The 57671-nt window shown below is 73.2% G+C and carries 42 protein-coding genes and 1 tRNA gene (2 of these 43 cut by a window edge); 23 read left to right on the top strand and 20 right to left on the bottom strand.

Annotated features, from left to right (window positions below; all coding sequences use genetic code 11):
• Nucleotides 1-197, bottom strand: partial view of a uracil-DNA glycosylase gene (locus ACWDYF_RS06770; RefSeq protein WP_389466672.1) — the 5' portion only. 511 nt of this gene lie to the left of the window's left edge; 197 of the gene's 708 nt are visible here — the first part of the coding sequence; the start codon lies at nt 195-197; its stop codon lies off the left edge, out of view.
• 55 nt (nt 198-252) lie between these two features.
• Here ACWDYF_RS06770 and ACWDYF_RS06765 point away from each other — a divergent pair, with 55 nt between their 5' ends.
• Together ACWDYF_RS06765 and ACWDYF_RS06760 are read left to right on the top strand one after the other, a co-directional pair.
• Entirely contained in the window at nt 253-840 is a 588-nt protein-coding gene (locus tag ACWDYF_RS06765) for an RNA-binding S4 domain-containing protein (RefSeq protein ID WP_389466675.1), read from the top strand.
• A gap of 149 nt (nt 841-989) precedes the next feature.
• The gene (locus ACWDYF_RS06760; protein WP_018567571.1) at nt 990-1244 is read left to right on the top strand and encodes a DUF6343 family protein; all 255 of its coding nucleotides are present in this window, start codon (nt 990-992) and stop codon (nt 1242-1244) included.
• Between the two features lie 27 nt (nt 1245-1271).
• Here the strand turns inward: ACWDYF_RS06760 and ACWDYF_RS06755 are convergent, their stop codons facing one another.
• The 3 genes from ACWDYF_RS06755 to ACWDYF_RS06745 form a co-directional block, all read right to left on the bottom strand.
• Complete coding sequence (locus ACWDYF_RS06755) at nt 1272-1652, bottom strand: tetratricopeptide repeat protein (protein WP_018567570.1); 381 nt, start codon at nt 1650-1652, stop codon at nt 1272-1274.
• A gap of 88 nt (nt 1653-1740) precedes the next feature.
• Nucleotides 1741-2361, bottom strand: a complete 621-nt coding sequence (gene coaE, locus ACWDYF_RS06750; RefSeq protein WP_389466679.1) for a dephospho-CoA kinase — start codon at nt 2359-2361, stop codon at nt 1741-1743.
• A gap of 56 nt (nt 2362-2417) precedes the next feature.
• The gene (locus tag ACWDYF_RS06745) at nt 2418-3356 is read right to left on the bottom strand and encodes a PAC2 family protein (RefSeq protein WP_026252497.1); all 939 of its coding nucleotides are present in this window, start codon (nt 3354-3356) and stop codon (nt 2418-2420) included.
• Nucleotides 3357-3603: 247 nt separating this feature from the next.
• Between ACWDYF_RS06745 and ACWDYF_RS06740 the strand changes: the two genes are divergently transcribed.
• Nucleotides 3604-4578 (top strand): right-handed parallel beta-helix repeat-containing protein, encoded by a 975-nt coding sequence (locus ACWDYF_RS06740; protein ID WP_389466682.1) that lies wholly within the window; start codon nt 3604-3606, stop codon nt 4576-4578.
• Between the two features lie 118 nt (nt 4579-4696).
• Here ACWDYF_RS06740 and rpsA read toward each other — a convergent pair whose 3' ends face one another.
• Nucleotides 4697-6199, bottom strand: coding sequence for a 30S ribosomal protein S1 (gene rpsA / locus ACWDYF_RS06735; protein ID WP_018567566.1), 1503 nt, complete (start codon nt 6197-6199; stop codon nt 4697-4699).
• Nucleotides 6200-6425: 226 nt separating this feature from the next.
• Between rpsA and ACWDYF_RS06730 the strand changes: the two genes are divergently transcribed.
• Together ACWDYF_RS06730 and hrpB are read left to right on the top strand one after the other, a co-directional pair.
• The gene (locus ACWDYF_RS06730) at nt 6426-7382 is read left to right on the top strand and encodes a class I SAM-dependent methyltransferase (protein ID WP_389466685.1); all 957 of its coding nucleotides are present in this window, start codon (nt 6426-6428) and stop codon (nt 7380-7382) included.
• Between the two features lie 85 nt (nt 7383-7467).
• Entirely contained in the window at nt 7468-10011 is a 2544-nt protein-coding gene (gene hrpB, locus ACWDYF_RS06725) for an ATP-dependent helicase HrpB (RefSeq protein ID WP_389466688.1), read from the top strand.
• Nucleotides 10012-10108: 97 nt separating this feature from the next.
• On the opposite strand, the gene ACWDYF_RS06720 is transcribed toward hrpB, so the two are convergent.
• Nucleotides 10109-11956: a lytic transglycosylase domain-containing protein gene (locus tag ACWDYF_RS06720; protein WP_389466691.1), complete on the bottom strand. Its 1848-nt coding sequence runs from the start codon at nt 11954-11956 to the stop codon at nt 10109-10111.
• Nucleotides 11957-12253: 297 nt separating this feature from the next.
• On the opposite strand from ACWDYF_RS06720, the gene ACWDYF_RS06715 reads away from it, so the two are divergent.
• Complete coding sequence (locus ACWDYF_RS06715) at nt 12254-13183, top strand: DUF4184 family protein (protein ID WP_389466694.1); 930 nt, start codon at nt 12254-12256, stop codon at nt 13181-13183.
• Between the two features lie 161 nt (nt 13184-13344).
• On the opposite strand, the gene ACWDYF_RS06710 is transcribed toward ACWDYF_RS06715, so the two are convergent.
• Nucleotides 13345-13836, bottom strand: a complete 492-nt coding sequence (locus ACWDYF_RS06710; protein WP_389466696.1) for a hypothetical protein — start codon at nt 13834-13836, stop codon at nt 13345-13347.
• Nucleotides 13837-14053: 217 nt separating this feature from the next.
• Entirely contained in the window at nt 14054-16780 is a 2727-nt protein-coding gene (polA, locus tag ACWDYF_RS06705) for a DNA polymerase I (protein ID WP_381743804.1), read from the bottom strand.
• 283 nt (nt 16781-17063) lie between these two features.
• Between polA and ACWDYF_RS06700 the strand changes: the two genes are divergently transcribed.
• The 7 genes from ACWDYF_RS06700 to ACWDYF_RS06670 all read left to right on the top strand — a co-directional run bounded on the left by ACWDYF_RS06700 (nt 17064) and on the right by ACWDYF_RS06670 (nt 26113).
• Entirely contained in the window at nt 17064-19343 is a 2280-nt protein-coding gene (locus ACWDYF_RS06700; RefSeq protein ID WP_389466698.1) for an FdhF/YdeP family oxidoreductase, read from the top strand.
• Nucleotides 19344-19393: 50 nt separating this feature from the next.
• Nucleotides 19394-19888 (top strand): PaaI family thioesterase, encoded by a 495-nt coding sequence (locus ACWDYF_RS06695; RefSeq protein WP_381743802.1) that lies wholly within the window; start codon nt 19394-19396, stop codon nt 19886-19888.
• A 593-nt stretch (nt 19889-20481) separates the two neighbouring features.
• On the top strand, nt 20482-21711 hold the full coding sequence (locus ACWDYF_RS06690; protein WP_018567558.1) for a branched-chain amino acid ABC transporter substrate-binding protein: 1230 nt from the start codon (nt 20482-20484) through the stop codon (nt 21709-21711).
• 109 nt (nt 21712-21820) lie between these two features.
• Nucleotides 21821-22753, top strand: coding sequence for a branched-chain amino acid ABC transporter permease (locus ACWDYF_RS06685; RefSeq protein WP_018567557.1), 933 nt, complete (start codon nt 21821-21823; stop codon nt 22751-22753).
• Between the two features lie 5 nt (nt 22754-22758).
• Nucleotides 22759-24531, top strand: a complete 1773-nt coding sequence (locus ACWDYF_RS06680; protein ID WP_037873622.1) for a branched-chain amino acid ABC transporter permease — start codon at nt 22759-22761, stop codon at nt 24529-24531.
• A gap of 5 nt (nt 24532-24536) precedes the next feature.
• Nucleotides 24537-25400 carry an ABC transporter ATP-binding protein gene (locus tag ACWDYF_RS06675; protein ID WP_037893656.1) on the top strand — a complete coding sequence of 288 codons (864 nt, stop codon included), beginning with the start codon at nt 24537-24539 and terminating at the stop codon, nt 25398-25400.
• Nucleotides 25397-26113, top strand: a complete 717-nt coding sequence (locus ACWDYF_RS06670; protein ID WP_381743801.1) for an ABC transporter ATP-binding protein — start codon at nt 25397-25399, stop codon at nt 26111-26113. Before ACWDYF_RS06675 ends, ACWDYF_RS06670 begins: the two co-directional genes overlap by 4 nt.
• A 92-nt stretch (nt 26114-26205) precedes the next feature.
• On the opposite strand, the gene ACWDYF_RS06665 is transcribed toward ACWDYF_RS06670, so the two are convergent.
• A complete protein-coding gene (locus ACWDYF_RS06665) occupies nt 26206-26892 on the bottom strand; it encodes an ANTAR domain-containing response regulator (RefSeq protein WP_018567553.1) in 687 nt (228 codons plus the stop codon).
• Nucleotides 26893-26999: 107 nt separating this feature from the next.
• Between ACWDYF_RS06665 and ACWDYF_RS06660 the strand changes: the two genes are divergently transcribed.
• Nucleotides 27000-27072: transfer RNA gene (locus ACWDYF_RS06660), tRNA-Leu, on the top strand.
• A gap of 106 nt (nt 27073-27178) precedes the next feature.
• A complete protein-coding gene (locus ACWDYF_RS06655; protein WP_037893652.1) occupies nt 27179-27919 on the top strand; it encodes a helix-turn-helix domain-containing protein in 741 nt (246 codons plus the stop codon).
• A 7-nt stretch (nt 27920-27926) separates the two neighbouring features.
• On the opposite strand, the gene pyk is transcribed toward ACWDYF_RS06655, so the two are convergent.
• Together pyk and ACWDYF_RS06645 are read right to left on the bottom strand one after the other, a co-directional pair.
• Nucleotides 27927-29363, bottom strand: coding sequence for a pyruvate kinase (pyk, locus tag ACWDYF_RS06650; RefSeq protein ID WP_389466706.1), 1437 nt, complete (start codon nt 29361-29363; stop codon nt 27927-27929).
• 194 nt (nt 29364-29557) lie between these two features.
• The gene (locus tag ACWDYF_RS06645) at nt 29558-30277 is read right to left on the bottom strand and encodes an SIMPL domain-containing protein (protein WP_381743798.1); all 720 of its coding nucleotides are present in this window, start codon (nt 30275-30277) and stop codon (nt 29558-29560) included.
• A gap of 221 nt (nt 30278-30498) precedes the next feature.
• On the opposite strand from ACWDYF_RS06645, the gene ACWDYF_RS06640 reads away from it, so the two are divergent.
• Nucleotides 30499-32319, top strand: a complete 1821-nt coding sequence (locus tag ACWDYF_RS06640) for a bifunctional metallophosphatase/5'-nucleotidase (RefSeq protein WP_381743797.1) — start codon at nt 30499-30501, stop codon at nt 32317-32319.
• 87 nt (nt 32320-32406) lie between these two features.
• Here the strand turns inward: ACWDYF_RS06640 and ACWDYF_RS06635 are convergent, their stop codons facing one another.
• From ACWDYF_RS06635 to ACWDYF_RS06615, 5 genes are all read right to left on the bottom strand, one after another.
• Complete coding sequence (locus tag ACWDYF_RS06635; protein ID WP_389466710.1) at nt 32407-33951, bottom strand: lysine N(6)-hydroxylase/L-ornithine N(5)-oxygenase family protein; 1545 nt, start codon at nt 33949-33951, stop codon at nt 32407-32409.
• Complete coding sequence (locus ACWDYF_RS06630) at nt 33948-35345, bottom strand: pyridoxal phosphate-dependent decarboxylase family protein (protein WP_389466712.1); 1398 nt, start codon at nt 35343-35345, stop codon at nt 33948-33950. Before ACWDYF_RS06630 ends, ACWDYF_RS06635 begins: the two co-directional genes overlap by 4 nt.
• Nucleotides 35346-36636: 1291 nt before the next feature.
• Nucleotides 36637-37470 carry an NAD(P)H-binding protein gene (locus ACWDYF_RS06625; RefSeq protein WP_389466715.1) on the bottom strand — a complete coding sequence of 278 codons (834 nt, stop codon included), beginning with the start codon at nt 37468-37470 and terminating at the stop codon, nt 36637-36639.
• Between the two features lie 218 nt (nt 37471-37688).
• Entirely contained in the window at nt 37689-40343 is a 2655-nt protein-coding gene (pepN, locus tag ACWDYF_RS06620; RefSeq protein ID WP_389466718.1) for an aminopeptidase N, read from the bottom strand.
• Nucleotides 40344-40599: 256 nt separating this feature from the next.
• Nucleotides 40600-40950: a chorismate mutase gene (locus tag ACWDYF_RS06615; RefSeq protein ID WP_018567544.1), complete on the bottom strand. Its 351-nt coding sequence runs from the start codon at nt 40948-40950 to the stop codon at nt 40600-40602.
• A 121-nt stretch (nt 40951-41071) separates the two neighbouring features.
• Here ACWDYF_RS06615 and ACWDYF_RS06610 point away from each other — a divergent pair, with 121 nt between their 5' ends.
• Entirely contained in the window at nt 41072-41971 is a 900-nt protein-coding gene (locus ACWDYF_RS06610) for a hypothetical protein (protein WP_381743792.1), read from the top strand.
• A gap of 94 nt (nt 41972-42065) precedes the next feature.
• The gene (locus ACWDYF_RS06605) at nt 42066-42956 is read left to right on the top strand and encodes an aldo/keto reductase (protein WP_389466722.1); all 891 of its coding nucleotides are present in this window, start codon (nt 42066-42068) and stop codon (nt 42954-42956) included.
• A gap of 76 nt (nt 42957-43032) precedes the next feature.
• On the opposite strand, the gene ACWDYF_RS06600 is transcribed toward ACWDYF_RS06605, so the two are convergent.
• From ACWDYF_RS06600 to ACWDYF_RS06585, 4 genes are all read right to left on the bottom strand, one after another.
• Nucleotides 43033-43755, bottom strand: coding sequence for a vWA domain-containing protein (locus tag ACWDYF_RS06600; protein WP_037893637.1), 723 nt, complete (start codon nt 43753-43755; stop codon nt 43033-43035).
• A gap of 173 nt (nt 43756-43928) precedes the next feature.
• The gene (locus tag ACWDYF_RS06595; protein WP_389466726.1) at nt 43929-45392 is read right to left on the bottom strand and encodes a glutamate synthase subunit beta; all 1464 of its coding nucleotides are present in this window, start codon (nt 45390-45392) and stop codon (nt 43929-43931) included.
• Nucleotides 45385-49917, bottom strand: coding sequence for a glutamate synthase large subunit (gene gltB, locus ACWDYF_RS06590; RefSeq protein ID WP_389466989.1), 4533 nt, complete (start codon nt 49915-49917; stop codon nt 45385-45387). The genes ACWDYF_RS06595 and gltB overlap by 8 nt, the downstream gene beginning before the upstream one ends.
• 487 nt (nt 49918-50404) lie before the next feature.
• Nucleotides 50405-51136, bottom strand: coding sequence for a VIT1/CCC1 transporter family protein (locus ACWDYF_RS06585; RefSeq protein ID WP_389466728.1), 732 nt, complete (start codon nt 51134-51136; stop codon nt 50405-50407).
• Between the two features lie 329 nt (nt 51137-51465).
• Between ACWDYF_RS06585 and ACWDYF_RS06580 the strand changes: the two genes are divergently transcribed.
• The 5 genes in view from ACWDYF_RS06580 to ACWDYF_RS06560 are tightly spaced (at most 8 nt apart) and all read left to right on the top strand, a layout consistent with a single transcriptional unit that may run on beyond the window.
• The gene (locus ACWDYF_RS06580; protein ID WP_389466731.1) at nt 51466-53241 is read left to right on the top strand and encodes an ADP-ribosylglycohydrolase family protein; all 1776 of its coding nucleotides are present in this window, start codon (nt 51466-51468) and stop codon (nt 53239-53241) included.
• Nucleotides 53238-54356: an ADP-ribosylglycohydrolase family protein gene (locus ACWDYF_RS06575; protein WP_389466733.1), complete on the top strand. Its 1119-nt coding sequence runs from the start codon at nt 53238-53240 to the stop codon at nt 54354-54356. Before ACWDYF_RS06580 ends, ACWDYF_RS06575 begins: the two co-directional genes overlap by 4 nt.
• Nucleotides 54357-54364: 8 nt before the next feature.
• Nucleotides 54365-55546 (top strand): ADP-ribosylglycohydrolase family protein, encoded by a 1182-nt coding sequence (locus ACWDYF_RS06570; protein WP_389466736.1) that lies wholly within the window; start codon nt 54365-54367, stop codon nt 55544-55546.
• Nucleotides 55534-56898 carry an ADP-ribosylglycohydrolase family protein gene (locus ACWDYF_RS06565; RefSeq protein ID WP_389466739.1) on the top strand — a complete coding sequence of 455 codons (1365 nt, stop codon included), beginning with the start codon at nt 55534-55536 and terminating at the stop codon, nt 56896-56898. Before ACWDYF_RS06570 ends, ACWDYF_RS06565 begins: the two co-directional genes overlap by 13 nt.
• A protein-coding gene (locus ACWDYF_RS06560; protein ID WP_389466742.1) for a CaiB/BaiF CoA transferase family protein crosses the window boundary here: on the top strand, nt 56895-57671 show its 5' portion. The gene runs 507 nt beyond the window's last position; 777 of the gene's 1284 nt are visible here — the first part of the coding sequence; the start codon lies at nt 56895-56897; its stop codon lies off the right edge, out of view. Before ACWDYF_RS06565 ends, ACWDYF_RS06560 begins: the two co-directional genes overlap by 4 nt.

Genomic DNA, 57671 nt, shown 5'->3' with positions numbered 1-57671 from the left:
GCGGCCGGGGCGAGTCCGACGATCAGCAGCCGTGCGTCCGGGGGGCCGAAGCCCGGTACGGGGCGGCCCCAGTACGTCCAGTCGGCGAAGGCGGCCCGTTTGGTATCGGCCACCTCCTCGCGCCAGGCCACCAGGCGCGGGCAGGCCCGGCAGCGGGTGATGCGCCGGTCGAGGGCGTCGAGACTGCTGCTGTCCATGCCTCCACCGTAAATAGCTCCGGGGCGGCCGGTCCGGGCGGCTAAGGTCGGATCCATGGCTTCGGGAGACGACATGGACCGCGACCAGGACAGGGGCGGCCCGAGCGGGGACGGCGAGCACGAGGGCGGCGCGGGCGGGCAGGGGCGCGGGGACGCCGCTCCGGCGGCGGCCGCCGTCGATCCCCGGGTCGCCGCCGCCGTGGCCGCCGCTGCGGCGGCCGGTCCGGGCGCGGGCGAGACCGTGCGGATCGACAGCTGGATCTGGGCCGTCCGCCTGGTCAAGACCCGCTCCGTCGGCGCCACCGCCTGCCGGGGCGGCCATGTCCGGGTGAACGGCGAGCGGGTCAAGCCCGCGTACTCCGTCCGCGTCGGCGACGAGGTGCGGCTGCGCGGCGAGGGCCGGGAGCGGATCGTCGTGGTCACCCGGCTGATCCGCAAGCGGGTCGGCGCGCCCGTGGCCGTCCAGTGCTACGTCGACAACTCCCCGCCGCCCCCGCCCCGGGAGGCCGTCGCGCCCGCCGGGGTGCGCGACCGCGGGGCCGGACGGCCGACCAAGCGCGACCGCCGGGAGCTGGAGCGGCTGCGCGACCTGGGCACCTTGGACGGTCCGAGCGGTCCGCAGGGCCGTCCGCGCGGCCACTGACCACCGGCCTCACGCCGCCCCGCCCCGGCCGCGCTCCCGGGGCCGCCGTACTCCCCGCACCGGCGTACTCCTCACACCGCCGCACCGGCGTACTCCCCGCGCCGCCGCAGCGCGAAGAGTACGTTGGCAGGGAGAAGTGGTGAGCGGCGATGCGTACGGGCAGCGAACCGACGACCGCGCGCAGTGCCCTGCGGGCGCGGTTCTGGCTGTGCCTGTGGGGGCTGGCCTGGGCGATGTTCGGCGTGGCCGTGTTCGTGCTGGTCGGGCGGCCGGGGTGGGCGGCGGCCTGCGGTGTGCTGTGGCTGGTGATCGCGGTCGACTTCGCGGTCGTCGTCCGTCATCTGCGCCAGGGTCCGCACTATCAGCCGGGCCGTGACGTCCCCCCGTACCGGCCCCCCGACTGAGGGCGCCCCCGGAAGCGGGCGGTCGGGTCAGGTGTCGAACTTGGCCCGTTGCAGGTACTCCGGGTTGGGGTCCAGCGCGGCGGCCAGCCGGAAGTGGCGCTTGGCCTGGTCGGGACGGCCCTGCCGCTCGTAGGTGCGGGCGAGCGCGAAGTGCGCGTACGCGTTGTCCGGCTCCCGCTCCAGGACGATGGTGAACTCCAGCTCGGCCGGTCTCAGTTGCGCGGCGGCGAAGAAGGCGCGGGCCCGCAGCAGCCGGGCGGCCGTGTTCTCGGGGTGCGCGGCGATGACGCCGTCGAGCAGCTTCACCGCGCCCCGTGGATCCCGCGCGGCGAGCAGGTGTTCGGCGGCGCGGAAGTCGATGACATGCGTCTCCGGAGTACGTCCGGGGGAACCGCTGGTCTCGGGCACGGCTGAGTCCTTCCCTTGCTGGAAGGGTCCAACGCCCCGACCGGGCAACCGTATTCCGGCGGACGCGGGCCGTGCGGGGGCGCGCGGGCTACTCCCGGTCGCCGGCCGGTGCGCTGTGCGCCCTGTCGGCCAGTCGCGCCCAGACCTCGCGCACCCGGTCCCGCAACCGTTCCAGCGGTACGTCGTTGTCGATGACGATGTCGGCGATCTCCAGGCGCTGTTCGCGCGTCGCCTGCGCGGCCATGCGCGCGCGGGCGTCCTCCTCGGTCATGCCGCGCAGCCGTACGAGCCGGTCGAGCTGGGTCTCGGGGCGGGCGTCCACCACGATCACGAGGTCGTAGAGGGGGGCCAGGCCGTTCTCGGTGAGGAGCGGGACGTCGTGGACGACTACGGCGTCCTCGGCGGCGGCCTCCTCCAGTTCGCGTGAACGGGCCCCCACCAGGGGGTGCACGATCGCGTTGAGGACCGCGAGCCGCTCCGGGTCGGCGAAGACCACGGCACCCAGCCGGGGGCGGTCCAGGCTGCCGTCGGCGGCGAGCACCTCGGAGCCGAAGGCGTCGGCCACGGCGGCCAGTCCCGGTGTGCCCGGGGCGACCACCTCGCGCGCGATGCGGTCGGCGTCGATCAGCACCGCCCCGCACTCCACGAGCAGCCGTGACACCTCGCTCTTACCGGCTCCGATGCCCCCGGTCAGGCCCACCTTCAGCATGGCGGCAGCTTAGGGCCTGGCGCGGGCGGCGAGGACGCCGGGCCCGGCGGGGGCGGTCAGTTCTCGCCCTCCCGTTCGGCCAGGAACCGTTCGAACTCCCGGCCGATCTCGTCCGCCGAGGGGATCTCCACGGGCTCGGCGAGCATGTTGCCGCGGGTCTCCGCTCCGGCGGCCGCGTCGTACTGGTGCTCAAGGCCCTGGACCAGGGAGGTCAGCTCCTCGTCGCCCTCCCGGATCTGCCGGTCGATCTCGGTCTGGGTGCGGTGGGCGTCGTTGCGCAGGGAGTGGGCGAGGCCCGGCAGCACCAGCCCGGTGGCGGCCGTGATGGCCTCCAGCACGGTCAGGGCCGCGTCCGGGTACGGGGAGCGGGCGATGTAGTGCGGTACGTGCGCGGCGACGCCCAGGACGTCGTGCCCGGCCTCCATGAGCCGGTACTCCAGCAGGGCGGCGGCGCTGCCGGGCACCTCGGCCTCCTCGAAGGGGCTGCGGTGGCCGGGGACGAGGTCGCTGCGGTTGCCGTGCGGGGTCAGGCCGACCGGGCGGGTGTGCGGGACGCCCATGGGGATGCCGTGGAAGGACACGGCGAGGCGTACGCCCAGCCGCTCCACGATCTCCCGTACGGCCGCCGCGAAGCGCTCCCACTCGACGTCCGGCTCCGGACCGGACAGCAGCAGGAACGGCGCGCCGGTGGCGTCCTGGACGAGGCGCACCTCGATGGAGGGCTCCTCGTACGCGCTCCAGCGGTCGCGCTTGAAGGTCAGCAGCGGCCGGCGGGCGCGGTAGTCCACGAGCCGGTCGTGGTCGAAGCGGGCCACGACCTGGTGGGGCAGGGAGTCGAGCAGCCCGCCGGCGATCAGGTCGCCGGTCTCCCCCGCGTCGATGTAGCCGTCGAAGTGGTAGAGCATGACCAGGCCGGCCGACTCCTGCGCGAGCGCCATGTCGACGACCGCCAGGCCCTTCGGCTCCCATGTGTACAAACCCTGCGGATCAAGCACTGTGATCGCCCCTCCTCGTGTTCATCGGTTCACAACGAGGAGCGGGGCGCGGGCATTCCCCGCCGCCGCGTGCCGTCGCGCGGCTCCGGGCGCGCCACACCGGCACTCTTGACGCGCTCATGCCTCTCTCTTACGGTCCCGGAGCGGTCCGCGGTTCATGTGACCGCCCTCGGTTCAGGTACGCGAACCCGCGCCGCTCGGCAGCGCCCGCACCCGCCCGTCTCCGTGACCACAGGAAGGCTCCCCCATGCGCCGACGTTCCCGCACGTTGCTCACCTCCCTGCTCACCGTCACCGCGGCCCTCGCCGCCCCGCTCCTCGGCGCCCCGGGCGCGCGGGCGGCCGCCCCGGTGGTCGAGGTCTCCACCGCGGCCCAGCTCAAGGCGGCGCTGTCCGCGGCGGCCCCGGGCGACACGATCCACCTGGCCGACGGCACGTACACCGGCAACTTCAAGGCCACCCGCGCGGCCACGTCCGGCGCCCGCATCACCCTGACCGGCTCGGCCGGGGCCGTGCTCACCGCGGGCGGCGGCTACGGGCTGCACCTGAACGGCGCGTCGTACTGGACGGTCAGCGGGCTGACCGTCACCGGCGGCCAGAAGGGAATCATGATCGACGCCGCGCGGGGCGTGATCGTGGACGGTGTGACCGTGCACGACCTCGACATGGAGGGCGTCCACTTCCGGAACTCCAGCACGGACGGCGTCATCCGGAACTCCCGGATCTACGACACCGGGCACGACGGGCGGGGCATGGGCGAGGGCGTCTACGTCGGCACCGCCAACACGCTCTCGGACCGCAGCGACAACATCCAGATCCTGGGCAACACCATCGGGCCCGGTGTCGGGGGCGAGAACGTCGACATCAAGGAGGGCACCACCGGCGCCCGGATCGTCGGCAACACGTTCGACGGCAGCGGCCTCACCGGAGCCAACTACGACGACTCCTGGGTCGATGTGAAGGGCAACGGCGTCCTGGTCCAGGACAACACCGGCACCCGCACCACGAACGACGGCTACCAGACCCACACCCAGCAGTCCGGCTGGGGCTGCGGCACCGTGTTCCGCGGCAACAGGTCGACCCTGACGGGTGCGACCGGCTCGACCCGGCTGGCCGTCGACGTGACCGGCCGGAGCGCGAGCTGCCCGACCACCGTCTACGACAGCAACACGGTGACCGGCGGGAAGGGCCTGACGAACATCGAGGTGACGCCGACGCCCTGAGGACGGGCACCGCCGGGCACCGGCCGGTTCTCCGCGCACACAAGGCCGCGGCCCGTACCCCCACACAGGGGGTACGGGCCGCGGTCGTGCACTACTGCGGGTGCCTGACGGCGAGCGGTCAGCTCTGGCCGCCGGCCAGCTTCTCGCGCAGGGCAGCCAGCGCCTCGTCCGAAGCCAGCGCACCGGAGGTGTCGCCGCCCTCGGAGGAGTACGAGCCGCCACCGCCGGACGCGGCCGGAGCCCCACCCGCGGTGTCGCCACCCTCGGCAGCGGCCTTCTCGTCCGCCTCGCGGGACTTGATGACCTGCGCCTGGTGCTGCTCGAAGCGCGTCTGCGCCTCGGCGTACTGGCGCTCCCACTCCTCGCGCTGCTTCTCGTAGCCCTCGAGCCAGTCGTTGGTCTCGGGGTCGAAGCCCTCGGGGTAGATGTAGTTGCCCTGGTCGTCGTAGGACGCGGCCATGCCGTACAGGGTCGGGTCGAACTCGACCGCCGACGGGTCGGCACCGAAGGACTCGTTGGCCTGCTTCAGCGAGAGGCTGATGCGACGGCGCTCGAGGTCGATGTCGATGACCTTGACGAAGATCTCGTCGTTGACCTGGACGACCTGCTCCGGGATCTCCACGTGGCGCTCGGCCAGCTCGGAGATGTGGACCAGACCCTCGATGCCCTCGTCCACGCGGACGAACGCACCGAACGGCACCAGCTTCGTGACCTTGCCGGGCACGACCTGGCCGATCTGGTGGGTGCGGGCGAACTGCTGCCACGGGTCTTCCTGGGTCGCCTTCAGCGACAGGGAGACGCGCTCGCGGTCCATGTCGACGTCGAGGACCTCGACCGTGACCTCCTGGCCGACCTCGACGACCTCGGAGGGGTGGTCGATGTGCTTCCAGGACAGCTCGGAGACATGGACCAGACCGTCGACGCCACCCAGGTCCACGAAGGCACCGAAGTTGACGATCGAGGAGACCACGCCGGAGCGGACCTGACCCTTCTGGAGGGTCGTGAGGAACGTCTGGCGGACCTCGGACTGGGTCTGCTCCAGCCAGGCACGGCGGGACAGGACCACGTTGTTGCGGTTCTTGTCCAGCTCGATGATCTTCGCCTCGAGCTCCTTGCCCACGTAGGGCTGGAGGTCGCGGACGCGGCGCATCTCGACCAGGGAGGCCGGGAGGAAGCCGCGGAGGCCGATGTCGAGGATGAGACCACCCTTGACGACCTCGATGACGGTACCGGTGACGATGCCGTCCTCTTCCTTGATCTTCTCGATGGTGCCCCAGGCACGCTCGTACTGGGCGCGCTTCTTCGAGAGGATCAGGCGGCCTTCCTTGTCCTCCTTCTGGAGAACAAGGGCCTCGATCTCGTCACCGACGGCGACGACCTCGTTCGGGTCGACGTCGTGCTTGATCGAGAGCTCGCGGCTCGGGATGACACCTTCGGTCTTGTAACCGATGTCGAGCAGGACCTCGTCCCGGTCGACCTTCACGATGACGCCGTCGACGATGTCGCCGTCGTTGAAGTACTTGATCGTCTCGTCGATCGCGGCGAGGAATGCTTCCTCGTTACCGATGTCGTTGACCGCTACCTGCGGGGTGGTGGCGGTGGTCTCGGTGCTGCTCGTCATGTGGGAAAGGGCTCCGGTACGGACATTGAAGTCGTAGGTACTGCTTACGCCGGGAGCCCGTTTCGCTCTGCAGAAGCCGGACAGCCAAGGAAGCGCCACACAAAACCGCTGGTGGCGCCTCGAGAACCGAGGGGACATACAACAGATGCGAGCGCAGCCTGCTCCGTCTGAGGCGCGCAGGCCCGCAGCGCAACTTGTAGCATACGGGGGCAGCCGGGCAGGGTCAATGCGCGAAGCCGCACACCCGGGGCGAACACCGCATTCCCGGCACAGGAACCGTCCTCCGGGGCCGTACCGGCACCGGAACGCCCTCGGCGGCGCGCGCCACGGGGGCGCGCGGAAGAGCCCGCAGACTAGTACGAGGGAGCCGATCATCCAAGAGTCCGAACTGTGCGAGCCCGAGGCCACCCGACGCGCGGCCGGTGTCGCCGAGAGCGCCCGCGCCAACCGCGGCTGGTGGGACCGGAACGCCGACGAGTACCAGGTCGAGCACGGCACGTTCCTCGGCGACGAGCGCTTCGTGTGGTGTCCCGAGGGGCTGGACGAGGTGGAGGCGGAACTCCTCGGTCCGCCCGAGGACCTGAAGGGCAGGGACGTCCTGGAGATCGGCGCCGGCGCGGCCCAGTGCTCGCGCTGGCTGGCCGGGCAGGGCGCGCGTCCGGTCGCCCTCGACCTCTCCCACCGCCAGCTCCAGCACGCGCTGCGCATCGGCGGACCGTTCCCCCTGGTGTGCGCGGACGCCGCCGTGCTCCCCTTCGCGGACGGCTCGTTCGACCTGGCCTGCTCGGCGTACGGGGCGCTGCCCTTCGTCGCCGACCCGCGGCTGGTGCTGCGGGAGGTGCGCCGGGTGCTGCGGCCGGGCGGGCGGTTCGTCTTCTCGGTGACGCACCCCGTCCGGTGGGCGTTCGCGGACGAGCCCGGCCCGGAGGGTCTGTCGGTGTCCGCCTCCTACTTCGACCGCACGCCCTACGTGGAGCAGGACGAGGAGGGCGGCGCGGTCTACGTCGAGCACCACCGCACCCTGGGCGACCGGGTCCGCGACGTGGTCACGTCCGGGTTCCGCCTGGTGGACCTGGTCGAACCGGAGTGGCCCGACTGGAACACCTCCGAGTGGGGCGGCTGGTCCCCGCTGCGCGGGCACCTCATCCCGGGGACGGCGATCTTCGTCTGCGAGCGGGACTGACCCCGGCCCGGACACGGACCCCGGTTCCCGTCCGCCCTCCACGCGCGCGTGGAGGGCGTTCCCGTACCCGTACGACACTGGGGGCGTGATCCGTGACGACGCCCTGGCCGCGCTTCCCGTGCGCGCGGCCCTCCCCGCCCTGAACGACGCGCTCGACGGGCACGGCAGTGCCGTCCTGGTGGCCCCGCCCGGCACCGGCAAGACCACGCTGGTGCCGCTCGCCCTGGCCGGGCTGACCGGCGGGGGCCCGCCCCGGCGGGTGGTCGTGGCCGAGCCGCGGCGGATCGCGGCGCGCGCCGCGGCCCGGCGGATGGCCTGGCTGCTGGGCGAACGGCCCGGCGAGAGCGTCGGCCACACCGTCCGCGGGGAACGCGTCGTCGGGCCGCGCACGCGCGTGGAGGTCGTCACCACCGGTGTGCTGCTCCAGCGCCTCCAGCGCGACCAGGAGCTGGCCGGTACGGACGCGGTGGTCCTCGACGAGTGCCACGAGCGGCATCTGGACGCGGACACGGCCGCCGCGTTCCTGTGCGACGTACGGGAGGCGCTGCGGCCGGAGCTGCGGCTCGTGGCCGCGTCGGCGACCACGGACGCCGCGGGCTGGGCGCGGCTGCTGGGCGGGGCGCCGGTGGTCGAGGCGGCCGGTGTGTCGTACCCGGTGGAGGTGGTGTGGGCGCCGCCCGCGCGCCCGGTGCGGCCGCCGCACGGCATGCGGGTGGATCCCGCGCTGCTCGCGCACGTGGGGTCGGTGGTGCGGCGGGCGCTGGCCGAGCGGACCGGTGACGTGCTGTGCTTCCTGCCGGGCGCGGGCGAGATCGCCCGGGTGGCGGGCGCGCTCGGGGATCTGGCGGGCACGGACGTGCTCCAGGTGCACGGACGGGCCCCGGCGGCCGTGCAGGACGCGGTGCTGGCGCCCGGGACGCGGCGGCGGGTGGTGCTCGCCACGTCGGTCGCGGAGTCCTCGCTGACGGTGCCCGGCGTCAGGGTCGTGGTGGACGCGGGGCTCGCCCGGGAGCCGCGGGTGGACCACGCGCGCGGGCTGAGCGCGCTGACGACGGTACGGGCCTCGCAGGCGGCCGGACGGCAGCGGGCGGGCCGGGCCGGACGGGAGGCGCCGGGCGCGGTGTACCGGTGCTGGACCGAGGCCGAGGACGGCCGCCTGCCGCGGTTCCCGGCGCCGGAGATCAAGGTGGCCGACCTCACCGCGTTCGCTCTTCAGGCGGCCTGCTGGGGCGACCCGGACGCCTCCGGGCTCGCCCTGCTCGATCCGCCGCCCGCCGGGGCGATGGCGGCGGCGCGGGAGGTCCTGACCGCCGTGGGCGCGGTCGGTCCGGACGGGCGCGCCACGGAGCGCGGTGCGCGGCTGGCCCGGCTCGGCGTGCATCCCCGGCTCGGACGGGCCCTGCTCGACGCGGGCGCCGGTGGTGCGGCCGAGCGGGCCGCGGAGGTGGTCGCGCTGCTCAGCGAGGAGGTGCCCCGGGAGTACGGCGACGATCTCGCGGCCGCGCTGCGCGCCGCCCGGCGCGGCGGCGACCCGTACGCGGGGCGGTGGCGCACGGAGGTGCGGCGGCTGCGGGCCGCGGCGAAGGGCTCCGCGGCGCCCGCCCCGGAAGGGCGAGCGGCCGAGCCCTCCGGCGGGGGCCGTGAGGGCGGGGGCCGTGAGGAGGACGTGGCCGGGCTCGTCGCCGCGCTGGCCTTCCCCGAGCGGGTGGCGCGGCTGGACGGCGGTTCGTACCTGATGGTCTCCGGCACGCGGGCGGAGCCGGCCGAGGGGTCCGCGCTGCGCGGGTCGCCGTGGCTCGCCGTCGCGGTCGCCGACCGGCCGCTGGGCCGGGGGCACGCGCGCGTGCAGCTCGCCGCCGCCGTCGACGAGGACATCGCCCGGCGGGCGGCCGGGGCGCTGCACGAGGAGCGGGACGAGGTCGGCTGGACCGGCGGGGACGTCGTCGCGCGGCGCGTCGAACGGCTGGGGGCGGTGGAACTGAGGGCGCGTCCCCTCTCCGACCCCGATCCCGCGCTCGTGCGCGGGGCGCTGCTCCAGGGGCTGCGCCAGGAGGGCTGGGGGCTGCTGCGCTGGCCGCCGGGAGCCGAGGCGCTGCGGCGGCGGCTCGCCTTCCTGCACCGGCGGCTCGGCGCGCCCTGGCCCGACGTGGGCGACGACGCCCTGCACGCGCGCGTGGAGGAGTGGCTGGAGCCGGAACTCGGCCGTGCCCGCCGCCGTGCGGACCTCGCGCGGATCGACGCCGGGCAGGGGCTGTCCCGGCTGCTGCCGTGGGCCTCGGGGGAGGCGGCCCGCCTGGACGAACTGGCCCCGGAGCGGATCACCGTACCCAGCGGGTCGGCCGTCCGGGTCGACTACGGCGATCCCGAGCGGCCGGTGCTCGCGGTGAAGCTCCAGGAGATGTTCGGGCTGGACGCCTCGCCCGCCGTGGCCGGGGTGCCGGTCCTCGTGCACCTGCTCTCCCCCGCCGGCCGTCCCGTCGCCGTCACCGCCGACCTCGCGTCCTTCTGGCGGGACGGCTACAAGGGCGTACGGGCTGAGCTGCGCGGGCGGTATCCGAAGCACCCCTGGCCCGAGGACCCGGCGGCCGCCGAGCCGACCCGGCACACCAACGCCCGGCTGCGGCGCTGACCCGGCGGCCGGTCCGGGGCCGCACGCGCCGGGGCGCCCGCTCCCGCGCGGGTGCGGGAGCGGGCGCCCCGGCGCTGTGCCGGTGCCGCCGCGCGGCCTACGAGCCGGTGGACGGGGATGCCGACGGGGATCCGGACGGTGAGGGGGACGTGGACGGGGACCCGGACGGGTCCGGTGACGGTTCGGCGGTGCCGTCCGCCGCGACCTTCAGCTCCACGGTCAGCGTCGCGCCACCGGTGGTGGTGATGCGGAGCAGGAAGGTGCCGGTGGTGTCGTCCGCGTACAGCTTGGGCAGCTTGATCAGGCCCTTGCCGTCGGTCGTGAGGTTCTTCAGGGTGCGTACGGGCTTGTCGTCGTCGCCCTTGAAGTAGGGGCCCTTGTCGTTCTCGGTGCCGTCCTCGGCGGACGTGACCAGGGTGGCGGTGGCCGCGACCCGGTCCGCGACGGCGCCCTTGTAGGTGGCCTTGACCTCGACCTGGTCGGCGAAGGTGCCGCCCGGCGTGCAGAGCAGCGGTGTGTCACCGGTGCGGACGAGCTTGTCGGCGCCGCGCGCGGTGACCGTGGCCCGGTAGTCGACGGCGGAGACCGTACGGCCCACCAGCAGGGCCCGCACGGTGAAGGAGCCTGTCTTCTCACCGGCCTGGAGCGCCGGTGCGGCGGCCAGACCGGAGGCGTCGGTGACGACCGTGGCGGCCTTCTCGCCCCCCGCGAAGGCGGCGTCGGTGTCACCGTTGATCACGAACCGGATCCTGACCTTGGCGACCGCCTTGCCGGCCTTGGTCTCGGCGCGGGCGCCGATCTTCCGCGCGAAGGTGTCACCGGCCCGCGCCGTCAGCTCGCCCGTGCCCGCGTCCGCGTCCTTCAGGTGGTCCACGGTGTCGGTGGGCGTGGGGGGCTTGGTGGGGGGCGTCGGCGGCTTGGTGGGCGGCTCGGTCGGGGAGCCGCCGCCCGGCTTGCCGGGCTTGCCCGGGGTGCTCGGCTTGCCCGGCTCGGCCGGTGTGCCCGGCGTGCCCGGCGTGCCGGACTTCCCGGGGCCGGTCGTCGGCGCGGTCGGCTGCCAGGGGTTCGTGGGCGACGTCCCGGGGGTGCCGCCGCCGCTGCTGTGGCTCGGCAGCTGGCCGGTGCCGTCCGGCACGGAGTGGGTGCCCTTGCGGTAGTACTCCAGCCAGGACAGGACGGTGTTCAGGTACTCCTGCGAGTGGTTGTAGCTGAGGATCGCGCTGTTCAGGTCCGCCTGGTCCGACAGGTCCCAGCCGTTGCGGCACAGGTAGTGCGCGGTGGCCAGGGCGGCGTCGTAGATGTTGTTGGGGTCCTTCTTGCCGTCGCCGTTGCCGTCCCGGCCCGCCCACTTCCAGGTGGAGGGGATGAACTGCATGGGGCCGACCGCGCGGTCGTAGGTGCTGTCCCCGTCGTAGACGCCGTGGTCGGTGTCGCTGATGTTCGCGAAGCCGCTGCCGTTGAGGACGGGACCGAGGATCGGGGTGAGCGTCGTGCCCTGCGCGTCCACCTGGCCGCCGCGGGCCTGGCCGGACTCGACCCGGCCGATCGCGGCGAGCAGTTGCCAGGGCAGGTTGCAGCCCGGCTTCGCGGTCCGCAGTTCGGCCTCGGCCTTCTTGTAGGCGTCGAGCACGGTGGCGGGTATGCCCGCCTCGGCCGGGCCGCCGACGGCGGGGGTGCCGCTTCCCGTGCCGGTACCGGTGCCGGTGGCGGGCTCGGGGCTCTTCAGCGGCGGCAGGTCCGTGTAGTACTGCGTGTCACCGGTCGCGGTGTCACCGGCGCCCGCGGGGGTGTCGGGGGCGGAGGACGCACCGGCCGTCGCCTGTCTGCCGTCGTCGCCGGCCGTCACACCGGGAGCCTCCGAAGCGGAGAGCGCCGCGACCGCGACCGCGGCCACAGCGGTGGTCGCCGCCCCTTTGTACAGCCTCCTGCCGAAATGCGCCGCCATGGAGTGAACCCCTCCCGTGAACGCCCGAGCGTCCCTCTGTTCCTGTGTGTTCGCCCTGTTGTGACGGTTGACCCGCGGTACTGGTTGCCCTTGTGGAGCCTTTCGGATGCACGACCCAGGTGACCCTACGACAACTTCCTTTGTGTCGGGAGCGGTTCGTGCCCGGTTTGCTCCGGTTGGCCACCTTCGGCCGCACGAGGACGCGGAACCGACGTGTCCGGTTCTCCCTCCCGCATACTGGACGTGTCGGTCATCCGGGCCGCCCGGTCCGGTCAACACGCCTTGTGAGGGGTTTCGTTGCCGTTCACTCCGAGCCACGCGGCCGCCGTCCTGCCCGCGGTGCGCGGGGACGGCACGGGCCGGTGGCGGCTGGTGCCGGTGGTGCTCGTCGCGGGTTCCTCCGCACCGGACGCGACCTACTACGCGGCGAACGCGCTGCCCTCGGCGATGGGGTTCGGCGCCTTCACCCACTCCCTGCCGGGCGTCGTGACGGTGGACGTGGCGACGGCCTGGCTCCTGGCCGGGCTGTGGCTCCTGGCCCGTGAGCCCCTGGTGGCGCTGCTCCCCCGGAGTGTCCAGGGGCGGCCCGCGGCACTGCTGCGGTGCGGTGCTCCACGCGCGCGCGTGGAGCCCTCCTCGGTGGCGCGCTGGTACCTCTCCGCGGCCGTGGGCGCGCTGACCCATGTCGTCTGGGACGCCTTCACCCACCACGACCGGTGGGGCGTACGGGTGTTCCCGGTGCTGGACCACCGGGTCTGGGGCGCGCCGGGCTACCGGTACCTCCAGTACGGCGGCTCGGCGGTGGCGGCGGTCGCGATCACCGGTTTCGTCGTCCACGCCCTGCGGCGGGCGGTGGCGGTCGATCCCGCCGGGGCCGGGGTCCCGGTGCTGCCGGTCCGGGACCGGTGGTGGGGCCCGGCCCTGATCGGCGGCTGCGCGGCGGCCGGGACGGTGCAGCGGGTCGCTCGCTCGTGGGCCGGGGACGGGAGGGGCGGGGGCCTGTTCGACCTGATCCCCACCGTGTGCTTCGGCGCGGGCGCCGGGCTGGTGGCGGGGGTGACGGCGTACGCGGTGGTGGTGCGGGTGCGCCACCGGCACAGGGTCGCCGACGGGGGCGGGGGCGCGGGCGTGGGGAGCGGCGGCGGGGGTGGGGGCGTGGGCCCGCCCGAGCCGGGTGCGGGAGACGGCGGCGGGCGTCGGCGGGACGGCGGCCTACGGATTCGGTGAGGCGGCCGGGCCTTCGGAGAGCCGGGCCCTGATTCCAGCCTGGTTCCGGCCTGGCGCCGACCTGGTCCCGGCCTGGTCCCGGCCTGGTCCCGGCCTGGTTCCGGTCTCGGTCCCGGGCGGTCGTCGCCGCTCGCTGCCTTCCGAAGGCTGTCCGGGCCCGGCTACCGGTCGCGGTGGCCCGGACCGTTGCGGCGGCTCTGGTGGTCCTGCGGGGGCGGGTGGGGCGACGGGTGGTCCGTGCGATCGGGACGAGCCGGACGGTCTGTACGGTCCGGGCGGTTCTTACGGTCCCGGCGGTCGGGGCGGTCCTCGCGTGGTGCCGGGCCGCTCGGGCGGCGGGGCACGGCCGGGGAGGCCGCGACGAAGACGGTGAGGGTGCGGGTGGGGACGGGGCGCGGCACCCGGGCGAGCAGGAGCGCCGCGTAGCCGCGCGTCAGATCGGCCCACAGCCGCCAGGGAAGCCGCGCGCCGGGGGTGAACCGGCGGCGCAGGTCCCACGCGGCCCGCCGGAGGGTGACCGCGAGGTCGGTCGGGACACGGGCGGTGCTCGCGGTCGACGCGAGGGCCGGAACCGGCGGGGGCGACGCGGCCGGGGCCGCGCCGACGGCTGTCTGGGATACCGCCGGCCGGTGGTTGAGCATGCGTATACCCATGCCCAGATCCTGTCGGGCGGGGATGGCCGGTGCGTCTTCGCGGGGGCCACGTGAGTGATGTACACGCAGTCGCCGCAGGTCACGGCAGATCCGGGCGTCTCCGGGCGGCCCGGCGACCGGGCGGCCCGGCGGCGCACGCGGACGGGTCCGGTGGACGGCCCGTGAAGCCGTCCGCCGGACCCGTCCCGGCCGGGCCGTACGCAGGGCCCGGCGGCCGTCAGTGCGCCGCCGACTCCCAGTCCGGCCCCACGCCCACCGAGACGTCCAGGGGCGCCCTGAGCCGGACCGCGCCGGCCATCTCGCGGCGGACGATCTCCTCCACGGCCGCGCGCTCGCCGGGGGCGATCTCCAGCACGATCTCGTCGTGGACCTGGAGCAGCATCCGGGACCTCAGCCCGGCCTCGGCCAGCGCCCGGTCCACATGCAGCATGGCGATCTTGACGATGTCGGCCGCCGTGCCCTGGATCGGCGCGTTGAGGGCCATCCGCTCGGCCATCTCGCGGCGCTGGCGGTTGTCGCTGTTGAGGTCGGGGAGGTAGCGGCGGCGGCCGAACAGGGTCTCGGTGTAGCCGGTGGCGCGGGCCTCGTCCACCACCCGGTGCAGATAGTCCCGTACGCCGCCGAACCGCTCGAAGTAGGCGTCCATCAGGGCGCGGGCCTCGCCCGCCTCGATGTTCAGCTGCTGGGAGAGGCCGAAGGCCGACAGGCCGTACGCCAGGCCGTAGGACATGGCCTTGATCTTGCGGCGCATCTCCGCGTCCACCGCCGAGCGCTCGACGGCGAAGACCTGCGAGGCCGCGGTGGTGTGCAGGTCCTCACCGGAGGTGAACGCCTCGATCAGGCCCGCGTCCTCGGACAGATGGGCCATGACGCGCAGCTCGATCTGGCTGTAGTCGGCGGTCATCAGCGACTCGAAGCCCTCGCCGACCACGAAGCCGCGGCGGATGGCCCGGCCCTCGTCGGTGCGCACGGGGATGTTCTGGAGGTTCGGGTCGGTCGAGGAGAGGCGGCCGGTCGCGGCGACCGTCTGGTTGAAGGTGGTGTGGATGCGGCCGTCCGCGGCGACCGTCTTGATCAGGCCCTCGACGGTCACCCGGAGCTTGGCCTGCTCGCGGTGGCGGAGCATGATCACCGGCAGCTCGTTGTCCGTCTGGCCGGCCAGCCAGGCCAGGGCGTCGGCGTCGGTGGTGTAGCCGGTCTTGGTCTTCTTGGTCTTCGGCAGGGCCAGCTCGCCGAAGAGGACCTCCTGGAGCTGCTTGGGCGAGCCGAGGTTGAACTCGTGCCCGGCCGCGGCGTGCGCCTCCTTCACGGCCTGCTGCACCGCGCCGGCGAAGGTCTGCTCCATCGCCTCCAGATGGGTGCGGTCGGCGGCGATGCCGTGCCGCTCCATGCGGGCGAGCAGTGCGGAGGTGGGCAGCTCCATGTCGCGCAGCAGGTCCGCGGCGCCGACCTCCTGGAGGCGGTCCCCGAAGGCCGTGCCGAGGTCGAGGACGGCACGGGCCTGGATCATCAGGGCCTCGGCCTCGGCGGCGTCGTCCGCGCCGAAGGCGAGCTGGCCGTCGGCCGCAGCGGCCGGTGCCAGCTCGCGGTGCAGGTACTCCAGGGACAGCGCGTCCAGGTCGAAGGAGCGGCGTCCTGGCTTCACCAGATAGGCGGCGAGCGCGGTGTCCATGGCGACGCCCGCGACGCTCCAGCCGTGCTCGGCGAAGACCCGCATGGCGCCCTTGGCGTTGTGGAAGACCTTGGTCCGGCCCGCGTCGGCCAGCCAGCCCGCGAACGCCTGCTCGTCGGCCTCGTCGAGCTGCGTCGGGTCGAACCAGGCGGCGGCCCCGCCGTCGGCGGCCAGCGCGACCTCGGCCACCGAGCCGGTGCCCAGCGCCCAGGTGTCGACCGTGGCGACGCCCAGGGTCCGGCCGCCGTGCTCGGCGAGCCAGCCGGCCAGCTCGCCGGTGCCCAGCACCGCGCCGTCCAGCTCCACGCCCTCCGTCGCGACCGGCGTGGTCTCGGCCTCCTCGGCGCCCGGGTCGACGGCGAAGAGCCGCTCGCGCAGCGACGGGTTGCGGATCTCCAGGGTGTCCAGGACCATCGCGACGGCCTTGCGGTCGTAGGCGGCCCTGGCCAGCTCGGCGACGCCCTTGGGCAGCTCGACGCCGCGCTCCAGCTCGGTGAGGCGGCGGTTGAGCTTGACGGCCTCCAGGTGGTCGCGCAGATTCTGCCCGGCCTTGCCCTTGACCTCCTCGACGCGCTCGACCAGCTCGGCGAACGAGCCGAACTGGTTGATCCACTTCGCGGCCGTCTTCTCGCCCACGCCCGGGATGCCCGGCAGGTTGTCCGAGGGGTCGCCGCGCAGCGCCGCGAAGTCGGGGTACTGGGCGGGCGTCAACCCGTACTTCTCGAAGACCTTCTCCGGGGTGAACCGGGTCAGCTCGGAGACGCCCTTGGTGGGGTAGAGCACGGTGGTGTGCTCGGAGACCAGCTGGAAGGAATCGCGGTCGCCGGTGACGATCAGTACGTCGAAGCCCGCGGCCTCGGCCTGGGTGGCGAGGGTGGCGATGATGTCGTCCGCCTCGAACCCCTCGACGGCGAAGCGGGAGGCGTGCATCGCGTCGAGCAGCTCGCCGATCAGCTCCACCTGCCCCTTGAACTCGTCGGGGGTCTTGGAGCGGTTCGCCTTGTACTCCGTGAACTCCTCGGAGCGCCAGGTCTTGCGGGAGACGTCGAACGCCACCGCGAAGTGCGTGGGCGCCTCGTCACGCAGGGTGTTGGCCAGCATCGACGCGAAGCCGTAGATCGCGTTCGTCGGCTGGCCCGTCGCGGTGGTGAAGTTCTCCGCGGGCAGCGCGAAGAACGCGCGGTAGGCCAGCGAGTGCCCGTCCATGAGCATCAGCCGCGGACGGGTGCCGCCGGGGTCGGTCTCGGTCTTCTTCGATGCTGTCTCTGCCACGTCCCCGATCCTGCCACGTGCCACTGACAGCCGGACGCCACCCGCGCTGTGCCCGGCCGCCGGGACCCCGGCGGCCCCGGCCCCCGGCCCGCGGCCCGCGGCCCGCGCTCCTCCCCGGCCGACGGCATTGTCACCGCCTCGTGCGAGGATCGGAGAGGGTCCGGTCCGGGGCCCGGGGCGCGATCTCGCGGTACCGGCCGGGGAAAGCAGCACCGGCACAGCACAGGCAGTACCGGCAGTACAGGCAGCACCCACGCAGTCGCCAGTCGAAGGAGAGCGTCCGATGGCCACCAAGCCGCCCAAGGGTGATCCGGTCCAGGACGCGCCGCAGGTGGACGGGCCCGAGCACGCGGCGGCGGGACTGCCCGCCGTCCGGCACTCGCTGCGCATGGCCCGGCAGCAGATGGGGGTCAAGCGCACCGCGCTGACCCTGCTGCGGGTCAACCAGAAGGACGGCTTCGACTGTCCGGGCTGCGCCTGGCCCGAGCCGGAGCACCGGCACACGGCGGAGTTCTGCGAGAACGGCGCGAAGGCGGTCGCCGAGGAGGCGACCCTGCGCCGGGTCACCCCGGAGTTCTTCGCCGCGCACCCCGTGTCGGACCTGGCCGGCCGCAGCGGCTACTGGCTGGGGCAGCAGGGGCGGCTGACCCACCCCATGTATCTGCCGGAGGGCGCCGACCACTACGAGCCGGTCACCTGGGAGCGCGCCTTCGGCATCGTCGCCGAGGAGATCGCCGCGCTCTCCTCCCCCGACGAGGCCGTCTTCTACACCTCCGGCCGCACCAGCAACGAGGCCGCGTTCCTCTACCAGCTGTTCGCGCGGGAGCTGGGCACCAACAACCTGCCCGACTGCTCGAACATGTGCCACGAGTCGTCCGGTTCGGCCCTGTCGGAGACGATCGGCGTCGGCAAGGGCAGCGTCCTGCTGGAGGACCTCCACCAGGCCGATCTGATCATCGTGGCCGGCCAGAACCCGGGGACGAACCATCCGCGCATGCTCTCCGCGCTGGAGAAGGCCAAGTCGAACGGCGCGAAGATCATCAGCGTCAATCCGCTGCCCGAGGCCGGCCTGGAGCGCTTCAAGAACCCGCAGACACCGAAGGGCCTGGCCGCCGGTGCCGCGCTCACGGACCTGTTCCTCCAGATCCGCCTCGGCGGCGACCAGGCGCTCTTCCGCCTCCTCAACCGGCTGATCCTTGAGACCCCGGGCGCCGTGGACGAGCTGTTCGTCCGCGAGCACACGCACGGCTACGAGGAGTTCGCGGCCGCCGCCCGCGCCGCCGACTGGGACCGGACGCTCGCCGCGACCGGCCTCACCCGCGCGGAGATCGAGCGCGCCCTGGACATGGTGCTCGCCTCCCGGCGCGTCATCGTGTGCTGGGCGATGGGCCTGACCCAGCACAAGCACTCGGTGCCGACCATCCGCGAGGTGGTCAACTTCCTGCTGCTGCGCGGCAACATCGGGCGCACGGGCGCGGGCGTGTGCCCGGTGCGCGGGCACTCCAATGTGCAGGGCGACCGCACGATGGGCATCTTCGAGCGTCCCGCCCCGGCCTTCCTGGACGCCCTGGAGAAGGAGTTCGGCTTCGTGCCGCCGCGCGAGCACGGCTACGACGTCGTCCGGGCGATCCGCGCCCTGCGCGACGGCGAGGCGAAGGTGTTCTTCGCGATGGGCGGCAACTTCGTCTCCGCCTCGCCCGACACCGAGGTCACCGAGGCGGCCATGCGCCGGGCCCGGCTGACCGTGCACGTGTCGACCAAGCTCAACCGCTCGCACGTCGTCACGGGCGCGCGCGCCCTGATCCTGCCCACGCTCGGCCGCACCGAGCGCGATGTGCGGGGCGGCGGCGAGCAGTTCGTCACGGTCGAGGACTCGATGGGCATGGTGCACGCCTCCCGGGGCCGGCTGGCGCCCGCGAGCCCGGTGCTGCTGTCGGAGCCGGCCATCGTGTCCCGGCTGGCCCGCCGGGTGCTGGGCGAGGACAGCGTGGTGCCGTGGGAGGAGTTCGAGCGGGACTACGGCGCGATCCGCGACCGGATCGCGCGGGTGGTCCCCGGCTTCGAGGACTTCAACGCGCGCGTGGCCCGCCCCGGCGGCTTCGCGCTGCCGCACGCCCCGCGCGACGAGCGCCGCTTCCCGACCGCGACCGGCAAGGCCAACTTCACGGCCGCCCCGGTGGAGTTCCCCGAGCTGCCCGAGGGGCGGCTGCTGCTCCAGACGCTGCGCTCGCACGACCAGTACAACACCACGATCTACGGCCTGGACGACCGCTACCGGGGCATCCGGAACGGCCGCCGGGTGGTGCTCGTCCACCCCGAGGACGCGCGGCGGCTCGGGGTGGCCGACGGCTCGTACGTCGACCTGGTCGGCGAGTGGAAGGACGGCGTGGAGCGGCGGGCGAGCGGCTTCCGGGTGGTGCACTACCCGACCGCGCGCGGCTGCGCGGCCTCGTACTACCCGGAGACGAACGTCCTGGTGCCCCTGGACGCCACCGCGGACACCAGCAACACCCCGGCCAGCAAGTCCGTCGTGGTGCGTCTGGAACAATCGGCGACCGACTGAGCGTCCGCTCAGTGGCGTAGTGCCGACCGACGACGAACGGAGCCGGGCCCATGGGCGAGCAGCAGCACGTGAAGTTCCCTCAGGAGGTCATCGACGAGTACGCCGCCCTCGGCATCGACCTGCCCGCCCTGTTCTCCGCCGGCGACCTCGGGAACCGGATGGGCGTGCGGATCACCGAGGCGTCGGCCGAGCGTGTCGTCGGCACCATGCCGGTGGAGGGCAACACCCAGCCGTACGGGCTGCTGCACGGCGGCGCCTCCGCCGTCCTCGCCGAGACCCTGGGCTCGGTGGGCGCGATGCTGCACGGCGGCAGTTCCAGGATCGCCGTGGGGGTCGACCTGAACTGCACGCATCACCGCGGGGCGCGTTCGGGCGCGGTCACCGGTGTGGCCACGCCGCTGCACCGGGGACGCTCGACGGCCACGTACGAGATCGTGATCAGTGACGAGCAGGGGCGGCGGGTGTGCAGCGCGCGGCTCACCTGTCTGCTGCGCGAGGCGCGGCCGGCGGACGCGGACGGCGCACGGGCCGCCGCCACGGGCTGACCCGCGCGGGCAGGGGGCGGTCCGGTCGTGTGCCGGGCCGCCCCTTGCGGCATTCCCGGACACCGTGACGCACCACGTGCATCACGAACACCACCGGCCCCATCAGCCCCAACGCGCTGTTTACCACGCAGGGCGGGACATCCCGGCGTATCGCACTCCAGATATCCGTATTCATGCCTTCCCGGCCGTCGCTGAATGCGATCTTCCATTTTTCTGCGTAACACTGCGTAACACAGAAGCAATACGAAGGCTCTGATTCCTCTTCGCGGACACCCCCCGGCATGATCTTTCCGGGGCCTCGCGGCGCGCTCGCGGCCCGCTCCGCCGCCGCCCCGCCGACGGCCAACCGGAAGTGCGCATTCTCAGAATGCGGACCGGACGGGAATTCCACCAAACCGGCCGAGAGCGACCTTCCGAGAAGCCCCTGAACCGGAACGGCATAACAAGAAAGTCACAAGCCAGTCCACCACCATGCCCATGGCCACACCCCAGGCTTAGAGTCACGGCCAGTCACCGCTCCACCGGGAGTTCGGTACCAGCGCGGCCTGTGCCACCCCCACACCGGGCGGACATGCCTGCGGAAAGGACTGATTGTGCGACAGCGTTCCCTGGTGATACTCACCTCCGTCCTCACGACCGGAGCTCTGGCCCTCACCGCGTGCGGCTCCCGCGGAGGCGACGACAAGGGCGGCGACGACAAGGGCGGCACCACGGTCGTCATCGGTGTCGACGCCCCGCTGACGGGACAGAACTCCGCCACCGGCCTCGGCATCCAGTCCGGCGTCGAGATCGCGGTCAAGGACGCCAACGAGAAGAAGCTCGTCCCCGGCGTCACCTTCAAGGTCGTCGCCCTCGACGACAAGGCCCTGCCGCCGACCGGCCAGCAGAACGCCTCCCAGCTGGTCGCCAACAAGGACGTCCTCGGCGTCGTCGGCCCGCTCAACTCCGGTGTCGCGCAGACCATGCAGAAGGTCTTCGCCTCCGCGAACCTGGCCGAGATCTCCCCGTCCAACACCGCGCCCGAGCTGACGCAGGGCAAGGACTGGGTCTCCGGCAACAAGGTCCGCCCCTTCAAGACGTACTTCCGCACCGCCATCACCGACGAGGTGCAGGGCGGCTTCGCGGCCGACTACGTCTTCAAGACCCTCAAGAAGAAGAAGGTCTTCGTCGTCGACGACAAGCAGACCTACGGAGCGGGTCTGGCCGGGATCTTCGGCAAGAAGTTCAAGGAGCAGGGCGGCACCGTCGCCGGCACCGACCACATCAACGTCGGTGACAAGGACTTCTCCACCCTCGTCACCAAGATCAAGAACTCGGGCGCCGAACTCCTCTACTACGGCGGCCAGTACGACGAGTCGCAGGTCCTCACCAAGCAGCTCAAGGACGCCGGTGCCAAGATCCCGCTGATGGGCGGCGACGGCATGTTCACACCGACCTACATCCAGACCGCCGGCAAGGCGGCCGAGGGCGACTTCGTCACCTCCGTCGGCGTCCCCGTCGACACCCTGCCCGCCGCCAAGGAGTTCATCGACAAGTACAAGTCCGGTGGCTACAAGGGCGACTACGGCACCTACGGCGGCTACTCCTACGACGCCGCCACCGCCATCATCAAGGCCGTCGGCAACGTCGTGAAGGACGGCAAGGTCCCCTCCGACGCCCGCCAGCAGGTCGTCGACCAGCTCCAGAAGATCGACTTCGAGGGCATCGCAGGACCGGTCGGCTTCGACCAGTACGGCGACACCAAGAACAAGCAGCTCACCCTGTACCAAGTCACCAACGGTGCGTGGAAGTCCGTCAAGACCGGTACGTACAACGCAAGCTGACCCAGCTTCAGCACGGACGACACCAGGGCCGCGCGGCCACGACGACCCGTCACCGCGCGGCCCGACCTCTCTCCCCCGTCACTCTCCGCACCCACATGGAGGCCTTGCGGTGCACACCCTGCCGCAACAGCTGGCCAACGGGCTGATTCTCGGCTCGATGTACGGGCTGATCGCCATCGGCTACACGATGGTGTACGGCATCGTCCAGCTCATCAACTTCGCCCACGGCGAGATCTTCATGACCGGCGGCTTCGGCGCCCTCTCCGTCTATCTCGTCCTGCCCGACGGCACATCCATGTGGATCGCCCTCCCCCTCATGCTGATCGGCGGCGGCCTGGTGGCCGTGCTCATCGCGGTGGGAGCGGAACGATTCGCCTACCGGCCGCTCAGAGGCGCCCCACGCCTCGCCCCCCTCATCACCGCCATCGGCCTCTCCCTCGCCCTCCAGCAGGCCGTCTTCAACTGGTACCCGCACGCCGACAACGCCCGCAAATTCCCCCAGCTGCCCGGCGGCCCGTTCAACATCACCGACAGCCTCAAGATCCAGTCCGGTGAACTCTTCGTCCTCATAGCCGCCCCCCTCTGCATGGGCGCCCTCGCCTTCTTCGTCCGCACCTCCCGCACCGGCCGCGCCATGCAGGCCACCGCCCAGGACCCGGACACCGCCCAGCTCATGGGCATCGACACCAACCGCATCATCGTCATCGCCTTCGCCATCGGCGGCTTCTTCGCCGCCGTCGCCGGCATCGCCTGGGGCTTCCGCGTCGGCAGCGTCAACTACGACATGGGCTTCGTCGCCGGACTCAAGGCCTTCACCGCCGCCGTCCTCGGCGGCATCGGCAACATCTACGGCGCCATGCTCGGCGGCATCGTCCTCGGCCTCGCCGAAGGACTCGCCACCGCCTACATCGCCGACATCCCCGGCATGGACCAGTTCGGCGGCCAGGGCTGGGCCTCCGTATGGGCCTTCGTCCTGCTCATCCTCGTCCTCCTCTTCAGGCCACAGGGCCTGCTCGGCGAACGCGTCGCGGACAGGGCGTGAGCACCATGACCGACACCACCCGCCCCGACCGGGGCACCCCGCTCATCCCGCTGCCGCACGGCGCCGCCCGGCTGCTCACCACCGTCGGCGCCGTCGCCACCATCGCCAGCACCATGCTCGCCTGGACCTGGACCGCCGAATTCCCCGGCGACCTCACCGTCACCGCCTACCCGGCAGGACTCCAGCTCCTCACCCTCACCGGCGGCATCCTCACCCTCCTGTACGCCCTCACCCTCTGGGACGTCCGCGGACTGCGCTGGCTCAACCCCGCCCGCACCACCGCCCCCGTCTTCCTCACCGCCCTGGCCGCCTTCGCCGTCACCTGGTACACGATCCTCGCGATCGCCATCGAACTCGGCGGCCTCGCCAACCTCGAACCCGGCGGCTACGTCGCCGCCGTCGCCTCACTGCTGCCCGTCATCGGCGCCCTCGCCCTGCCGCGCCCCGGCGACACCTGGAAGTCGTACTTCGCCAAGGCCGACGACATCCCCCGCCCCGCCCCGCTGCCCGCCTGGGCCGAACGCGTCGCCATCACCCTCGCGCTCGCCCTCGGACTCGTCGTCTTCACCTACGGCATCAGCACCCCCGACGACGAGTACGGCGAGACCTTCAGCGGCTTCGGACTCCTCGTCGTCTTCTCCGCCTGGGCCCTCTTCAGCGCCGGACTCACCGACCGCTTCTCCGCGCTCAACGCCCGCCACAAGGGATTCGCCACCTCCATGGCCTTCCTCGCCGCGGCGATCTTCCCCTTCACCCAGACCGAGGACCACAACGCCAACATCGGCGTCAACATCCTCATCTTCGCCACCGTCGCGCTCGGCCTGAACATCGTTGTCGGACTCACCGGCCTGCTCGACCTCGGCTACGTCGCCTTCCTCGGCGTCGGCGCCTACGCCGCGGCCCTCGTCTCCGGCTCCGAGTACTCCCGCTTCTCCGGCACCCAACTCCCCTTCTGGGGAGCCGTCCTCGTCGGCATGGGCGCCTCCCTCGTCTTCGGCGTCCTCATCGGCGCCCCCACCCTGCGGCTGCGCGGCGACTACCTCGCCATCGTCACCCTCGGCTTCGGAGAGATCTTCCGCATCGCCGTCAACAACCTCGACGGCTCCTCCGGACCCGACATCACCAACGGCCCCAACGGCATCGCCAACATCCCCGACCTGGAGATGTTCGGCTTCAACTTCGGCGACCCGCACGACATCGGCTCCTTCACCCTGGGCCGCTTCGCCAACTACTTCCTGCTGATGCTGATCTTCACGGCCATCGTCGTACTGGTCTTCACCCGCGCCGCCGACTCCCGCATCGGCCGCTCCTGGGTCGCCATCCGCGAGGACGAGACCGCCGCCACCGCCATGGGCATCAACGGCTTCCGCGTCAAGCTCATCGCCTTCGCCCTCGGCGCCGCGCTCGCCGGACTCGCCGGCACCGTCAGCGCCCACGTCAGCTACTCCGTCGTCCCCACGCCCTACCAGTTCGCCGGCGCCGCCCCGCCCAACTCCGCGTTCCTGCTGGCCGCCGTCGTCCTCGGCGGCATGGGCACCGTCAGCGGCCCCCTCCTCGGCGCCAGCATGCTCTACCTCATCCCCGAGAAGCTCCAGTTCCTCAAGAACTACGAACTCCTCGCCTTCGGCCTCGCCCTCGTCCTCCTCATGCGGTTCCGGCCGGAGGGCATCATCGCCAACCGCCGCCGCCAGCTGGAGTTCCACGAGACCGGACAACTCGACGTACCCGAACAGAAGACGCTCCCCGAGGACCCGGCCGTCACCAAGGCAGGGGCGTGAGGACGATGACGACACCAGTACTCGAAGCCCGTGACGTCACCATGCGCTTCGGCGGCCTCACCGCCGTACGCTCCGTCGACTTCACCGTCAACAGCGGCGAGATCGTCGGACTCATCGGACCCAACGGCGCCGGCAAGACCACCTTCTTCAACTGCCTCACCGGCCTCTACGTCCCCACCGAAGGAACCGTCTCCTACAAAGGAACCGTCCTTCCCCCCAAACCCCACCTGGTCACCCAGGCCGGAATCGCCCGCACATTCCAGAACATCCGGCTCTTCGCCAACATGACCGTCCTGGAAAACGTGCTGATCGGACGGCACACCCGCACCAAAGAAGGACTCTGGTCCGCACTCCTGCGCGGCCCCGGATTCAAGAAAGCGGAAAAAGCGAGCGAAGAACGGGCCATGGAACTGCTCCAGTTCATCGGCCTCGCCCACAAACGCGACCATCTCGCCCGCAATCTCCCCTACGGCGAACAGCGCAAACTGGAGATCGCCCGCGCCCTCGCCAGCGAACCCGGCCTGCTGCTCCTCGACGAGCCCACGGCCGGAATGAACCCCCAGGAAACCCGCGCCACCGAAGAACTCGTCTTCGCCATCCGCGAGCAGGGCATCGCCGTCCTCGTCATCGAGCACGACATGCGGTTCATCTTCAACCTCTGCGACCGCGTCGCCGTCCTCGTCCAGGGCGAGAAACTCATCGAGGGCACCTCCGACGTCGTCCAGGCCGACGAACGCGTCGTCGCCGCCTACCTCGGCGAACCCTTCGAAGGCGCCCCCGGCGACGCGGAGGCCGCCGAGGTCGAGGCGGCCGAGGCGGAAGCCGCCGAGGCCGAAGCGGAGCACAGCACCAAGGGAGAAGCCCAGTGACCGCACTCCTGGAGGTCGAGGACCTCAGGGTCGCCTACGGCAAGATCGAGGCCGTCAAAGGCATCTCCTTCAGCGTCGAGGCGGGCGAGGTCGTCACCCTCATCGGCACCAACGGCGCCGGCAAGACCACCACCCTGCGCACCCTCTCCGGCCTGCTCAAACCCAGCGGCGGAAAGATCCTCTTCGACGGCAGGCCGCTCACCGGCGTCCCCGCCCACAAGATCGTCGCCCTCGGACTCGCCCACTCCCCCGAGGGCCGGCACATCTTCCCCCGGCTCAGCATCGCCGAGAACCTCCAGCTCGGCGCCTTCCTCCGCAAGGACAAAGAAGGCATCGAGAAGGACATCCAGCGGGCCTACGACCTCTTCCCCATCCTCGGCGAACGCCGCAAGCAGGCCGCCGGCACCCTCTCCGGCGGCGAACAGCAGATGCTCGCCATGGGCCGCGCCCTCATGTCCCAGCCCAAGCTCCTCATGCTCGACGAACCGTCCATGGGCCTGTCGCCCATCATGATGCAGAAGATCATGTCCACGATCGTCGAACTGAAGTCCCAGGGCACCACCATCCTGCTCGTCGAACAGAACGCCCAGGCCGCGCTCTCCCTAGCCGACCAGGGACACGTCATGGAGGTCGGCAACATCGTCCTCTCCGGCACCGGACGCGACCTCCTGCACGACGAATCCGTCCGCAAGGCCTACCTCGGCGAGGACTGAGCCCACCGGACCGCACCCGCCGCACACGCAGAGGCCCGCACCCCGGTCAGGGGGTGCGGGCCTCTCCGTACGCACCGGCGGGCGGGCGCCGCTCAGTCCTCCTCGGACCGCACCGGCTTCCCGCCCTTGGCCGCCTTCTTCTCCTCGCTGTCCTGGATGACCGCCTCCGCCACCTGCTGCATCGACATCCGGCGGTCCATCGACGTCTTCTGGATCCAGCGGAACGCCGCCGGCTCCGTCAGCCCGTACTCCGTCTGCAACACCGACTTCGCCCGGTCCACCAGCTTCCGGGTCTCCAGCCGCTGGGAGAGGTCCGCGACCTCCTTCTCCAGCGCCCGCAGCTCCGTGAACCGCGACACCGCCATCTCGATCGCCGGCACCACGTCACTCTTGCTGAACGGCTTCACCAGATACGCCATCGCACCGGCGTCCCGCGCCCGCTCCACCAGATCACGCTGCGAGAACGCCGTCAGCATCAGCACCGGGGCGATGCTCTCCTCGGCGATCTTCTCCGCCGCCGAGATGCCGTCCAGCTTCGGCATCTTCACATCCAGGATCACCAGATCCGGCCGGTGCTCCCGGGCCAGCTCCACCGCCCGCTCACCGTCCCCGGCCTCACCGACGACGCTGTAGCCCTCCTCCTCCAGCATCTCCTTGAGATCGAGACGGATCAGCGCCTCGTCCTCGGCGATGACCACACGGGTCGTCAGCGGCGGGACATGCGACGTGTCGTCGCCGGCGGCGGCGTCGACGGACTGGGGCGACTCGGGGCCGGTCACGGGGGCGCTCCTTGTTCCGGGGGAGGCAGATACTGCTCCCAAGAGCGTACCTAGCTGCGGTAAGGTGGGGGCACGGCGGGTGACCGTCGATCTTCATTTCGAAGGGCGCCCCGGTAGCCCAGCGGTAGAGGCAATGGTCTCAAACACCATCCAGCGTCGGTTCGAATCCGACCCGGGGTACTTTTCCACAGTTCCCAAGGTCACGCTTCCCCAGCGGATGTCCACGTTCTCGTGAACATCCGCTTTTTGCCGCGTGCCGTCGCCACCGCCCCGCGACGGTGGTCACATGTACGACCTCGGCACGCGCAAGCACGCCCTCGCCCTGCTCGCGCAAGGGCGCAGCCTGAACTCCGTCAGCAAGCAGACCGGCGTCTCCCGCGCCGCGATCCGCTCCTGGCGCGTCCGCCTCGAACCCCTTCCCCGCATGGCGCCCACCGACCCGGGGCCGCCCGCGGACGAGGCGGCGTACGCCTATCTGCTGGGCCTGTATCTGGGCGACGGGTGTCTCAGCCCGCATCCGCGCGGCGGCCACTACCTGCGGATCGCATGTGCCGACGCCTGGCCCGGACTCCTCCGTGAGTGCCGGGAGGCCATCACGGCGGTGCGGCCCGGCGTCGGGGTGTACGACGAGCAGAAGCAGGGATGCACCATGATCACCAGCTACTCCCGGCACTGGCCCCGCCTGTTCCCGCAGCACGGCACCGGCAGGAAGCACGAGCGCCGCATCGCGCTCGCCCCCTGGCAGCAGGAGATCGTCGACGCGTATCCCTGGGAGTTCGTCCGGGGGCTCATCCACTCGGACGGCTGCCGGATCACCAACTGGACGACCCGTCTCGTCGGCGGTGAGCGCAAGCGCTACGAGTACCCGCGGTACTTCTTCACCAACCTGTCGGCGGACATCACGCGGCTCTGCACCGACACCCTCGACCGGCTGGGTGTCGAGTGGAAGGCCCACGGCTGGAACATCTCCGTCGCCCGCAGAGCCTCCGTGGCCCTCATGGACGCGCACATCGGGCCCAAGTACTGACGGTCCCCTACCGCGGCCGGTCGTCCTCGCCGATGTGGTGGACGCGGACCAGGTTGGTGGAGCCGGGGACGCCGGGCGGGGAGCCGGCGGTGATGACGACGACGTCGCCCTTCTCGCAGCGGCCGTGGCGCAGGAGGAGTTCGTCGACCTGGGCGACCATGGCGTCGGTGGAGTCGACGTGCGGGCCGAGGAAGGTCTCGACGCCCCAGGTCGCGCTGAGCTGGGAGCGGGTGGCGGGCTCGGGGGTGAAGGCCAGGACGGGGATGGGTGAGCGGTAGCGGGAGAGGCGGCGGGCGGTGTCGCCGGACTGGGTGAAGGCGACGAGGAACCGCGCGCCGAGGAAGTCGCCGATCTCCGCGGCGGCGCGGGCGACGGCGCCGCCCTGGGTGCGGGGCTTGTTGTGCTCGGTCAGCGGGGGCAGGCCGCGGGCGAGGATGACCTCCTCGGCGGCGGCGACGATCTTCGCCATGGTGCGGACGGTGGTGACGGGGTGCTTGCCGACGCTGGTCTCGCCGGAGAGCATCACCGCGTCGGTGCCGTCGATGACGGCGTTGGCGACGTCGCTGGCCTCCGCGCGGGTGGGGCGGGAGTTGTCGATCATGGAGTCCAGCATCTGGGTGGCGACGATCACCGGCTTGGCGTTGCGCCGGGCGAGTTCCACGGCGCGCTTCTGCACGATGGGCACCTGTTCGAGGGGCATCTCGACGCCGAGGTCGCCGCGGGCGACCATGATGCCGTCGAAGGCGGCGACGATCTCGTCGACGGCCTCGACCGCCTGCGGTTTCTCGATCTTGGCGATGACGGGCAGGCGGCGGCCCTCCTCGTCCATGATGCGGTGGACGTCGAGGATGTCGCGGCCGCTGCGCACGAACGAGAGCGCGATGACGTCGAAGCCGGTGCGCAGCGCCCAGCGCAGGTCGTCCTCGTCCTTCTTGGACAGGGCGGGGACGGAGACGGCGACGCCGGGGAGGTTGAGGCCCTTGTGGTCGGAGACCATGCCGCCCTCGGTGACGCGGGTGCGGACGCGGGGTCCGTCCACGGCGGTGACCTCCAGGCCGACCTTGCCGTCGTCGACGAGGATGCGCTCGCCGGGGGTGACGTCGGCGGCGAGGCCGGCGTGGGTGGTGCCGCACTGGTGGCGGTCGCCCTCGACGCCTTCTTCGACGGTGATGGTGAAGGTGTCGCCGCGTTCGAGGAGTACGGGTCCTTCGCGGAAGCGGCCGAGGCGGATCTTCGGGCCTTGAAGGTCGGCGAGGAGGCCGATGCTGCGGCCGGTCTCGTCGGCGGCCTTGCGTACGTGCTGGTAGCGCTCGTCGTGTTCGGCGTGCTCGCCGTGGCTGAGGTTGAAGCGGGCGACGTCCATTCCGGCGTCGACCAGGGCTTTGATCCGGTCGTACGTGTCGGTGGCGGGCCCCAGGGTACAGACGATCTTCGCTCGGCGCATGGTGTGAGCCTAGGCCTTACCTGTCGGTAGGGATTTGGTGCGACGTGACTGTTCAACGACCTTTGGATGAAGGGTTATTGACAAGTGTTGAAGTGTGCGGGGCGGTGCTCCTCTGAGCGTTCGGCGGGCTTCCGGCGGGGTGTGCGGTGTCGGTCGGGGTGGGGGCTCGCTCTCGGTCCGGTGTTCTGACGTGTTTACAGTTTGGGCGGTTTCATGGTGAATCGCGCGTTGAGTTGCGCATGGACGTGCTGACGCTGGGGTTCCAGGTCGAGCGGGGCGGCCTCCTCGGGGGCGCCGCCGGGGGCGCCGAAGGCCGCGGCGCGGGCGCGTCCGGCGTACGGCGGGAAGGAGGCGTTGCCCTCGGCGCCGATGTCGGCGATCTCGATGAGGGCCGCGAGCGTGGTGCCGAGGGCTTCGGCGTACTCCTTGGCGCGCTGGACGGCGGCGTGTACGGCCTGTCGGCGGGCCTCGCGGTGGGCGGGCGAGCCGGGACGCAGTTCCCACCAGGGGCCGTCCACTCGGGTGAGGTCCAAGTCGGCCAGTCGGGTGGTGAGTTCGCCGAGGGCGGTGAAGTCGGTGAGTTCGGCGGTGAGGTGGACGGCGCCGTGGTAGGTGCGGACGCGTTCACCGCGGCCGTGGCGGGCGGGTTCGGGGGCGACGGAGAAGGCGCCGGTCTCCAGCCGTTCGACGGCGGGGCCGTAGGACCGGACGAGGTCGAGGGCGGCGCTGTTGCGGCGGGTGAGGTCGTCGAGGGCGGAGCGGCGGTCCCTGCCGCGGGCGCTGACGGTGATGCCGATGCGGGCGATCTCGGGGTCGACTTCGAGGTGGGCCTCGCCGCGGACGGCGATGCGCGGGGCGTCGGGGGTGCCGTACGGGACGGCGGGGCCGGGTTCCTCGGGGGTGGCGAAGGTCATGTCTCCCACTGTGCCACCGGGTGCCGGGGCGAGGGCACGGGGCGGCGGTCATCAGATCGCAACCTGCGGGGACTGTTGCGCTTCGGCATGTCCCGGCCAGAATCTACGCGCGTCCATCCATGGTCGGTCTACGCGCGTCGTCGGCCGTCCGCGGCCGGTCGCGCTCCGGCCGGCCCGCGGGCCGGTCCTCGCAAGCCGATCCTTCGCAAGGAGAACCAGACATGGCGTTGAACCGCCGGAAGTTCCTGAAGAAGTCCGCCGTCACCGGGGCGGGGGTGGCGCTGGCGGGTGCGGCGGCGGCTCCGGCGGCCGAGGCCGCGACCCCCGGGCACGGCCACGGTCATGGGCACGGGCACCGCCCCCAGCGGTACTCGCTGACCGTGATGGGCACGACGGACCTGCACGGGCACGTCTTCAACTGGGATTACTTCAAGGACGCGGAGTACACGGACGGCGCGGGCAACGCGCAGGGCCTGGCGCGCATCTCGACGCTGGTGAACCAGGTCCGCGAGGAGAAGGGCCGCCGCAACACACTGCTGCTGGACGCGGGTGACACGATCCAGGGCACCCCGCTGTCGTACTACTACGCGAAGGTGGACCCGATCACCGCCAAGGGCGGTCCGGTGCACCCGATGGCGCAGGCGATGAACGCGATCGGCTACGACGCGGTGGCGCTGGGCAACCACGAGTTCAACTACGGCATCGAGACGCTGCGCAAGTTCGAGCAGCAGTGCCGTTTCCCGCTGCTGGGCGCGAACGCGCTGGACGCGAAGACGCAGCGCCCGGCGTTCACGCCGTACGTCATGAAGACGTTCCATGTGCCGGGTGCCGCGCCGGTGAAGGTGGCCGTGCTGGGGCTGACCAACCCGGGCATCGCGATCTGGGACAAGGCGTATGTGCAGGGGAAGCTGACGTTCCCGGGGCTTGAGGAGCAGGCGGCGAAGTGGGTGCCGAAGCTGCGGTCGATGGGCGCGGACGTGGTGATCGTGTCGGCGCACTCGGGTACGTCGGGCCAGTCGTCCTACGGTGACCAGTTGCCGTACGTGGAGGACGCGGCGGCGAACGTGGCCCGGCTGGTGCCGGGGATCGACGCGATCCTGGTGGGGCACGCGCATCTGGAGATCCCGGAGCTGAAGGTCGTCAACGAGAAGTCGGGGAAGACGGTGGTGCTGTCGGAGCCGCTGTGCTTCGCGGAGCGGCTGACCCTGTTCGACATCGAGCTGGTGTTCTCCCGGGGCCGCTGGGAGGTGGAGTCGGTCGCCGCCTCGCTGCGCAACTCGAACTCGGTGCCGGACGACCCGAAGATCACCAGGCTGCTCAAGGCCGAGCACAAGAAGGTGGTGCAGTACGTCAACCAGGTCGTCGGGCAGGCCACGCAGACGCTGACGACGGTGGACGCCCGTTACAAGGACGCGCCGATCATCGATCTGATCACCAAGGTCCAGGAGGACGTGGTGAAGGCGGCGCTGGCGGGTACGCAGTACGCGGCGCTGCCGGTGATCGCGCAGGCGTCGCCGTTCTCGCGGACCTCGCAGATCTCGGCGGGCGATGTGACGATCCGGGACCTGTCGAGCCTGTACGTGTACGACAACACGCTGGTGGCGAAGCTGATGACGGGTGCGCAGGTGCGGGAGTACCTGGAGTACTCGGCGGGCTACTACGTGCAGACGGCGGCGGGCGCGCCCGTGGACGTGGAGAAGCTGACGAACGCGGGCGGCCGGCCGGACTACAACTACGACTACGTGTCGGGGCTGGCGTACGACATCGACGTCGCGCAGCCGGCCGGTGCGCGGATCCGGAACCTGACGTTCAAGGGTGCCGCGCTGGACGACGCGCAGCAGTTCGTGCTGGCGGTGAACAACTACCGGGCCAACGGCGGCGGCGCGTTCCCGCATGTGGCGGCGGCGAAGGAGCTGTGGTCGGAGTCGACGGAGATCCGTACCCGGATCGCCGAGTGGGCGACGGCGAAGGGTGTGCTGGACCCGAAGGACTTCGCGTCGGTGGACTGGAAGCTGACGCGGGACGGTACGCCGGTGTTCTGACCGGCGGGCCGGTGCGGGGCCGGTGCACCGGCCCCGCGGCCGGTGTGTCCGTGCCGCGGGCAGCGGTGCGGTGGCGGGGGCGCGGCCTCAGGTCCCGTCCGCCAGGGGGGCGAGTGCCTTGAACTGGTGGGCGGGCGGGACCTGGGGCCGCTGCTGTCGCAGGCCGAAGCTGGTGAAGGCGGTGCGGGCGGGCAGCGGGTAGCTGGCCGTGCCGGTGACGGAGTTGAGGATGGTGGCGCTGCGCCAGGCGGCGAGGCCGAGGTCGGGGGCGCCGACGCCGTGGGTGTGGTGTTCGGCGTTCTGCACGTAGACGTGGCAGCCGGCGGCGGTGACGGCGGGGTCGAGGAGGAGGCGGTACTGCTCGTCGACGCGGGGGCGTTCGCTCTGGTCGCGTTGCATGTAGGGGTCGAGCGAGGCGAGGAGGTGGCCCAGGGGGCGGGGCCGGTAGCCGGTGGCGAGGACGACGGCGTCGGTGGTGAGGCGGCTGCGGGCGTCCTGCTGGGGGTGTTCCAGGTGGAGTTCGACCTTGTTGCCCGCGACGCGGCCCGCGGTGCGGACGCGGACGCCGGGGGTGAGGACGGCGTCGGGCCAGCCGCCGTGCAGGGTGCGGTGGTACAGCTCGTCGTGGATGGCGGCGAGGGTGTCCGCGTCCACGCCCTTGTGCAGTTGCCACTGGGCGGGGACGAGCCGGTCGCGGACGGGTTCGGGCAGGGCGTGGAAGTAGCGGGTGTAGTCGGGCGTGAAGTGTTCCAGGCCGAGTTTGGAGTACTCCATGGGGGCGAACGCCTCGGTGCGGCCGATCCAGTGCAGCCGCTCGTGGCCGGCGGGGCGGCCCTTGAGCAGGTCGAGGAAGACCTCGGCGCCCGACTGTCCGGAGCCGACGACGGTGACGTGCCCGGCGGCGAGGAGTGCGTCGCGGTGGTCGAGGTAGTCGGCGGCGTGCACGACGAGGGCGCCGGGGGCGCCGGCCAGGGGGCGCAGCGGTTCGGGTACGTGGGGTTCGGTGCCGACGCCGAGGACGACGTTGCGGGTGTAGGTGCGGCCCAGGGCCTCGGCCTCGCCGTCGCTGTCGAGCTGGGTGAAGTCGACCTCGAAGAGGCGGTGTTCGGGGTTCCAGCGGACGGTGTCGACCTGGTGGCCGTAGTGCAGTGCGGGGAGCTGGTCGGAGACCCAGCGGCAGTAGGCGTCGTACTCGGCGCGCTCGATGTGGAGGCGTTCGGCGAAGTAGAAGGGGAAGAGCCGGTCGCGGTCCTTGAGGTAGTTGAGGAAGGACCAGTGGCTGGCGGGGTCGGCGAGGGTGACGAGGTCGGCGAGGAAGGGCACCTGGAGGCGGGCGCCGTCGATGAGCAGGCCGGGGTGCCAGTCGAAGCGGGCGCGCTGTTCGTAGAAGGCGGTGGACAGGCCGGTGAGGGGGTGGGCGAGGGCGGCCAGGGAGAGGTTGAACGGTCCGACACCGATGCCGACCAGGTCGCGGGGGGCGGTCTGGGTGGGGGTGCGGTCCATCGGGGGGCGGCTCTGCGGCAGCCGGTCGGCGGCCGTCCGGTTCGCCGGGGAGTGCCGGGCCGGGGAGTGCTGGGCCGGGGGGCGGCCGGTCGGCGGGTGGGGGCCGGTCGGGGCGTGGGGGTGGCTCATCGGGGGGTGGTTCCTTCCACCAGTTTCAGCAGGGCGGCCAGGTCGTCGGGCCGGGTGCGGGGGTTGAGGAGGGTGGCCTTGAGCCAGAGCCGGCCGTCCAGGCGGGCCCGGCCGAGGACGGCGCGGCCGTCGGTGAGCAGGCGGCGGCGTACGGCGGCCACGGCGTCGTCGGGGGCCCCGGCGGGCCGGAACAGGACCGTGCTGATGACGGGGCGTCCGCGCAGTTCGAGGCCGGGGTGGTCCTCGACGAGGTCGGCGAGGGTGCGGGCGTGGGCGCAGACCTCGTCGACGAGCGCGCCGAGTCCGGCGCGGCCGAGGGTCTTGAGGGTGACGGCGATCTTGAGGATGTCGGGGCGCCGGGTGGTGCGCAGGGAGCGGCCGAGGAGGTCGGGCAGGCCGGCCTCGGTGTCGTCGTCGGCGTTGAGGTAGTCGGCACGGTGGCGGAGGGCGTCGAGGTCGCCGCCGCGGCGTACGGCGAGGAGCCCGGCGGCGACCGGCTGCCAGCCGAGTTTGTGCAGGTCGAGGGTGATGGTGTGGGCGGCGTCGAGGCCGGTGAGCAGGTGGCGGTGGCGGTCGCTGAACAGGAGGCCGCCGCCGTGCGCGGCGTCGATGTGCAGCCGGGCGCCGTGGGCGGCGCAGAGCGCGGCGGTCTCGGGGAGCGGGTCGATGAGTCCGGCGTCGGTGGTTCCGGCGGTGGCGGCGACCAGGAGGGGGGTGCGGGGGGCGCCGGGTCCGGTGAGGGCGGTGAGGGTCTCGGCCAGGGCGGCGGGGTCGAGGGTGCCGGTGGGGGCGGGGACGCGCACGGGGGCGGGCAGGCCGAGCAGCCAGGCGGCGCGGGGCAGGGAGTGGTGGGCGTTGGCGCCGTGGACGAGCCGGAGGCCGCTGCCCCGCTTCTCGCGGGCGAGGAGCAGCGCGAGGTGGTTGGACTCGGTGCCGCCGGTGGTGACGACGGCGTCGGCGCATCCCGCGGTGCGGGCGAGGCCGCGGGTGACGAGGGCTTCGAGCGCGGAGGCGGCGGGTGCCTGGTCCCAGGAGTCGAGCGAGGGGTTGAGGACGGCGGCGGCGAGGTCCGCGGCGACGGCGACGGCCAGGGGCGGGCAGTGCAGGTGGGCGGCGCAGAGCGGGTCGGCGGGGTCGGCGGCGCCCTCGGCCAGGGCGTGCACGAGGGCGCGCAGGGCGTCGGGCTCGCCGTACTCGGGCAGTACGACCCCGGCGGCCGCGCGGACCCGGGCGGCGACGGCCTCCGGGCCGCCCGCGGGCAGCGGCCCGCCCCGGGCCGCCCGTCCGCTGTCCAGCGCGCCGAGCACGGTGTCCAGCAGCGGCCGCAGGGCGTGGCGGCCCTCGGGCCCGGAGGCGAGGCTGACCCGCGGTGCGGGCGGGTGCGGAGTGCCCATGGGCTGTCCTTAGGGGTGCGCGGGCCAGGAGCTTCCGGTTTGTCCGCCTGAAGGCGGGGTGCCCGGAAAGTCCAACGAGCGGAGCCCTCGGGGGTATTGCCGCACAGGGAGCACACGGAGCCCGCGCCCCCGGCGCTCGGCCGCACACCCGAGCGCCGGGGCGTACGGCTCCGCCGGGCTCCGGCGACCGCGGGCTCCGGCGACTCCGGGCACTGGCGCGCTTCCGGCGACCGCCACCGCGGCGACCGGCGGCGGGCAGGGTCTCCGGCGCCTGCCGCCTGGCCGAACGGGCGCGCGGGGCCCGCGCCCGTGCTGGCTGCGGCTGGACGCTCGGGCTCACTGGACGGCGTCCTTCCTGCGAGCGGGCGGCGCCGTCGAGCCGTCGGAGCCGGGGCTACGGGGGGGCCGCGCCACACGTGTTCGGTAGCCGGACCCCGGACGACTGGGAGGGCCCGGGTCCGGGGCCCGCCGGACGGTCCTGCCTGTCGCCCTGACGGCTACCGGCAGGTCGACTGGGCCTCCCTGCGCAGGGGCTGGTACGCCCGTGCCCGGCGGCCGGGCCTGCCCATCGGCCCGCTGATCACCAGCCCGTCGGCGAGACGCGCAACGGTCGGCCGGTCCTCCCCGTGCCGGGGCTGATGCACCGGTGCCTGACGGCCGGGGCTGCCCCTCGGCCCGCCGTCCACCGGCTGGTCGGCCGGACACGCACCGGTCGGCCGGGCGGCCTGTGCAGTACGGGCTCGGGCTCGACGCCATAAAGTCCGGCTGCCGTTCCCGGACGGCCGGGAGAGGCCAGGACCGGCGCCCGGCGGACGGAGCTGCCTGTCACCGTGACGGCTACCGGCTGGTCGGCGGGACCCGCCTCGGGCGCCGAGGCGGCCCGCGCAGCACGGGCTCGGGCTCGGGCTCGGCGCCATGAGGTCCGGCTGCCGCTCCCGGGCGGCTGGGACAGCTCAGGGCCGGGGCCCGTCGACCAGGGGTGCCGGACGCGGCGTAGGCGTCCCGGGCGCGGCCCCCGGTCGCCGGGGGGGTGCGGAGCCGCCCCGTATGCGTCGGACCCACGGCCGTACCGGCGCGGCGCGCGGCGGACCGGTGGCGGCCCGGCCGCACAGCCGAGGGCCGGGGCCCCGGGCTCCGCGGCGGGGCCGCGACCGCGCCGCAGGGCCCGGCCCCCGCCCGCAGGCATCCCGCATCCGCCCCCCCACCGCCCCCGCCCCGCAAGCGCCCGCGCAGCGCGCCCCGCGGCGCTCGCGGTGTCCCCCTCCCCCGCTCCCCCGTGCTCCCCCGTGTCTCAGGCTCCGAAGTCCTTCCTGTGGTCCTCGGCCCAGGTCGCGAAGGGGCGGGCGGGGGTGCCGGTGATGTCCTCGACCGTGGTGGTGGTCTCGGGGGTGGCGCCGACGGTGTCGCGGAAGGTGGCGAGCAGGCTCTGGAGCATGTGCGGCGGCACGTGCGGGAAGAGTTCGGGGCCGGCCTGCTCGGGGGGCACCTCGGTGTAGGTGAGCGTGCGGCCGAGGGCGCGGCCGATCGCGGCGACCTGGCCGGCGTTGCTGATGGCCGCCGGCCCGCTGAGGCGGTGGGCGGCGCCCTCGTGGCCGCCGTCGAGCAGGACGCGTTCGGCGACGGCGGCGATGTCGTCCTCGTGGATGGGCGCGGTCATGCCGTCCGCGAAGACGCCGCGCACCTCGTCCCCGGCGCGGATCTGCCCGGCCCACTGGAAGGCGTTGGTGGCGAAGGCGCCCGGCCGCAGGAACGTCCACTCCAGGCCGCTCGCCCGGATCTCCCGTTCCGCGGTGGCGTGCATGACGTGGATGGGGTGGGTCTCGTCGGCGCCCTCCGTGATGATGGCGGAGGAGAGCAGGACGACGTGCCGGACGCCCGCCTCGCGGGCCGCCGCCAGGAAGGCGGCCGTCCGGTCGCCCGCCGCCTGGACGTACAGGAAGAGCTTGTCCGCCCCGGCGAACAGGGCGGCCGGGTCGTCCGGCCGGAACCGCACCACCTCGGCGCCCTCGGGCAGTCCGGCCCGCTGCGGGTCGCGGGTCAGGGCCCGGACGGGCCGGCCGGCGGCGGCCAGGCGCTCGACGAGGGCACGGCCGACGTTGCCGGTGGCGCCGGTGACTACGATCACGGTTTCCTCCGTGGTGGGGCGTGGCGCGGGCGGGCTCCGGACGGTGCGACGGTGTCCGGGCCGGCCCGCGGGCTGATCGTCCTTCCGGGGTCCGAGCCTAGGAAGGACGACCGGCCCGCGCATCGTCGTCAGGGACCAGACGGGGACCAGTCGGGGACCAGACGGGGACCAGACGGGGACCAGCCGGGTCGTACGTCCCTGGCACTACGCCCCTGGCACTACACCCCCGAGCGCGCCGCCGTCTCCTCCGGCTCGCCGGGCTCCGCCCGCTCCCCCGTCCGCCCGGCCTCGCGGACGCGCAGCGCCCGTGCCAGGTCGTCGAGCTGGTCGTCGAGCTTGCGGCGCAGGGCCGGGATCGGGTCGTCCTCGCGCAGGCAGGCCCGGCCGAGGCGCAGGTGCTCGGCGTCGACGGCGTGGGCGGGGAAGGCGTAGCGTCCGGCGGCCGCGGCGATGGCGGGACCGCGGCGGGCGGAGAGGGCGACGGCGTCCGCGTAGTAGCGGGCCACGTACGGGGCGACGAGGTCGGCCTGTTCGGGCTGCCAGAAGCCCTGGGCGGTGGCGGTGAACAGGTAGTTGGAGAGGTCGTCGGAGGCGAACATCGCCTCCCAGGCGGCCCGCTTGGCGTCCGGGTCGGGCAGCGCGGCGCGGCAGCGGGCGGCGCCCTCCTGGCCGCTGGCGGACGGGTCACGCTCCAGTTCGGCGGCGATGGCGGACTCGTCGGTGGCGCCGAGGACGGCGAGCCGGGCGAGGACCCGCCAGCGCAGCTCGGGGTCGAGTTCGGGGCCGCCGGGGACGGTGCCGTCGGCGAGCCAGGCGGCGATGGTGTCGGGGTGGGCGGCCACGTCGATGAAGTGGCGTACGGCGATGAGGCGCAGGCCGGGGTGGTCGCCGTCCTCGGTGCGGCGGATCAGGTCGCGGCACACGGAGGCGAGCGTGGCGAGGGCCGCGGGCCGCTGCCCGGGGGCGAGACAGCGGTCGGCGATGTGGACGCGGGCGAAGGAGAGCACGGCCTCGACGAGGGCGAGGTCGCTCTCGCGCGGCAGATGGGCGCGCGCGGTCTCCAGGTAGACGTCGGGGGCCAGTTCGCCGTCGCGTACGGCGTCGCGCAGGGCGTTCCAGACGACGGTGCGGCTCAGCGGGTCGGGCAGGCCGGACAGGCTCTCGCGGACGGTGCGGAAGGACTCGGCGTCGAAGCGGATCTTGGCGTAGGTGAGGTCGCCGTCGTTGAGCAGGAGCAGCGCGGGGCGCGGGCCGCCGGCGCTGATACCGGCGCCGCCGGTGGCGGGCACGTCGGCCTCCACGCGGGTGCGCAGGGTCAGCCGGCCGGCGTCGTGGAGGTCGTGGTCGTAGACGCCGACGGTGATGCGGTGCGGCCGGGTGCCGCCCCCGGGTGTGAGGCTCCCGACGTGCTTGAGGCCGTCCCGGTCCTTGGCGGGATCCGGCGCGGACCAGGTGCCGGAGCTGCCCCGGTGCGCGATGTCGAGGTGCCAGTTGCCGTGGTCGGCGCGCACGGTGGGGACGAGGGTGTCGACGCCGGTGGTGCGCAGCCATGCCTGGGCCCAGGCGTGGACGTCGCGGTCGGTGGCGGAGGCCAGCGAGTCGATGAAGTCGGCGAGGGTGGCGTTGCCGAACCGGTGGCGGCGGAAGTGGGTGTTGATCCCGGCGAGGAAGTCCTTCTCGCCGAGCCAGGCGACGAGCTGGCGCAGTGCGGAGGCGCCCTTGGCGTAGGAGATGCCGTCGAAGTTGAGCAGGGCGGAGGCGGTGTCGTCGACGGCCTCGGGGGCGACGGGGTGGGTGGTGGGACGCTGGTCGGCGTCGTAGCCCCAGGACTTGCGGGAGAGGCCGAACTCGGTCCAGGTGCCGGTGAAGCGGGTGGCCTCGGCGGTGGTCTGGTAGCCCATGTACTCGGCGAAGGACTCGTTGAGCCAGATGTCGTCCCACCACCTGAGGGTGACGAGGTCGCCGAACCACATGTGGGCCATCTCGTGGGCGATGACCATGGCGCGGGTCTGCCGCTCGGTGTCGGTGACGGCGGAGCGGTAGACGAACTCGTCGCGGAAGGTGACGAGGCCGGGGTTCTCCATGGCGCCCGCGTTGAACTCGGGGACGAAGGCCTGGTCGTAGGAGTCGAAGGGGTAGGGCTCCTCGAACTTCTCGTGGTAGCGGTCGAAGCAGGCGCGGGTGACGTCGAGGATCTCGTCGGCGTCGGCGTCCAGGTGGGGGGCGAGGGAGCGGCGGCAGTGGATGCCGAAGGGCAGACCGCGGTGTTCGGTGCGCACCGAGTGCCAGGGCCCGGCGGCGACGGCGACGAGGTAGGTGGACAGCGGCGGGGTGGTGGCGGCCTTCCAGGCGCCGCCGCCGGTGTGTTCGGCGATGCCGTTGGTGAGGACGGTCCAGCCCTCGGGGGCCTTGACGGTGAGGTCGAAGACGGCCTTGAGGTCGGGCTGGTCGAAGGCGGCGAAGACGCGCTGCACGTCCTCCATGAACAGCTGGGTGTAGACGTAGGTCTCGCCGTCGGAGGGGTCGGTGAAGCGGTGCATGCCCTCGCCGGTGCGGGAGTAGCGCATGGCGGCGTCGATGCGCAGTTCGTGCTCGCCGGGGGCGAGGTCCGTCAGCGGCAGGCGGTTCCCGTCGAGGCGGGCCGGGTCGAGGGGCTGTCCGTCGAGGGTGGCGGAGCGCAGTTCGGCGGGCTTGAGCTCGACGAAGGTGTCCGTGCCGTCCTGGCCGGTGCGTACGGAGAACCGGATCAGGGTGCGGGAGTCGAAGGTGTCCTCCCCGACGGTCAGGTCGAGGTCGACGTGGTAGTGGTGGACGTCGAGGAGCTGGGCACGGGTCTGCGCTTCGTCGCGCGTGAGTACGGACATGCACGCCATGCTGCCCGATGGCGGGGGCGGGGCACGAGGGGGTTCGGGGGACGGGTCCGGCCGGGGTGCCGGGCGCAGGGGGTGACCTCGCGCGCGCCGGGCGGGTGCCGCCGCGCGCCGGGGCGGCCGGGAGGGGGCGCGGACGGCCGGCGGCGGACCGTCCCGGGGCCTTCCGGAGCCGGTACGGGCCCCACGGAGCCCTCCTCCGAGCGCCTTTCCGAGCCCTTGCCTGAGCCATTTCCGGGTCAGCCCGGTCCGGCCCAGGTCAGGTCGCCGGTGTCGCCCGGTCGCCCGCGGAGTCCTCCGCGATGCGCTCGTGGTGGCGGATCACCTCGGCGATGATGAAGTTGAGGAACTTCTCCGCGAAGGCCGGATCGAGTTTGGCGTCCTCGGCGAGGGCGCGCAGCCGGGCGATCTGGCGGGACTCGCGGCCCGGATCGGCGGGCGGCAGCTGGTGGGCGGCCTTGAGGTGGCCCACCTGCTGGGTCGCCTTGAACCGCTCGGCGAGCATGTGGACGACGGCCGCGTCGATGTTGTCGATGCTGTCGCGCAGCCGGGCGAGTTCCTGGCGGACCGCGGGGTCGACGTCACCGTTACCGGTGCTGCTGGTGCTCATGGGGGTCAACCCTAGTCAACCCCACGGGGTGGGCGCCGCCTTGATCAGGTGGAGCCGGAGGACCGGTTCTACAGTGGGAGACAGCTAGAAGAGGTGTCCGGTCGGCTCTGGGGGTGCGGGCATGGCGAACGGCGGGCCGGTCGAGCACGGCTTCCCGCATCTGGAGACGGTGCGGGCCTCGATCACGGCGCTGTACCGGCGGATGTCGTACGAGACCGTCCGGACGTTCGCGACGAGCGTGGCCCCGGCGGACGTGGCGTTCGCCGACACCGACGACCTGCATCTGGGTGCCCAGCGGGTGGCCCATGAGCTGGTGCGGCACTACGGGCTGCCGGACGCCCGGCTGATCGTGAGCTTCCGGGAGATGACGCACGCGGCGAACGTGGAGCTGACGGCGGGCCCGGAGTACTTCGTGGAGCTGAACGACCGGTTCCGTACGCACCGCCGGGACATCGGCGCGGCCCTGGCGCACGAGGTGATGCACGTCTGTCTGCACCGCCTGGACCTGTCCTTCCCGCGCACCCGGGACAACGAGATCCTCACGGACACGGCGGCGACGTACCTGGGCGCGGGCTGGCTGCTGCTGGACGCCTTCCGGGAGGACGGCGCCTCCTCGCAGAAGCTCGGCTATCTGACGCCGGAGGAGTTCGGCTACGTCCTGGCCGAGCGGGCGCTGCTGTTCGGTGAGGATCCCTCGACGTGGTTCACCAGCGCGCAGGGCTACGAGGCGTATGTGAAGGGGCGGGCGCGGGCGGCGAGTGACGCGCGGCGGCCGCCGCTGACGGCCGCGGGCTGGACGGGGCGGCGCCGGTACGCGCGCGACCGGCGGCACGCCCAGGACCACGGCCCGCTGCCGGACGGGGACACCGGTGTGCCGTACGCGTTCTCGGCGGGCGGGTCGGAGCCGCTGCGGGTGTCGTTCCCGTGCCCGACCTGCCACCAGCGGATCCGGGTGCCGGTGCGGGGCCGGGTCAGGGCGCGGTGCGGGCTGTGCCGGACGGTGCTGGAGTGCGACACGTGAGGCGCGGGGCTGCGGATGCGCACGTGACGTCCTTCACAGGGGGCGATGCGGCGTCCGGTCTCCTGTGACCGTGCGATCTCTTATCGTCACTGCCATGACGATCAACGAGGTTTTCCGGATCGGCGGCGATGTGGAGGTGCGCCGGATCGGTTTCGGCGCCATGCGGCTCGCGGACACGGAGCACGAGCGCTCCCGTGCGGCCGCGCCGGTGTGGCGGGGGCCCGCGGACCGGGCCACGGCGCTGGAGGTGCTGCGCACGGCGGCCGAGTCGGGGGTGGACCTGTTCGACACGGCGGACGCCTACGCGCTGGGCGCCAACGAGGAGTTACTGGCGCAGGCGCTGCACCCGTACCGCGACGGCGTGGCCCTGGCCACCAAGACGGGGGTGCTGCGGCCGAGCGCGGCGGAGTGGATCCCGCACGGGCATCCGGCGTATCTGCGCCAGCAGGCCGAGCTGAGTCTGCGACGGCTGCGCACCGACCGCATCGATCTGCTCCAGTTGCACCGCATCGACCCGGGGTATCCGCTGGCGGACCAGATCGGCGCGCTGCGGCAGCTCCAGGAGGAGGGCAAGGTGCGGCACATCGGGCTGTCGGAGGTGACGGTCGCGCAGCTGACGGCCGCCTCCGCCGTCGCCCCGATCGCGAGTGTGCAGAACCTGTACAACCTGGCGGAGCGCGGCCATGACGCGATGGTGGACCACACCGCGCGCCTGGGCATCGCGTTCCTGCCGTACTTCCCCGTGGCCCGGGGCGCGCACGCCGCGGACGGCGGTGTGCTGGCCGCGGTCGCGGACGAACTGGGCGCGACCCGGGCGCAGGTCGCCCTGGCCTGGCTGCTGCACCGCTCGCCCCATGTGATCCCCATTCCGGGGACGTCCTCGGCGGCGCACGCGGCGGAGAACGCGGGCGCCCTGCGGCTGTCCCTGACCGAGGAGCAGGTCCGCCGGATCGGCGCGGGCGTGCCCGGTGACGTGCCCGTGTGACATGCCCGCGTGGCGTGCCCGAGTGACATGCGCGAGTGACGTGCCCGTGCGGCGGCGCCGGTCGAGGCGGCCGGTCTCAGTCCCGTACGATCCCCGCGGCGCGGGCCGCCGCGAGCCACTGCGGGAACTCGCCGACGAGCCGGTCGTACAGCTCCTCGTCGGACATCCTGCGCGGGTCGCGGCCGGCCGGGAAGAAGCCCGCGTTGTCGACGGCGCGCCGCGCGGGCACGGCGAGTTCGTCGAGCCGGCGCAGGAAGTCGAACTGCCGGCTGCGGGCGTTGCCGAAGCCGATGAACTGCCAGAAGAGCGGGAGCTTCGCGGCCTTGCACAGATGGCGTTCGGCGGCGGCCTTGCTGGAGGGGCCGCCGTCCGTCTGGAAGACCACCAGGGCGGGGTCGGTGGCGCCGCAGTCGAGGTAGTGGTCGATGACGGCGTCCATGGCGACGTCGTAGTGGGTGCGGCCCATGTGGCCGAGACCGGCCGCGACGCGCTGGACGCTGCCCTCGTGGTCGGCGAGGGCGATCTCGGTGACGGCGTCGACGCCGGTGGAGAAGAACACCACCGGGACGCGGCCGTCGTCGTCGAGATGGGCGGCCAGGCCCAGCACGCGGTCGGCGAGGGCCTGGACGCTGCCGTCGCGGTAGTACGGGCTCATGGAGCCGGAGTGGTCCAGGACGAGGTAGACGGCGGCCCGCTGACCGGTGAGGCCGTGCTTGGTGAGGGAGACCCCCGCGCTCTTGTAGAGGCTGACCAGCGCGGGCGCCGTCTCCTCCACCTTGCTCAGACTGATCGCGGCCATGTGTCCCGCGCCTCCCCCCGTGTCCCGTGTGTCCCGCTCATCAGGACGCCGGGCGGGGCCGCGCGGTTTCGGACATGTGACGGCGCCTGCCCTGTTGTCCGGTCGGGGACGGGCGGGCAGGCGCCGGCGGTGTTCCGTACGCCGTTGTACGGGACGTCTGTGTCGGCCGCGCGTCAGACCATGAGCGAGCGGTCCGTCGGGCGGATCGGGGCCGGCAGGTCGCTGGCGCCCGTCAGGTGGCGGTCGGCGCCGCGGGCGGCCGAGCGGCCCTCCGCGATCGCCCATACGATGAGCGACTGGCCGCGGCCCGCGTCACCGGCCACGAACACGCCGGGCACGTTGGTCTGGAAGTCGGCGTCGCGGGCGATGTTACCCCGTTCGTCGAGCTCCAGGCCGAACTGCTCGACCAGGCCGTTGTCCCGGTCGGTGCCGGTGAAGCCCATGGCGAGGGTGACCAGCTGGGCCGGGATCTTGCGTTCGGTGCCCGGCTTCTGGGTGAGCTTGCCGTCGGTGAACTCGACCTCGGCCAGGTGCAGCCACTGTACGTTGCCGTCCTCGTCGCCCTCGAAGTGGGTCGTGGAGGCGGAGTAGATCCGCTCGCCGCCCTCCTCGTGGGCCGAGGTGACCTTGTAGAGGATCGGGAAGGTGGGCCAGGGCTGGCCGACCGGGTGCCGCTCCTCGTTGGGGCGGGGCATGATCTCCAGCTGGGTGACGGAGGCCGCGCCCTGGCGGTGGGCGGTGCCCACGCAGTCCGCGCCGGTGTCGCCGCCGCCGATGACGACGACGTGCTTGCCGGCGGCCGAGATCGGCGGGCTGACGTAGTCGCCCTCCTGGACCTTGTTGGCCAGCGGCAGGTACTCCATCGCCTGGTGGACGCCCCTGAGCTCGCGGCCCGGGACGGACAGGTCGCGGGCGGTGGTGGCACCGGCGGCGATGACGACGGCGTCGTAGCGCTTCTTCAGGGCGGTGGCCGAGATGTCGCGGCCGACCTCGACGCCGGTACGGAAGCGGGTGCCCTCCGCGCGCATCTGCTCGATACGGCGGTTGATGTGCCGCTTCTCCATCTTGAACTCGGGGATGCCGTACCGCAGCAGGCCGCCGATGCGGTCGGCGCGCTCGTAGACGGCGACGGTGTGGCCGGCCCGGGTGAGCTGCTGGGCGGCGGCCAGTCCGGCCGGGCCCGAGCCGATGACGGCGACGGTCTTGCCGGACAGGCGCTCGGGGATCTGCGGGGCGACGTCCCCGGTCTCCCACGCCTTGTCGATGATGGAGACCTCGACGTTCTTGATGGTGACCGGCTGCTGGTTGATGCCGAGCACGCACGCCGACTCGCAGGGGGCCGGGCAGAGGCGGCCGGTGAACTCCGGGAAGTTGTTGGTCGCGTGCAGCCGCTCCTGGGCGGCGGCCCAGTCCCCGCGGTAGGCGTAGTCGTTCCACTCGGGGATGAGGTTCCCGAGCGGGCAGCCGTTGTGGCAGAACGGGATGCCGCAGTCCATGCACCGGCTGGCCTGCTTGCTGATGATCGGCAGCAGGGAGCCGGGGACGTAGACCTCGCTCCAGTCCTTGACGCGCTCCTCGACCGGGCGGGAGGTGGCGACCTCGCGGCCGTGGTTCAGAAAGCCCTTCGGATCAGCCATTGATCGCCGCCTCCATCATCTTCTCGGTGATCTCGGTCTCGGACAGACCGTCTCGCTCGGCGGCGTCCTTGGCGGCGAGCACTGCCTTGTACGTACGGGGGATGATCTTGCTGAAGCGGGCGGCGGCGGCTGGCCAGTCGGCGAGCAGCTTCGCGGCGACCGTGGAGCCGGTCTCCTCGGCGTGCCGGCGCACCACGTCGTGCAGCCACCGCAGGTCGGTCTCGTCCGGTGCCTCGACGGCGTCCAGGTTGCCGGCGTTGACGTGGTCGCGGTCCAGGTCGATCACGTAGGCGACGCCGCCGGACATGCCGGCCGCGAAGTTGCGTCCGGTCTCGCCGAGGACCACCGCGTGGCCGCCGGTCATGTACTCGCAGCCGTGGTCGCCCACGCCCTCGGAGACGACCAGCGCGCCGGAGTTGCGGACGCAGAAGCGCTCGCCGGTGCGGCCGCGCAGGAACATCTCGCCGCCGGTGGCGCCGTAGGCGAGGGTGTTGCCCGCGATGACGCTGTACTCGGCGAGGTGGTCGGCGGCGCGGTCGGGGCGGACGACGATCCGGCCACCGGACAGGCCCTTGCCGACGTAGTCGTTGGCGTCGCCCTCCAGGCGCAGGGTGATGCCGCGCGGCAGGAAGGCGCCGAAGGACTGGCCCGCGGAGCCGGTGAAGGTGATGTCGACGGTGTCGTCGGGCAGTCCGGCGCCGCCGAACTTCTTGGTCACCTCGTGGCCGAGCATGGTGCCGACGGTGCGGTTGATGTTGCGGATGGCGACCTGGGCGCGCACCGGCTGGGCGTCGGCCGCGGAACCGGCGGCCAGGGCGTCGGCGGCGAGCCGGATCAGCTCGTTGTCGAGGGCCTTCTCCAGGCCGTGGTCCTGGGCGGTCACCCGGTGGCGGGCGGCGCCCTCGGGCAGCTCGGGCACATGGAACAGCGGTGCCAGGTCCAGGCCCTGCGCCTTCCAGTGGTCGACGGCACGGGTGACGTCGAGGATCTCGGCGTGGCCGACGGCCTCCTCGATGGAGCGGAAGCCCAGCTCGGCGAGGATCTCGCGGACCTCCTCGGCGATGAACTTGAAGAAGTTCACCACGTACTCGGCCTTGCCGGCGAAGCGGTCGCGCAGCACCGGGTTCTGGGTGGCGATGCCGACGGGGCAGGTGTCCAGGTGGCAGACGCGCATCATGACGCAGCCGGAGACGACGAGCGGCGCGGTGGCGAAACCGAACTCCTCGGCGCCCAGCAGCGCGGCGATGACGACGTCGCGGCCGGTCTTGAGCTGGCCGTCGGTCTGGACGACGATCCGGTCGCGCAGGCCGTTGAGCAGCAGGGTCTGCTGGGTCTCGGCCAGGCCCAGTTCCCAGGGGCCGCCCGCGTGCTTGAGCGAGGTCAGCGGGGAGGCGCCGGTGCCGCCGTCGTGGCCGGAGATCAGCACGACGTCCGCGTGGGCCTTGGACACACCGGCCGCGACCGTGCCGACGCCGACCTCGGAGACCAGCTTCACATGGATGCGGGCGGCCGGGTTGGCGTTCTTGAGGTCGTGGATCAGCTGGGCCAGGTCCTCGATGGAGTAGATGTCGTGGTGCGGCGGCGGGGAGATCAGGCCGACGCCGGGCGTGGAGTGCCGGGTCTTCGCCACCCACGGGTACACCTTGTGGCCGGGCAGCTGGCCGCCCTCGCCGGGCTTGGCGCCCTGGGCCATCTTGATCTGGATGTCGTCGGAGTTGACCAGGTACTCGCTGGTCACGCCGAAGCGGCCGGAGGCGACCTGCTTGATGGACGAGCGGCGCGCCGGGTCGTACAGGCGTTCGGCGTCCTCGCCGCCCTCACCGGTGTTGGACTTGCCGCCCAGCTGGTTCATGGCGATGGCGAGGGTCTCGTGCGCCTCCTGGGAGATGGAGCCGTACGACATGGCGCCGGTGGAGAAGCGCTTGACGATCTCGGAGACCGGCTCGACCTCCTCCACGGGGATCGGTGTCCGGCCGGAGGCGCCGTTCTCAGATGTCTTCAGGGCGAACAGGCCGCGCAGGGTCATCAGCCGCTCGGACTGCTCGTTCACGCGGTCGGTGTACTTCTTGAAGATGTCGTAGCGGCCCGAGCGCGTGGAGTGCTGGAGGCGGAAGACGGTCTCCGGGTCGAACAGGTGCGGTTCGCCCTCGCGGCGCCACTGGTACTCGCCGCCGATGTCCAGCGCGCGGTGCGCGGGCGCGATACCGGAGGCCGGGTAGGCCTTGGCGTGGCGGGCGGCGACCTCCCGGGCGATGACGTCGATGCCGACGCCGCCGATCTTGGTGGTGGTGCCGTTGAAGTACTTCTCGACGAAGCCCGCGTCCAGGCCGACGGCCTCGAAGACCTGGGCGCCGCGGTAGGAGGCGACGGTGGAGATGCCCATCTTGGACATGACCTTGAGGACGCCCTTGCCGAGGGCGTAGATCAGGTTGCGGATGGCCTGCTCGGACTCCATGCCGGGCAGGAAGGTGCTGGCCCGGACCAGGTCCTCGACGGACTCCATCGCCAGGTACGGGTTGACGGCGGCGGCGCCGTAGCCGATGAGCAGGGCGACGTGGTGGACCTCGCGGACGTCGCCGGCCTCGACCAGCAGGCCCACGTGGGTGCGCTGCTTGGTGCGGATGAGGTGGTGGTGGACGGCCGCGGTGAGCAGCAGCGACGGGATCGGCGCGTGCTCGGCGTCGGAGTGCCGGTCGGACAGGACGATCAGGCGAGCGCCGTTGTCGATGGCGGCGTCGGCCTCGGCGCAGATCTCGTCGATGCGCGCGGCCAGCGCCTGGCCGCCGCCGGAGACCCGGTACAGACCGGAGAGGGTCGCGGCCTTGAAGCCGGGCATGTCGCCGTCGGCGTTGATGTGGATGAGCTTGGCCAGCTCGTCGTTGTCGATCACCGGGAAGGGCAGGACGACGCTGCGACAGGAGGCCGCGGTGGGCTCCAGCAGGTTGCCCTGCGGGCCGAGCGAGCTGCGCAGCGAGGTGACCAGTTCCTCGCGGATGGCGTCCAGCGGCGGGTTGGTGACCTGCGCGAACAGCTGGGTGAAGTAGTCGAAGAGCAGCCGCGGGCGCTCGGAGAGCGCGGCGATGGGGCTGTCGGTACCCATGGAGCCGATCGGCTCGGCGGCGGCCTTGGCCATCGGCGCGAGGATGACGCGCAGCTCTTCCTCGGTGTAGCCGAAGGTCTGCTGGCGGCGGGTGACCGAGGCGTGGGTGTGCACGATGTGCTCGCGCTCGGGCAGGTCGCCCAGCTCGATCTCGCCGGCTTCCAGCCACTCGGCGTACGGGTTCTCCGCGGCGAGGGACGCCTTGATCTCGTCGTCCTCGATGATGCGGTGCTCGGCGGTGTCCACGAGGAACATGCGGCCGGGCTGGAGGCGGCCCTTGCGCACGACGCGGGCCGGGTCGATGTCGAGGACGCCGACCTCGGAGCCGAGGACGACGAGGCCGTCGTCGGTGACCCAGTAGCGGCCGGGGCGCAGGCCGTTGCGGTCGAGCACGGCGCCGACCTGGGTGCCGTCGGTGAAGGTGACGCAGGCCGGGCCGTCCCAGGGCTCCATCATCGTGGAGTGGTACTCGTAGAAGGCGCGGCGGGCCGGGTCCATGGAGGCGTGGTTCTCCCACGCCTCGGGAATCATCATCAGCACCGCGTGCGGCAGGGAGCGGCCGCCCAGGTGCAGCAGTTCCAGCACCTCGTCGAAGGACGCGGAGTCGGAGGCGTCGGGCGTGCAGACCGGGAAGATCCGGTCGATCGCCTTGTCCTGGCCGCCGAACAGCTCGGAGTGCAGCCGGGACTCGCGGGCGCGCATCCAGTTGCGGTTGCCCTTGACGGTGTTGATCTCGCCGTTGTGGGCGACGAACCGGTAGGGGTGGGCGAGCGGCCAGCTCGGGAAGGTGTTGGTGGAGAAGCGGGAGTGGACGAGGGCGACGGCCGAGGCGAAGCGGCGGTCGGACAGGTCCGGGAAGAACGGCTCCAGCTGGCCGGTGGTGAGCATCCCCTTGTAGACGAGGGTGCGGGAGGACAGCGAGGGGAAGTAGACGCCCGCCTCGCGCTCGGCGCGCTTGCGCAGCACGAACGCCCTGCGGTCCAGCGCGATGCCCTCGCTGGTGCCGTCGCCGACGAAGAGCTGGCGGAAGACGGGCATGGTGGAGCGGGCGGTGGCGCCGAGGAGCGCGGGGGCGACGGGGACCTCGCGCCAGCCGAGGACGGTCAGGCCCTCGTCGGCGGCGATCGTCTCGATCTGTGAGACGGCCTCGGCGGTGCCGTCCTCGGGCAGGAAGGCGATGCCCACGGCGTAGGCGCCGGCGGCGGGCAGTTCGAATCCGGCCACTTCGCGCAGGAACGCGTCGGGCACCTGGGAGAGGATGCCGGCGCCGTCGCCCGAGTCGGGCTCGGAACCGGTGGCGCCGCGGTGCTCCAGGTTGCGCAGCACGGTGAGCGCCTGCTCGACCAGCGCATGGCTCGCCTCGCCGGTGAGGGTGGCCACGAAGCCGACGCCGCAGGCGTCGTGCTCGTTGCGGGGGTCGTACATACCCTGCGCAGCAGGGCGAGCATCCATGAACGACCAGTTTCGGCCGTTCGTGGAGTGCTGGGACGGCTGGCGCGGCGTACGCATCGGCTCTCCCGTCGTCGTCATCTGGCATGTGCTGGTGCCGAGGGACGACGTTGGCCCTCTGCTGAAGTGCGAAATTTGGTGCAGGTTACATGATGGAGCGGGTCCCGGAAAGTGGATACTTCGTTCCAGCATGCGGACACCGTGGGGTCGGCGGCGGGGTCTCCGCGCCCGGCGGTGGAGGTCTCGGCTGGGGGGTCTGCGGGGGTCTGCGGGGGCGGGATCGGTCGGATCCCCGTCCGTCGGCCGGACCCGGGAGGCGGGACGGGCGGCGTCGCACCCGCCCCAGGGGGTGTGCTCCGGGCCTCTTTGCCCACAGCGCTTACGGCTCATGCCCGGTGGTCACACACTCGAAACCAGCGGGAAACGGTTACTTATGCAGTGAAGGGCATAAGTTCCGGTGCCGTCATCCTACGGCCGTTCCGAACGCGGTGCCCAGGGCGTACGTCACACCGGCGGCGGCACCACCCAGGGCAAGCTGCCGCAGACCGCTGTACCACCAGCTCCGCGCGGTCACCTTGGCCACCACCGCGCCGCACGCGAAGAGCCCGGCCAGGGCGAGCAGCACGGCGGGCCACAGCGCGTCGGCACCGAGCAGATAGGGCAGCAGCGGCAGCAGCGCGCCCAGGGCGAAGGAGCCGAACGAGGAGACCGCGGCGACCAGCGGCGAGGGCAGGTCGCCCGGGTCGATGCCCAGCTCCTCGCGGGCGTGGATCTCCAGGGCCTGCTCCGGGTCCTGGGAGAGCTGGCGGGCCACCTCGCGCGCCAGCTCGGGCTGGACGCCGCGCGCCATGTAGAGGGCGGCCAGCTCGTCCTCCTCGTCCTGCGGGTGCTTGCGCAGCTCGCGCCGCTCGACGTCCAGCTCGGCCTCGACCAGCTCCCGCTGGGAGGCGACGGAGGTGTACTCGCCGGCCGCCATGGAGAAGGCACCGGCGGCCAGACCGGCGAACCCGGTGAGGACGATGGTGTGGTGGCTCACCGCGCCGCCCGCGACACCGGTCATCAGGGCCAGGTTGGAGACCAGGCCGTCCATCGCCCCGAAGACCGCCGGGCGCAGCCAGCCGCCGTTCACATCGCGGTGCGTGTGGTTGTCCCGGTGCGCCTCGTGCAGGGTCGCTTCGGTGTCGAGGATGGCCATGAGAGTCCCCCAGAATGCTTAGGCAAGGCTTGCTTTTGGACTGGTTCTACTTTTCGACAACACCGAATCTACGCCCCGTCATTCCGCGCCGCCAGCAAGGAAAGGCTGGGCTAACCTGCGGCTTTACCTGACTTTGCTCATTCGTGCGAGGTCCTGCCCAGATGTCGTACGGGTGACAGCGGGCCGCTCCAGGCTGCGACCGGACCGCCGCCGGGGACACCTGTCCAAAGCACCCGGAGGGTCCGAGGGGTCCACAGGATCCGCAGGGGCCGCAGGGTCCACAGGGGTTCTGCGCCCTTCGCCGGGCGCCGTGGAGAGGAGAGCCCGCGATGGCCTCGACCGCCGGCGTCCCCCCGGCCCGCGTGTGCGACCGGGCACGCGGCGCACTGCTCGGCCTCGCCGTCGGGGACGCCCTCGGCGCGCCCGCGGAGAACCTGAGACCCTCCGAGATCCGCGCCCGCTGGGGCCGGATCACCGGCTACGTCGCCGCCCGCCCGGCCGGGACCGACGACACCGAGTACGCCCTCTTCAGCGGGCTGCTGCTCGCCCGCCACGGCTCCGCGCTCACCCCCGCGCACGTGGAGGCCGCCTGGCACGAGCACATCACCGTCCGCGCCGAGGGACCCTTCCGCGGCGCGGGCTTCAGCGAGCGCGGCACCCTGGAGAACCTCCGCCGGGGCCTGGCGGCGCCCGTCTCCGCCCAGCACCGGCACGCCTGGAGCGACGGCCTGGCGATGCGGGCGGCGCCCTTCGGGGTGTTCGCCGCCGGGCGCCCCGCGGAGGCGGCCCGCCTGGTGGCGGTCGACGGCTCGGTCAGCCACGAGGGCGAGGGCATCCACGGCGGCCGGGCCGTGGCGGCGGGGGTGGCGGCGGCCATGGCGGGCGCGCCGCCGGTCGCGGTCGTGGCCGCCGCGCTGGCCGTCGTACCGGACGACTCCTGGACGGCCCGCTCGCTGCGCCGGGCGGCGGCCGCCGCCCACCGCGGCGAACGCGCGATCCGCTCCGCCGTCGTCATCGCCGGCTATCCGTGGTCCGACCTGGCCCCCGAAGCGGTCGCCCTCGCCTTCGGCGCGTACGCCGCCGCCGACGGCGACTTCCGCGACGCCGTCCTCACCGCCGTCAACATGGGCCGCGACGCCGACACCACGGCCGCGGTCGCGGGCGCCCTGGCCGGCGCGACCCAGGGCGTGGCCGCCGTCCCCGAGGACTGGGCGGCGGCCATCGGCCCGGCCCGCGGCACCTGTCTGCCCTCGGTGGCGGGGCGGCACGTACTGGAGGTGGCGGACCTGCTGGTGACCCGGGCGGTGCTCGACCCGGGCGGCGGAGGGGGCGCGGGGCCGGAGGCCGGTACGGGTCCGGAGGCCGGTACGGGCCTGGAGGCCGGTACCGGGCCGACCGGTGCGGGTCCGGACGCCGACGCAGGCCCGCATGCCGGTGCGGGCCAGGGCACCGCAGCAGGCCGGGGCGCCGCCGCGGGGCCGGGGGCCGGAAGCGGTACGGGGGCCGGGAGCGGTACGTCTGCCGGAATCGGCTCGGGTATTGGAATCGGCTCGGGTGCCGGTACGGGCCGGGGCGCGGGGCCCGTCCCCGTACGCCCCGCGCGGACCGCGTCCACCCCCTCGGCACCCTCGGCGCCCCCTGCTCCGGTGGGCCGCCCCGCCACCGGCGCGGTACGCCCCGACGCCGCCCCCGCCCGCTCCGCCACGGCCGGGAGCCCGGGGCACGGGACCGCCGGACCCGCCCGGCCCGCTGCCGAGCGCGCGGGCCACGACACCGCCGTACCCGCGCACGGCGTCCGTTCCCCCGCCGCCGGGCCCGCGCGGGACGGCCGTTCCGCACCTCCGCGACCCGCACCCCCGCGACCCGCGCCCGCCCTGCCCGGGTCCGCTCCGGCATCCGGGCCGCCCGCCCCGGCCGTCGTCACCCCCGGCCGCCGGGGCGCCGACGCCCCGCTCGCCACGCGGCCCGCCGGGGAGGGCGGGGCGGAACCGGACCGGGAGACCGGCGCACCGCCCCGCTCCCCGGGGGCGGTGCCCGTGCCGGGGCCGCTCGCCGGGACCGGCGCGTACGCGCTGACCGCCGACGAGGGCGAGGCGGGGCAGTGAGCGGGCGGCGGATCGAGGGGCTGCTGCTGGGGCTCGCGGCGGGGGACGCCGCCGGCTGGCCGTCCGCGCGGCACCGGGCGGCCCGGATGCCGGAGTGGACCCGGCGGCTCACCCGCGAGCTGGACACCTTCGCCGAGGAGAACGCGACGACCACGCTGCCGGTGCCCGTGGCGCTGAACCAGTCCCCCGAACCGCTGCGCCTTGGCCCCTCCGACGACGCCGAGTGGGCGGTGTTCGCGGCGGAGGCCGTGCTGCGGGCCGGGGACGACGGCGCGCTCGGCGACCTCAGCCGGGACCGCCGGACGCGCGCCGCGATCGACCTCACCTGGAACGCCGTGGCGGCCGAGGTCGCCGCGGCGGCCGGACGCGCCGCCGAGATCGAGTCGGCGGTGCTGCCGCTGCGGGCCCGCATCTCCGTCCGGGCGGGCCTCGGCAACCTGGCCACCGGGCTGCGCCCGCCCGCCACCGGCCACGACAACCCGCACTACTTCGACGACGCCGCCTGCGTACGGGCCTGCGCCCTGGCCGTGGCCCACCCCGGCGACCCCCGGCGCGCCGCCGGCCTGGCCGAGTTCGACGCCCGCTACACCCAGGACGGCGACGGCGTGCACGGCGCCCGCGCGATGGCGGCGGCGCTCTCCCTGGCGCTCACCGGGTCCGGGACCGGCGCCTGCGTGTCGGCCGCGCTCGCCGAACTCCCCGACGGCACCGAGATCGGCCGCAACGCACGGCACGCGCTGAGGCTGGCCGCGGACTGCGCGGACGCCTTCGCGCTGGTGCCGCTGCTGGAGCACGAGATCGTGGACCACGTCTACAGCTACGGCGTCGCCGCCGCCGAGACCGTCCCGGTGGCGCTCGCCCTGGCCACGGCGGCGGACGGCCGGATCGCGCGGGCGCTGCCCGCCGCCGCCTGCCTGTCCCGGGTCGCCGACTCCGCGCCCGCCCTGACCGGCGCGCTCACCGGCGCGCTGGAGGGCGCGGCGGCGATCCCCGGGCCCTGGCGGGACGCCTGCCGCACCCTGTCCGGCTGTGTGCTGCCCCGCCTCACCGGCACCGACCTCGTGGAACTCGCCGGACTCCTGGAAGCCGTACAACCGGCCCCGCCAGGAGGATGATTCGGGGCATGACGCCCAGAGAAGAAGAAACCGCCGATCCGGGAGCGGGTCTGGACGAGCGGATCACCGGCGCCCTGGTCGGCGCCGCCGTCGGCGACGCGCTCGGCGGGCCCGTCGAGGGCTACTCCCCCGAGCAGATCGCCGAGCGGCACGGCGGCCGGGTGCACGGGATCGTCGGCCCCTGGCACGGCGACGCCTGGCCCACCGCCCGCCCGCTCGCGCCCTACCACAAGGGCGACGGGCACGTCACCGACGACACCCTGATGACCCACGCGCTGGTACGGGTGTACGCGCGGGTCCGCGACCACCTCGACGCCTACGCCGTCGCAGACCACCTGGTCCCGGACCTGATGACCAACCCGCGCTGGATCCCCGAGCTGGAGCGCGAGGCGCTGCCGCTGCACCGGGTGTTCCTGGCGGAGAAGTGGCTGGTCACGCGGCTGCACTACGGCCACGTCGACCCGCGCGAGGCGGGCGTCGGCAACATCGTCAACTGCGGTGCCGCGATGTACATGGCGCCGGTCGGCCTGGTCAACGCGGGCGATCCGCGGGCCGCGTACGCGGAGGCGCTGGACGTCGCGGGCGCCCACCAGTCCTCCTACGGCCGGGAGGCGGCGGGCGTGCTCGCGGCCGGGGTGGCGGCGGCCTGCTCGCCGGGAGCGAGTGCCGAGTCGGTCGTGTCGGCCTGTCTGTCCCTGGCCAAGGACGGCACCCGGGCGGCGATCGAGGACGTCCGCGCGGCGGCCCGCCGCTGCCCGGACATCGAGTCGGCGCTCGGCGCGCTGCGGGCGGCGGTCGCCCCGTACGACACGGTCGGCCCGGACTACCGCAGCCCCTCGCTGGGCGCGCGCCGCCCGTCCCGGCTGCACGCGATCGAGGAACTGCCCGTCGCGCTGGGCCTGCTGCTGGTGGCGCGCGGCGACTACCGGCGGGCCGTCCTCGGCGCGGTGAACTACGGCCGCGACTGCGACTCCATCGCCACCATGGCCGGGGCGCTGGCCGGGGCGCTGGGCTCCCCGGTGCCCGAGGACTGGGCGAAGGCGGTGGGCGAGGCCAGCCGCCTGGACCTGTGGGAGCCCGCGCGCACGCTGACCGCGGTGGCGCGCGAGGTCTTCACCGAGGACGTACGCCGACGGCGGGCGCACGAGCGGGCGTTCGCCCTGCTGGGAGGTGCGGGATGCTCCGACTGACCTGGGTGCAGCCGGAGGACCTGCTCGGCCACGAGCTGCGCCAGGCGGCCCAGGACGGCCGTGAACCGGCGGCGGTGGCCGCGCGGTGGCGGGCGGCGGGCGGCCCCGACGCACCGGCGCGCGCCGGTGCCTCGCCGGAGCCCGTCTCACGCTATCTGCGGCTGCTGGCCGAGGACCTGCTGGACGAACTGGCCGAGCTGCCCAGCCGGCTGGCCGAGGCGGAGCCCACCGGGCCGGCCGCGATCAGGGCGCTGTGCCCCGACTGGCCCGGCCGCGCCCCGCGCCCGGGGGCCGCGCCCGCCGTCGAACGCTTCGAGGCCGCCTGGCTGGGCCGGGCCGCGGGCTGTCTGCTGGGCAAGCCGGTGGAGAAGCTCCCGCTGGCGGGCATCCGGCAGCTCGCGCGCGCCACCGGCAACTGGCCGCTGAGCACCTGGTTCACCGCCCGGGGCGTGCCCGAGGACCTGGCCGCCGCCCACCCCTGGAACCGCCGTTCGGCGGCCACCTGCCTCGCCGAGAACATCGACGGCATGCCCGAGGACGACGACCTCGACCATCCGCTGCTCGGTCTGCTCCTGCTGCGCCGCCACGGCCGCGGCTTCACCACCGCCGACCTCGCCCGCCTGTGGCTGGACGAGCTGCCCGCGGGCCGTACCTTCACCGCCGAACGCGTCGCCTACCGCAATCTGCTGCTCGGCATCGAACCGCCGCGCACCGCCCGCCACCGCAACCCCTTCCGCGAGTGGATCGGCGGCCTCATCCGCGCCGACGTGCACGGCTGGACCAACCCGGGCGATCCAGGGGCCGCCGCGGAGCAGGCGTACCGGGACGCCGCCCTCACCCACACCGGGAACGGCGTCTACGCCGCGATGTTCGCCGCCGCCGTGATCGCCGCCGCCACGAGCGGCGCCCACGACGTGCACGCCTGCCTGGCCGCCGGGCTGCGGGTGGTGCCGCCCGGCTCCCGGCTGGCCCGCGCGGTGCGGCACGCGGTCCGGCTGGCCGGTGCCCACGCGGACTTCGACACCGTCGTGGACGAACTGCACACGGCGCACGCCGGGTACCACTGGGTGCACGCCGTGCCGAACACCGCGCTGATCGCCGCCGCCCTCACCCATGCCGACGGCGACTTCACCGGCTCCATCTGCCGGGTGGTGTCGGGCGGCTGGGACACCGACTCCAACGGCGCCACCGCCGGATCGGTCGCCGGGCTGCTCGCCGGGTCCCCCGCCGCGCTCCCCGACCGCTGGACCGCCCCGCTCAAGAACCGGCTCGCCACTACCGTCGCCGACTTCGACGGCACCGGCTTCGACGCGCTGGCCCGGCTCACCCGTCAGGAGGCGTCCCGCCCATGACGCCCGACCCCGATGCCACCGAGGCGCACACCACCGGCCCGCGGGACACCGCGCCGCCGCACACCGCGCCGCCCGACACCGCGCCGCCCGACACCGCGCCGCCGCTCACCGGGCTGCGCGTCCTGGACCTCGCCACCCTGTTCGCCGGGCCCATCGCGGCCATGATGCTCGGCGACTTCGGCGCCGAGGTCATCAAGGTCGAGCATCCGGCCAGGCCCGACCCCGCCCGGGGCCACGGCCCGGCGAAGAACGGCGTCGGCCTGTGGTGGAAGCTGCTCGGCCGCAACAAGCGCGCCATCACCCTGGACCTGTCCCGCCCCGGCGGCCGGGCCACCCTGCTGCGGCTCGCCGCGACCGCCGACGTGATCGTGGAGAACTTCCGCCCCGGCACCCTGGAGCGCTGGGAGCTGGGCTGGCCGGAACTCTCGGCGGCCAATCCGCGCCTGGTGCTCGCCCGGGTCACCGGCTTCGGCCAGTTCGGCCCGTACGCGTCCCGGCCCGGCTTCGGCACCCTGGCGGAGGCGATGAGCGGCTTCGCCGCGATCACCGGGGAGCCGGACGCGCCGCCCACGCTGCCGCCCTTCGGGCTCGCCGACTCCATCGCCGGGCTGGCCACGGCGTACGCCGTGCTGACCGCGCTGGCGGCCCGCGAGCGCACCGGCCGGGGGCAGATCGTCGACATGGCGATCATCGAACCCATCCTGACCGTGCTGGGCCCGCAGCCCCTCTGGTACGACCAGCTCGGCTACGTCCAGCCGCGCACCGGCAACCGC

This window comes from Streptomyces sp. NPDC003284 (assembly GCF_053589675.1).
The sequence above is the reverse complement of the archived record's forward strand: the minus strand, read 5'-3'. Positions and strand labels throughout refer to the sequence as shown.

Excerpts from the sequence above, each read along its gene's own strand:
- ACWDYF_RS06595 (WP_389466726.1), bottom strand. The coding sequence starts at position 45,392 with ATGGCTGATCCGAAGGGCTTTCTGAACCACGGCCGCGAGGTCGCCACC.
- ACWDYF_RS06760 (WP_018567571.1), top strand. The coding sequence starts at position 990 with ATGCGTACGGGCAGCGAACCGACGACCGCGCGCAGTGCCCTGCGGGCG.
- coaE (WP_389466679.1), bottom strand. The coding sequence starts at position 2,361 with ATGCTGAAGGTGGGCCTGACCGGGGGCATCGGAGCCGGTAAGAGCGAG.
- ACWDYF_RS06610 (WP_381743792.1), top strand. The coding sequence starts at position 41,072 with ATGGCGAACGGCGGGCCGGTCGAGCACGGCTTCCCGCATCTGGAGACG.
- ACWDYF_RS06700 (WP_389466698.1), top strand. The coding sequence starts at position 17,064 with ATGGCCACCAAGCCGCCCAAGGGTGATCCGGTCCAGGACGCGCCGCAG.
- ACWDYF_RS06565 (WP_389466739.1), top strand. The coding sequence starts at position 55,534 with ATGCTCCGACTGACCTGGGTGCAGCCGGAGGACCTGCTCGGCCACGAG.
- ACWDYF_RS06695 (WP_381743802.1), top strand. The coding sequence starts at position 19,394 with ATGGGCGAGCAGCAGCACGTGAAGTTCCCTCAGGAGGTCATCGACGAG.
- ACWDYF_RS06655 (WP_037893652.1), top strand. The coding sequence starts at position 27,179 with ATGTACGACCTCGGCACGCGCAAGCACGCCCTCGCCCTGCTCGCGCAA.
- ACWDYF_RS06720 (WP_389466691.1), bottom strand. The coding sequence starts at position 11,956 with ATGGCGGCGCATTTCGGCAGGAGGCTGTACAAAGGGGCGGCGACCACC.
- ACWDYF_RS06600 (WP_037893637.1), bottom strand. The coding sequence starts at position 43,755 with ATGGCCGCGATCAGTCTGAGCAAGGTGGAGGAGACGGCGCCCGCGCTG.
- rpsA (WP_018567566.1), bottom strand. The coding sequence starts at position 6,199 with ATGACGAGCAGCACCGAGACCACCGCCACCACCCCGCAGGTAGCGGTC.
- ACWDYF_RS06580 (WP_389466731.1), top strand. The coding sequence starts at position 51,466 with ATGGCCTCGACCGCCGGCGTCCCCCCGGCCCGCGTGTGCGACCGGGCA.
- ACWDYF_RS06585 (WP_389466728.1), bottom strand. The coding sequence starts at position 51,136 with ATGGCCATCCTCGACACCGAAGCGACCCTGCACGAGGCGCACCGGGAC.
- ACWDYF_RS06640 (WP_381743797.1), top strand. The coding sequence starts at position 30,499 with ATGGCGTTGAACCGCCGGAAGTTCCTGAAGAAGTCCGCCGTCACCGGG.
- ACWDYF_RS06680 (WP_037873622.1), top strand. The coding sequence starts at position 22,759 with ATGACCGACACCACCCGCCCCGACCGGGGCACCCCGCTCATCCCGCTG.
- gltB (WP_389466989.1), bottom strand. The coding sequence starts at position 49,917 with ATGTACGACCCCCGCAACGAGCACGACGCCTGCGGCGTCGGCTTCGTG.
- ACWDYF_RS06605 (WP_389466722.1), top strand. The coding sequence starts at position 42,066 with ATGACGATCAACGAGGTTTTCCGGATCGGCGGCGATGTGGAGGTGCGC.
- ACWDYF_RS06710 (WP_389466696.1), bottom strand. The coding sequence starts at position 13,836 with ATGGGTATACGCATGCTCAACCACCGGCCGGCGGTATCCCAGACAGCC.
- pyk (WP_389466706.1), bottom strand. The coding sequence starts at position 29,363 with ATGCGCCGAGCGAAGATCGTCTGTACCCTGGGGCCCGCCACCGACACG.
- ACWDYF_RS06730 (WP_389466685.1), top strand. The coding sequence starts at position 6,426 with ATGCGCGAAGCCGCACACCCGGGGCGAACACCGCATTCCCGGCACAGG.
- ACWDYF_RS06765 (WP_389466675.1), top strand. The coding sequence starts at position 253 with ATGGCTTCGGGAGACGACATGGACCGCGACCAGGACAGGGGCGGCCCG.
- ACWDYF_RS06635 (WP_389466710.1), bottom strand. The coding sequence starts at position 33,951 with ATGAGCCACCCCCACGCCCCGACCGGCCCCCACCCGCCGACCGGCCGC.
- ACWDYF_RS06645 (WP_381743798.1), bottom strand. The coding sequence starts at position 30,277 with ATGACCTTCGCCACCCCCGAGGAACCCGGCCCCGCCGTCCCGTACGGC.
- ACWDYF_RS06630 (WP_389466712.1), bottom strand. The coding sequence starts at position 35,345 with ATGGGCACTCCGCACCCGCCCGCACCGCGGGTCAGCCTCGCCTCCGGG.
- ACWDYF_RS06740 (WP_389466682.1), top strand. The coding sequence starts at position 3,604 with ATGCGCCGACGTTCCCGCACGTTGCTCACCTCCCTGCTCACCGTCACC.
- pepN (WP_389466718.1), bottom strand. The coding sequence starts at position 40,343 with ATGGCGTGCATGTCCGTACTCACGCGCGACGAAGCGCAGACCCGTGCC.
- ACWDYF_RS06615 (WP_018567544.1), bottom strand. The coding sequence starts at position 40,950 with ATGAGCACCAGCAGCACCGGTAACGGTGACGTCGACCCCGCGGTCCGC.
- ACWDYF_RS06570 (WP_389466736.1), top strand. The coding sequence starts at position 54,365 with ATGACGCCCAGAGAAGAAGAAACCGCCGATCCGGGAGCGGGTCTGGAC.
- ACWDYF_RS06675 (WP_037893656.1), top strand. The coding sequence starts at position 24,537 with ATGACGACACCAGTACTCGAAGCCCGTGACGTCACCATGCGCTTCGGC.